The organism is Phytomonospora endophytica, from assembly GCF_014202425.1.
Taxonomy (GTDB): domain Bacteria; phylum Actinomycetota; class Actinomycetes; order Mycobacteriales; family Micromonosporaceae; genus Phytomonospora; species Phytomonospora endophytica.
Genome location: NZ_JACHGT010000004.1, coordinates 352720 through 408959, shown reverse-complemented (window position 1 = coordinate 408959; position 56240 = coordinate 352720). Strand labels below are relative to the sequence as shown.

The 56240-nt window shown below is 72.8% G+C and carries 50 protein-coding genes (1 of these 50 running past the window's edge); 23 read left to right on the top strand and 27 right to left on the bottom strand.

The window, feature by feature from the left end:
• Both HNR73_RS11080 and HNR73_RS11075 read left to right on the top strand, forming a co-directional pair.
• Positions 1-532 carry the 3' portion of an NADP-dependent oxidoreductase gene (locus HNR73_RS11080; RefSeq protein ID WP_184787270.1) on the top strand. The gene continues 470 nt to the left of window position 1, outside the view, so 532 of the gene's 1002 nt are visible here — the last part of the coding sequence; the start codon falls outside the window, past its left edge; the stop codon is at positions 530-532.
• 209 nt (positions 533-741) lie between these two features.
• Positions 742-2652, top strand: coding sequence for an elongation factor G (locus HNR73_RS11075; protein WP_184787269.1), 1911 nt, complete (start codon positions 742-744; stop codon positions 2650-2652).
• 39 nt (positions 2653-2691) lie between these two features.
• Here the strand turns inward: HNR73_RS11075 and HNR73_RS11070 are convergent, their stop codons facing one another.
• A complete protein-coding gene (locus tag HNR73_RS11070; protein ID WP_184787268.1) occupies positions 2692-3327 on the bottom strand; it encodes a winged helix-turn-helix transcriptional regulator in 636 nt (211 codons plus the stop codon).
• A 124-nt stretch (positions 3328-3451) separates the two neighbouring features.
• Here HNR73_RS11070 and HNR73_RS11065 point away from each other — a divergent pair, with 124 nt between their 5' ends.
• On the top strand, positions 3452-3856 hold the full coding sequence (locus HNR73_RS11065; protein WP_184787267.1) for a VOC family protein: 405 nt from the start codon (positions 3452-3454) through the stop codon (positions 3854-3856).
• Between the two features lie 49 nt (positions 3857-3905).
• Here the strand turns inward: HNR73_RS11065 and HNR73_RS11060 are convergent, their stop codons facing one another.
• Positions 3906-4274 carry a YciI family protein gene (locus HNR73_RS11060; RefSeq protein WP_184787266.1) on the bottom strand — a complete coding sequence of 123 codons (369 nt, stop codon included), beginning with the start codon at positions 4272-4274 and terminating at the stop codon, positions 3906-3908.
• 130 nt (positions 4275-4404) lie between these two features.
• Between HNR73_RS11060 and HNR73_RS11055 the strand changes: the two genes are divergently transcribed.
• Positions 4405-5430, top strand: coding sequence for a DMT family transporter (locus tag HNR73_RS11055; RefSeq protein ID WP_184787265.1), 1026 nt, complete (start codon positions 4405-4407; stop codon positions 5428-5430).
• The gene (locus HNR73_RS11050; RefSeq protein WP_184787264.1) at positions 5330-6982 is read left to right on the top strand and encodes a HEAT repeat domain-containing protein; all 1653 of its coding nucleotides are present in this window, start codon (positions 5330-5332) and stop codon (positions 6980-6982) included. The genes HNR73_RS11055 and HNR73_RS11050 overlap by 101 nt, the downstream gene beginning before the upstream one ends.
• Here HNR73_RS11050 and HNR73_RS11045 read toward each other — a convergent pair.
• The 3 genes from HNR73_RS11045 to HNR73_RS11035 form a co-directional block, all read right to left on the bottom strand.
• Positions 6971-7663, bottom strand: a complete 693-nt coding sequence (locus tag HNR73_RS11045; protein ID WP_184787263.1) for a cysteine--tRNA ligase — start codon at positions 7661-7663, stop codon at positions 6971-6973. The genes HNR73_RS11050 and HNR73_RS11045 overlap by 12 nt on opposite strands.
• 124 nt (positions 7664-7787) lie before the next feature.
• Positions 7788-8351, bottom strand: coding sequence for a TetR/AcrR family transcriptional regulator (locus HNR73_RS11040; RefSeq protein WP_184787262.1), 564 nt, complete (start codon positions 8349-8351; stop codon positions 7788-7790).
• Entirely contained in the window at positions 8338-9759 is a 1422-nt protein-coding gene (locus tag HNR73_RS11035) for an FAD-dependent oxidoreductase (RefSeq protein WP_184787261.1), read from the bottom strand. The genes HNR73_RS11040 and HNR73_RS11035 overlap by 14 nt, the downstream gene beginning before the upstream one ends.
• A gap of 123 nt (positions 9760-9882) precedes the next feature.
• Between HNR73_RS11035 and HNR73_RS11030 the strand changes: the two genes are divergently transcribed.
• Both HNR73_RS11030 and HNR73_RS11025 read left to right on the top strand, forming a co-directional pair.
• A complete protein-coding gene (locus HNR73_RS11030; protein ID WP_184787260.1) occupies positions 9883-11319 on the top strand; it encodes an MFS transporter in 1437 nt (478 codons plus the stop codon).
• Positions 11297-11881 carry an acyl-CoA-like ligand-binding transcription factor gene (locus HNR73_RS11025; protein ID WP_184787259.1) on the top strand — a complete coding sequence of 195 codons (585 nt, stop codon included), beginning with the start codon at positions 11297-11299 and terminating at the stop codon, positions 11879-11881. Before HNR73_RS11030 ends, HNR73_RS11025 begins: the two co-directional genes overlap by 23 nt.
• A gap of 7 nt (positions 11882-11888) precedes the next feature.
• Here the strand turns inward: HNR73_RS11025 and HNR73_RS11020 are convergent, their stop codons facing one another.
• Positions 11889-13658: an oleate hydratase gene (locus HNR73_RS11020; protein ID WP_184787258.1), complete on the bottom strand. Its 1770-nt coding sequence runs from the start codon at positions 13656-13658 to the stop codon at positions 11889-11891.
• Positions 13659-13903: 245 nt separating this feature from the next.
• Complete coding sequence (locus HNR73_RS11015; protein ID WP_184787257.1) at positions 13904-19387, bottom strand: ATP-binding protein; 5484 nt, start codon at positions 19385-19387, stop codon at positions 13904-13906.
• 341 nt (positions 19388-19728) lie between these two features.
• Here HNR73_RS11015 and HNR73_RS11010 point away from each other — a divergent pair, with 341 nt between their 5' ends.
• Positions 19729-20478 carry a hypothetical protein gene (locus HNR73_RS11010; protein ID WP_184787256.1) on the top strand — a complete coding sequence of 250 codons (750 nt, stop codon included), beginning with the start codon at positions 19729-19731 and terminating at the stop codon, positions 20476-20478.
• A gap of 57 nt (positions 20479-20535) precedes the next feature.
• On the opposite strand, the gene HNR73_RS11005 is transcribed toward HNR73_RS11010, so the two are convergent.
• From HNR73_RS11005 to HNR73_RS10980, 6 genes are all read right to left on the bottom strand, one after another.
• Positions 20536-21255 (bottom strand): cation efflux transmembrane domain-containing protein, encoded by a 720-nt coding sequence (locus HNR73_RS11005; RefSeq protein ID WP_184787255.1) that lies wholly within the window; start codon positions 21253-21255, stop codon positions 20536-20538.
• Positions 21255-21587, bottom strand: coding sequence for an ArsR/SmtB family transcription factor (locus HNR73_RS11000; RefSeq protein ID WP_203686208.1), 333 nt, complete (start codon positions 21585-21587; stop codon positions 21255-21257). The genes HNR73_RS11005 and HNR73_RS11000 overlap by 1 nt, the downstream gene beginning before the upstream one ends.
• 110 nt (positions 21588-21697) lie before the next feature.
• Entirely contained in the window at positions 21698-23962 is a 2265-nt protein-coding gene (locus HNR73_RS10995; RefSeq protein ID WP_184787253.1) for an ABC transporter permease, read from the bottom strand.
• A complete protein-coding gene (locus HNR73_RS10990) occupies positions 23959-24639 on the bottom strand; it encodes an ABC transporter ATP-binding protein (protein WP_184787252.1) in 681 nt (226 codons plus the stop codon). The genes HNR73_RS10995 and HNR73_RS10990 overlap by 4 nt, the downstream gene beginning before the upstream one ends.
• A complete protein-coding gene (locus HNR73_RS10985; protein WP_184787251.1) occupies positions 24636-25163 on the bottom strand; it encodes a PadR family transcriptional regulator in 528 nt (175 codons plus the stop codon). Before HNR73_RS10985 ends, HNR73_RS10990 begins: the two co-directional genes overlap by 4 nt.
• 107 nt (positions 25164-25270) lie before the next feature.
• On the bottom strand, positions 25271-25645 hold the full coding sequence (locus HNR73_RS10980; RefSeq protein ID WP_184787250.1) for a VOC family protein: 375 nt from the start codon (positions 25643-25645) through the stop codon (positions 25271-25273).
• A gap of 85 nt (positions 25646-25730) precedes the next feature.
• On the opposite strand from HNR73_RS10980, the gene pdxR reads away from it, so the two are divergent.
• Positions 25731-27176, top strand: a complete 1446-nt coding sequence (pdxR, locus tag HNR73_RS10975) for a MocR-like pyridoxine biosynthesis transcription factor PdxR (protein WP_184787249.1) — start codon at positions 25731-25733, stop codon at positions 27174-27176.
• Between the two features lie 9 nt (positions 27177-27185).
• On the top strand, positions 27186-27956 hold the full coding sequence (locus HNR73_RS10970) for a DUF4126 domain-containing protein (protein ID WP_184787248.1): 771 nt from the start codon (positions 27186-27188) through the stop codon (positions 27954-27956).
• Between the two features lie 49 nt (positions 27957-28005).
• Here HNR73_RS10970 and HNR73_RS10965 read toward each other — a convergent pair whose 3' ends face one another.
• Positions 28006-29133, bottom strand: a complete 1128-nt coding sequence (locus HNR73_RS10965) for an epoxide hydrolase family protein (protein ID WP_184787247.1) — start codon at positions 29131-29133, stop codon at positions 28006-28008.
• A 79-nt stretch (positions 29134-29212) separates the two neighbouring features.
• On the opposite strand from HNR73_RS10965, the gene HNR73_RS10960 reads away from it, so the two are divergent.
• Positions 29213-31963, top strand: coding sequence for an ATP-binding protein (locus HNR73_RS10960; protein WP_184787246.1), 2751 nt, complete (start codon positions 29213-29215; stop codon positions 31961-31963).
• A gap of 275 nt (positions 31964-32238) precedes the next feature.
• On the opposite strand, the gene HNR73_RS10955 is transcribed toward HNR73_RS10960, so the two are convergent.
• Complete coding sequence (locus HNR73_RS10955) at positions 32239-32730, bottom strand: DinB family protein (RefSeq protein ID WP_184787245.1); 492 nt, start codon at positions 32728-32730, stop codon at positions 32239-32241.
• 163 nt (positions 32731-32893) lie between these two features.
• Here HNR73_RS10955 and lpdA point away from each other — a divergent pair, with 163 nt between their 5' ends.
• Positions 32894-34294 carry a dihydrolipoyl dehydrogenase gene (gene lpdA, locus HNR73_RS10950; RefSeq protein WP_184787244.1) on the top strand — a complete coding sequence of 467 codons (1401 nt, stop codon included), beginning with the start codon at positions 32894-32896 and terminating at the stop codon, positions 34292-34294.
• Between the two features lie 59 nt (positions 34295-34353).
• On the opposite strand, the gene HNR73_RS10945 is transcribed toward lpdA, so the two are convergent.
• On the bottom strand, positions 34354-34737 hold the full coding sequence (locus HNR73_RS10945) for a DUF6220 domain-containing protein (protein WP_184787243.1): 384 nt from the start codon (positions 34735-34737) through the stop codon (positions 34354-34356).
• 355 nt (positions 34738-35092) lie between these two features.
• On the opposite strand from HNR73_RS10945, the gene HNR73_RS10940 reads away from it, so the two are divergent.
• The gene (locus HNR73_RS10940) at positions 35093-36082 is read left to right on the top strand and encodes a serine hydrolase (RefSeq protein ID WP_184787242.1); all 990 of its coding nucleotides are present in this window, start codon (positions 35093-35095) and stop codon (positions 36080-36082) included.
• Between the two features lie 46 nt (positions 36083-36128).
• Here the strand turns inward: HNR73_RS10940 and HNR73_RS10935 are convergent, their stop codons facing one another.
• From HNR73_RS10935 to HNR73_RS10920, 4 genes are all read right to left on the bottom strand, one after another.
• A complete protein-coding gene (locus tag HNR73_RS10935; RefSeq protein ID WP_184787241.1) occupies positions 36129-39506 on the bottom strand; it encodes a protein kinase domain-containing protein in 3378 nt (1125 codons plus the stop codon).
• 46 nt (positions 39507-39552) lie between these two features.
• The gene (locus HNR73_RS10930) at positions 39553-39960 is read right to left on the bottom strand and encodes a MerR family transcriptional regulator (RefSeq protein ID WP_184787240.1); all 408 of its coding nucleotides are present in this window, start codon (positions 39958-39960) and stop codon (positions 39553-39555) included.
• Positions 39957-40286 carry a hypothetical protein gene (locus HNR73_RS10925; RefSeq protein WP_184787239.1) on the bottom strand — a complete coding sequence of 110 codons (330 nt, stop codon included), beginning with the start codon at positions 40284-40286 and terminating at the stop codon, positions 39957-39959. The genes HNR73_RS10930 and HNR73_RS10925 overlap by 4 nt, the downstream gene beginning before the upstream one ends.
• A gap of 110 nt (positions 40287-40396) precedes the next feature.
• Positions 40397-40834, bottom strand: coding sequence for a DoxX family protein (locus HNR73_RS10920; RefSeq protein WP_184787238.1), 438 nt, complete (start codon positions 40832-40834; stop codon positions 40397-40399).
• A gap of 260 nt (positions 40835-41094) precedes the next feature.
• Here HNR73_RS10920 and HNR73_RS10915 point away from each other — a divergent pair, with 260 nt between their 5' ends.
• From HNR73_RS10915 to HNR73_RS10900, 4 genes are all read left to right on the top strand, one after another.
• Positions 41095-42939 (top strand): Hsp70 family protein, encoded by a 1845-nt coding sequence (locus HNR73_RS10915; RefSeq protein ID WP_184787237.1) that lies wholly within the window; start codon positions 41095-41097, stop codon positions 42937-42939.
• Positions 42940-43022: 83 nt separating this feature from the next.
• Positions 43023-43391 (top strand): YciI family protein, encoded by a 369-nt coding sequence (locus HNR73_RS10910; protein ID WP_184787236.1) that lies wholly within the window; start codon positions 43023-43025, stop codon positions 43389-43391.
• A 9-nt stretch (positions 43392-43400) separates the two neighbouring features.
• A complete protein-coding gene (locus HNR73_RS10905; protein ID WP_184787235.1) occupies positions 43401-44639 on the top strand; it encodes an RNA polymerase sigma factor in 1239 nt (412 codons plus the stop codon).
• 124 nt (positions 44640-44763) lie between these two features.
• The gene (locus tag HNR73_RS10900) at positions 44764-45096 is read left to right on the top strand and encodes an ArsR/SmtB family transcription factor (protein ID WP_184787234.1); all 333 of its coding nucleotides are present in this window, start codon (positions 44764-44766) and stop codon (positions 45094-45096) included.
• Positions 45097-45103: 7 nt separating this feature from the next.
• On the opposite strand, the gene HNR73_RS10895 is transcribed toward HNR73_RS10900, so the two are convergent.
• Together HNR73_RS10895 and HNR73_RS10890 are read right to left on the bottom strand one after the other, a co-directional pair.
• Positions 45104-45967: an SDR family oxidoreductase gene (locus tag HNR73_RS10895; protein WP_184787233.1), complete on the bottom strand. Its 864-nt coding sequence runs from the start codon at positions 45965-45967 to the stop codon at positions 45104-45106.
• A gap of 70 nt (positions 45968-46037) precedes the next feature.
• A complete protein-coding gene (locus HNR73_RS10890; protein WP_184787232.1) occupies positions 46038-46520 on the bottom strand; it encodes a hypothetical protein in 483 nt (160 codons plus the stop codon).
• Positions 46521-46616: 96 nt separating this feature from the next.
• Here HNR73_RS10890 and HNR73_RS10885 point away from each other — a divergent pair, with 96 nt between their 5' ends.
• The gene (locus HNR73_RS10885) at positions 46617-47594 is read left to right on the top strand and encodes a helix-turn-helix transcriptional regulator (protein ID WP_184787231.1); all 978 of its coding nucleotides are present in this window, start codon (positions 46617-46619) and stop codon (positions 47592-47594) included.
• 47 nt (positions 47595-47641) lie between these two features.
• Entirely contained in the window at positions 47642-48664 is a 1023-nt protein-coding gene (locus tag HNR73_RS10880; RefSeq protein ID WP_184787453.1) for a sulfotransferase family protein, read from the top strand.
• 154 nt (positions 48665-48818) lie between these two features.
• On the opposite strand, the gene HNR73_RS10875 is transcribed toward HNR73_RS10880, so the two are convergent.
• The 3 genes from HNR73_RS10875 to HNR73_RS10865 form a co-directional block, all read right to left on the bottom strand.
• The gene (locus HNR73_RS10875) at positions 48819-49073 is read right to left on the bottom strand and encodes a hypothetical protein (RefSeq protein WP_184787230.1); all 255 of its coding nucleotides are present in this window, start codon (positions 49071-49073) and stop codon (positions 48819-48821) included.
• An 11-nt stretch (positions 49074-49084) separates the two neighbouring features.
• Positions 49085-50524, bottom strand: a complete 1440-nt coding sequence (locus HNR73_RS10870; protein ID WP_203686180.1) for an SDR family NAD(P)-dependent oxidoreductase — start codon at positions 50522-50524, stop codon at positions 49085-49087.
• A gap of 85 nt (positions 50525-50609) precedes the next feature.
• Complete coding sequence (locus HNR73_RS10865; RefSeq protein WP_184787229.1) at positions 50610-51542, bottom strand: AraC family transcriptional regulator; 933 nt, start codon at positions 51540-51542, stop codon at positions 50610-50612.
• 82 nt (positions 51543-51624) lie between these two features.
• On the opposite strand from HNR73_RS10865, the gene HNR73_RS10860 reads away from it, so the two are divergent.
• Positions 51625-52476, top strand: coding sequence for an NmrA family NAD(P)-binding protein (locus tag HNR73_RS10860; RefSeq protein ID WP_184787228.1), 852 nt, complete (start codon positions 51625-51627; stop codon positions 52474-52476).
• Between the two features lie 49 nt (positions 52477-52525).
• Here HNR73_RS10860 and HNR73_RS10855 read toward each other — a convergent pair whose 3' ends face one another.
• Complete coding sequence (locus HNR73_RS10855; protein WP_184787227.1) at positions 52526-52903, bottom strand: winged helix-turn-helix transcriptional regulator; 378 nt, start codon at positions 52901-52903, stop codon at positions 52526-52528.
• Positions 52904-52942: 39 nt separating this feature from the next.
• On the opposite strand from HNR73_RS10855, the gene HNR73_RS10850 reads away from it, so the two are divergent.
• From HNR73_RS10850 to HNR73_RS10840, 3 genes are all read left to right on the top strand, one after another.
• Entirely contained in the window at positions 52943-53929 is a 987-nt protein-coding gene (locus HNR73_RS10850; protein WP_239122124.1) for a hypothetical protein, read from the top strand.
• 64 nt (positions 53930-53993) lie between these two features.
• Positions 53994-54449, top strand: coding sequence for a GNAT family N-acetyltransferase (locus HNR73_RS10845; RefSeq protein WP_184787226.1), 456 nt, complete (start codon positions 53994-53996; stop codon positions 54447-54449).
• A 23-nt stretch (positions 54450-54472) separates the two neighbouring features.
• Positions 54473-55288, top strand: a complete 816-nt coding sequence (locus HNR73_RS10840) for an alpha/beta fold hydrolase (protein ID WP_184787225.1) — start codon at positions 54473-54475, stop codon at positions 55286-55288.
• On the opposite strand, the gene HNR73_RS10835 is transcribed toward HNR73_RS10840, so the two are convergent.
• Complete coding sequence (locus HNR73_RS10835) at positions 55285-56151, bottom strand: SMP-30/gluconolactonase/LRE family protein (RefSeq protein ID WP_184787224.1); 867 nt, start codon at positions 56149-56151, stop codon at positions 55285-55287. The two genes, HNR73_RS10840 and HNR73_RS10835, sit on opposite strands and share 4 nt — an antisense overlap.
• Positions 56152-56240 lie beyond the last annotated feature (89 nt).

Genomic DNA, 56240 nt, shown 5'->3' with positions numbered 1-56240 from the left:
GGTCGGCAGCGTCGCCGGTCAGCTGGCCCGCAAGCTCGGTGCCGCGAAGGTCATCGGCTCGGCCGGTGGTCCGGTGAAGGCGAGGAAGGTCGTCGAGGACTTCGGCTTCGACGCCGCCATCGACTACCGCGAAGGCGACCTCCCCGGTCGGCTCGCGGCCCTCGCGCCCGACGGGATCGACGTCTACGTCGACCACGTCGGCGGCGACCACCTGGAGGCCGCGATCGGCGCTCTCCGGCATGGCGGGCGTATCGCCCTGGTCGGCGCGATCGCCGAGTACAACACCACCGAGCCGGTGCCGGGACCGGGCAACCTGTTCCGCCTGGTCGCGCGGGAGGCGAGCGTGCGCGGCATGCTCGTCAGCTCCTACCTTCCGCTGTTCGGGGAGTACGTCGGCAAGGCCGCGGGCTGGCTGGCCGACGGGAGCCTGCGCACCGAGGAGACCGTCGTCGACGGCCTGGAGAACGCGCCCGAGGCCTTCCTCGGCGTGCTGCGGGGAGCCAACACCGGCAAGATGCTCGTCCGGCTCTGAACACCGGACGGGTGCCGGGGAGGGCGGCCTTCGGGCCGCCCCACCTGCGTGAACACCTCACGGAAAAGCACTTGCGGCCGGGCGGGGACTGTCCTAGCTTCGACCCCGACAGGTCCGAGCCAGGCGACGACAGGAGACGGCGATGCGGCGACAGATGACGGGCACCCACGCTTCCCTGTTCATCGTCGCCTTGAGGACCACATCGCCATATGAAGCAGCTCAACATCGGGATCGTCGCGCACGTAGACGCCGGTAAGACCAGCCTCACCGAGAGGCTGCTGCACACCACCGGGGTCATCGACCACGTCGGCAGCGTCGACGGCGGCGACACCCAGACCGACTCGCTCGACTTGGAGCGGCGTCGCGGCATCACCATCCAGTCGGCCGTCGTGTCCTTCCACATCGGTGACCTGAAGGTCAACCTGATCGACACGCCGGGCCACTCCGACTTCATCGCCGAGGTCGCGCGCGCCATGCACGTCCTCGACGGGGCCGTGCTCGTCGTCTCCGCCGTCGAAGGCGTCCAGGCCCAGACCCGCGTCCTGATGCGCACCCTCGCGCGGCTGCGCATCCCGACGCTGATCTTCGTCAACAAGATCGACCGCCGGGGCGCCCGGCACGGCGAACTGCTCGCCGAGATGCGCCGCAAGCTCAAGGCCGATCTCGTCGCACTGTCCACCGTGGACGGACTCGGGACGCGCGAGGTGACCTCCGCGCCGAGGTCCTTCCGCGACCCGGAGCTCTACGCCGAGATCGCCGACGCCCTGTCCGCCCACGACGAGGAGTTCCTGTCGGGCTATGTGGAGTCCCGGCCGACGAGCCCCGGCGCCCGCCGGGCGGCCCTCGCGCGCGCGACCCGCCGGGCGCTGGCACAACCGGTGTTCTTCGGCTCGGCGGTGACCGGTGAAGGCGTCGACGCGCTCATCGACGGGATCCGCCGCTACCTGCCGCACCGGCTTCCGCACGGCACGCGGCCGCGCGGGTCGGTGTTCAAGATCAAACGCGGCCCGGCAGGCGAGAAGATCGCCTACGTACGCCTGCGCGAAGGGACCCTGCGGGCCCCGGCCCGCCTGCGTCTGTACCGTGCCGACGGCGACGGGCACGTCACCGCGAACACCGCCAAGGTCACCGCCGTGCAGGTCTTCACCGACGGCGCGGCGACCGTGCCCGGCGAGGTCCGCGCCGGCGGCATCGCCAAGGTGTGGGGTCTGCGCGACGCGTTGATCGGCGACGCCGTCGGCTCCCCCGGCGAGCTCCCACCGAAAGGCCTGTTCGCGCCGCCGACGCTGGAGACCGTCGTGTCGCCCGTGCGGCCCGAGGAGCGCGGGCGGCTGTTCCAGGCGCTGCGGGACCTGTCCGAACGCGACCCGTTCATCAACGTCCGGGGCGCCGAGGACATCACCGTCAGCCTCTACGGGGAGGTGCAGAAGGAGGTCATCACCTCGATGCTCGCCGAGCGCTTCGGGCTCGACGTGACCTTCGCCGAGACCCGCACGGTCCACGTCGAGCGGCCCTCGGGCAGCGCCGAGGCGGCCCAGGAGATCGGCGGCGGATTCTTCATCTACCTGGGACTGCGCCTGGAACCCGGTGAGAAGGGCAGCGGCGTCGTCTACCGCATGGAGGCCGTGCGCGGCAACCTCCTGGCCGGCTACCACACGGCCGTCGAGGAGACCGTCCGCGAGACCCTGCGCGAAGGGCACTACGGCTGGCGCGTGACCGACTGCGTCGTCACCCTCCTGCGCGGCGGCTACATCACCGGCAAGACCACCGGCCAGTTCCGCGACATGACCGCCGCCCTCGTCCGCCGGACCCTCGCCGAGACGGGGACGTACGTGTGCGCCCCCGTCCACCGCTTCGAACTGGAGGCGCCGGAGGCGTCGGCCGCGGGGATCCTCATCGCCCTCACCGACGCCGGCGCCGAGCTGCGCTCGCAGGAGACCGCCCGGGGCGTCTGCCACCTCACCGGCACGATCTCGGCGAAGGCGGTCCACGCCTTCGAGCGACGGCTACCAGGTCTGAGCAGCGGCGAGGCGGTGTTCACGTCCACGCTGGACGGTTACCGGCGGGTGTACGGCGAGCCGCCCCGGCGCGCGGGGACCGGTCGGGCGCTGACGCGCTGAGGACGTGGGTGGGGCCTCGCGGGGCCCCACCCACCGTCGTCAGATCCGGAACGTCGCGGCGAAACGCGCGAGCCCGCCGGGGTCACCGGCGACGAGGGCGACGTCGCCCGCGAGGGCCTCGTCGACGCTCGCCTCACCGGCCATCAGCGCCTTGATCCCCGCGCCGCCCTCGACGACCAGGTCGGCGTCGCCCAGCGGCCCTTCGGCCACCGTCAGGCGCCCGCCGTCGACGACGACGCCGAGCACGATCGCGCCGAGCCGCAGTTCGGCCCGCAGGTCGGCGGCCGACTCGGGCCGGAAGGTCGTGCGCAGGGCCATGACCATCGAGTCGGCCGTGACGATCTCGCCGTCCCGCGGCTCGCCCATGTCGCGCGCGCCCCAGCGGCCGAGCGCGAGCACGGTGTCCTCCAGTCCGGCGCCGCGTTCGGTCAGGGCGTAGACCACCGAGCCGTCCGGGCGAGGCCGGACACGTCGCTCAACCACCCCGGCGGCCTCCAGTTCCTTGAGGCGCGCCGCGAGGATGTTCGTCGGGATGCGCGGCAGGCCGTTGCGCAGGTCGGTGTACCGGCGCGGGCCGACGAGCAGGTCGCGCACGATCAGCAGCGCCCAGCGCTCGCCGACGAGTTCCAGCCCGCGGGCGAGCCCGCAGAACTGCCCGTATCCACGCTTGGCCATGATGGTGAGTTTACTATCCGCAGTGCGGTTGTTAAAGACAATCACCGGTGCCTTTTCCCGCGGAGGGCCCCCGCGCTCGCGTCCGTCCTGATAGGCAGCAGGAAGACCACGCGAAGGGAACGCCATGTCCACGAAGATCTTCGTCAACCTGCCCGTCGCCGACCTCGACCGCTCCATGGACTTCTTCACCAAGCTCGGCTTCGACTTCAACCCGCAGTTCACCGACGAGCGCGCCGCCTCGATGGTGATCGGCGAGGACAGCTACGTCATGCTCCTCACCGAGCCGTTCTTCGCGACCTTCACACCCAGGCAGGTCGCCGACGCCGGCGCCTCCACCGAGGTCATCGTCGCCTTGAGCGCCGACAGCCGCGAGGGCGCCGACCGCCTCGCCGACGCGGCCATCGCCGCCGGCGCCACCGAGACCCGGCCCGCGCAGGACCAGGGCTTCATGTACGGGCGCGCCTTCGCCGACCTCGACGGCCACCTCTGGGAGGTCATGTGGATGGACCCGTCGGGCATGGAGGGCTGAGACCGACGTGCGGGCCGCGCCGATGACGCGGCCCGCTCGCGTGTCCGGATCAGCCTTCCGTACCGCCGTGGTACACGACCTCGCTCACCTGGATCCCGAGCCCCTGCACACCGGCGTCGGGGATCATCGCGGCCAGTTCGTGCGCGCGCTCGCGGGAGTCGACCTCGACGAGGTAGTAGCCGCCGAGGAACTCCTTGGCCTCCAGGTACGGGCCGTCGGTCACGACCTTCACGCCGTCGCGGACCCGCACGACCGACGCCGACGACGGTTCGCCCAGCGCGGTCGTGCTGATCATCTCGCCGGAGGCGCGGATCGCGTCCATGAAGGCGCCGTGCCCCTCCTGGATCTCCGTGCGCTTCGCGGCGGGCAGCCCTTCCCAGACCGCCGGGTTGTTGTGCATGATCAGCAGGTACTTCATCGTCTCGCTCCTCCGTGTTCGCGGCCCCGTCCCGGGAGCCTCTCACCGACTGGTCGTCGCCGCCGCGCGGTCCTCGACATTTCACGATCGGGCAAGATCGGCGCCACCGCCACGTCCCGAAAGGCCGCGCATGGATCGCCCGACACGGACCGCGACGCTGTCGTGGGCGGCACTCGCCGTGCTCTCCGGCTTCATGATCGTCACCCAGGTGCGGATCAACGGACAGCTCGGGGCGGCCGCCGGTGACGGCTACGCGGCCGCCGCCTGGTCCTTCGGTTCAGGGCTGGCCGTGCTGGCCGCGTGCCTGCCGTTGTCGCGGAAGGCACGCGCGAGCGCCGCCGCGGTGGTCGGTGCGGTCCGCTCGGGCGGGCTGCGCCCGTGGCAGGTCCTCGGCGGACTGGGCGGGGCCTTTTTGGTGCTGTCGCAGTCGATCGCGGCTTCCGTGACGGGGGTCGCGCTGTTCACGATCGCCGTCGTGGCCGGGCAGGTCGCCGGGGGCCTGGCCTTCGACGTCGCGGGCCTGTCGCCGTCGGGTCGCCGGCCGGTGACGACCGCCCGCGCGCTCGGCGCGCTGCTGGTCCTGACCGCCGCCGCGATCTCCCTGGCGGGCCGCGCCGACACGGATCTCCCACCGTGGCTCCTGGTGCTACCGCTGGTCGCGGGCGTCTGCGTGAGCTGGCAGCAGGGAGTCAACGGGCACGTCCGGGCGGTCTCGTCGGGCTACGCGGCGACCCTGATCAACTTCGTCACCGGCACGACCGCGTTGTTCGCCGCGCTCGCCGTGCACGCCCTCGCCGGTGGCCTGAACGTACGGTGGCCCGGAAACCCGCTGCTCTACACCGGCGGCGTCGTCGGGATCGGGTTCATCGCGATCGCGGTCCTGGCCGTGCGGCACCTGGGCGTGCTCATCCTCGGGCTGTGCACGATCACCGGGCAGCTGGCGGGCGCGATCGTGCTCGACCTCGCGCTCGGCCCGGCGGTGACGGCGGCGACGGTCGCGGGCGCCGCCGTCGCCCTCGCGGGCGTGGCGGTGGCCTCGCGTGGGAACTTAAGGCGTGTTCGAAGGAATCGACGACATCGCCTGGGCGACGCTGCGCCACAACTACGGCACCGCCGAGAACATCCCCGGCCTGCTGAGGGCCGCGGCGAGGGGTGAGCCCGCCGCGAACGCCAATGATTCGCTCGACAACCTGCTCCTCCACCAGGGCGGCTGGGTCTGCCCGGCGGCGACGGCGGCGCTGCCGTTCCTGCTCGACCTGATCGAGGCGCCGGGCGCCGCCGACCGGATCGAGCACGTCGAACTCATCGCGTTCCTCGCCAGGGAAGCCGCCGGGGTCGATCCCGCGTACATCGACGACGGCTGGGGGCGGGCCTGGTCGGCGGCGTTCCCGCGCGTCGCGAAACTCCTGGACGACCCCGCCGAGGACGTCCGCCGCTCCGCCGCGTGGGCGCTGGGACACTCCCGGCACGAAGCGCCCGCCGCGATCGCGGGGCTGCGCGGCCGTTTCGCGCGCGAGCCCGCCGCGATCGTGCGAGCGGACCTCCTCGACGCCCTGGAGGAACTCGGCGACGGTGAGTGGATCGCGGCCCTCCGTGACGACCGGGATCCCACCGTCGCGGTCAACGCCGTGCTCAAGACGCACGCGCGGAACGGCTCCACCGTCGACACGGCCGAACTGGCCGCCGTCCTCACGGCCCTGGGCGGCATGGACGAGCCCGAGATCCACCGGCCGATCCTCGCCGCCGAAAGCCCCGCGCTCACACCCGCCGACTACCTCGCGGTCGTCGGGGTGCTCGCCGAACACCCCGAACCGTCGCGGCGCCTCGCCGCGATCGGACTGGCCAACCTGCTCCTCGCGGAACACCGCGACCTCGACGCGCGGCTGATCTCGCTGTTGACGCCGCTCATGGACGGCCCGGACACCCGTCGCAAGGCCCTCGGCGTGCTCGCGGCCGTCGCCGCTCCCCTGCCCGGCCTGTACGCGAACCACCTCGGCGACCCGGCGGCCGGCGTCGCCGACGCCGCCCTGTGGGCGCTCGTCCGCACCGGCGACGCGCGCTGTGTCCCGGTGCTATGTGAGGCGATCGCGACCGGCGAGCGGCACACGCGCGGACACGACTCGCTGCCCCACGTCTGGTCGCTTCCCTCGCTCGGCGAGCTCGCCGAGCTGGTGCCGGGTGCGTTCGTGCCGGAGGTGCTGACCGCCGTCCGCGCCAGGCTGGCGGCCGGGCCGCACTCCGCCAGGCTCGACTACCTGCACACGCTCGTCGCCTGGGGGACGCGGGCGTCGGCGGCCGGGCCCGAGGTGGAGGCGCTGGTCGGCACCGATGCCGACCACATGGCGCGGCAGGCGCTCGACGCGATCGCGCCGAGCACACCGTCACCGCCGGAGGCCGCCGAGCTGTCCGATCCGGACTCGTGGAGGCGCACCCGCGCGGCCCACCGGCTGTGGCGCGCGACCGGCGAGGTCACCGTGGCCGCGCGGATCCTGGTCCCCGTCGTTGAGGAGGCCCTCGACGGTCCGCGGGCGCTGCCCGTCGGGCGCGCGGCGATCGCGCACCTGGCGGAGATGGGCGCGGCGGAGGCGAAGCCCATCGCGCGAAGGGTTCTCGCCGAGGACCGCCGGCTGCGCTACTTCGGCGGCTGGCGCGTCTTCACCGAGGACGAGGCCTGGCGGCGCGCGGCGGAGCGGATTCTAGAAGCCTGAGACGATCCAGTCCCGCCAGCTCGCCGTGCTGACCGGGGCGGCCGGGTTCTCCAGCGTCCAGAGGAGATATCCGGCGCGGGCGGCGACGACGACGTCCTCGACCTCGTAGGCCTCGGCGAGTTCGTCGCGCAGCGCCGGTGAGTCGACGAGCCTGGCGAGGTACGGGTAGCGGCGGTCTTCGCGGCGCTGGAGGCGGAAGGCGGCGTCCATGACGGCTTCGGCGAGCATGGCGCGGCAGGAGTCGGGAACACCGAGTTGTTCGAAGGCACGCAGGACGCGCTTCTTGAGGCCCCAGGGGGCTCCGCCGGAACTCTCCCAGGTGTCGGGGTAGCGGTTCTCCAGCGTGAGAAACAGGGCGGCGTAGGGGGCGAGGGCCTCGTGCTCGTCGTCGTCGGCGGCCTCGGTGAACTTGGCGGCCAGGCCGTTGAGGGTGCTCTCGGTGGCTTCGGTGAGGGCCCGCTCAACCTGGTCGCAGCGTGCGACGAGGTGCGCGGGGACGTCTTCGCCCTCGTCGCGCAGGGCCCAGATGGCGCGCCACACGTCGCCATAGGCGTCGGCGGCGGTGAGGTAGGCGTCGTTGGCCATGTCGTTGCGGGCCAAGGCGACACCGCGGTGGCGTGGATCGTCCGAGACTAGGTCGAACATCCACGTGGTGTCGATACGGGGGAGTTTCGTGGACATGCGCGCAGCCTGCCACACCGAGGGCGGGTAGCACCGACCCCTTTTCGCCCGTTGAGACGCTGACATGCGCGCGGGGGTGCCCGGAGTTCGGCGGATCACACCCGGACGGGTGACGAAGCGGGTGTCAGGCCGCATACCGCGACAGCAGGCCCCCGACGGCCGCGCGGACGCGCGGCCCCGGCCCGCCGGGAGCGTCCGTCGTCAAGGTCGTGAACAGGATGCCGAGGACGCCCATCTCCAGGAGTTCGGCGTCCTCCCCGGTGACGTCGACGCCGGCGACCCGGCACTGTCGCAGGATGAGGTCGCGGCGTTCGGCGAGGGCCGCGGTCAGAACTCCGCGAAGGGCCGGGTCGCGGGTGGCCTCCAGGTGCAGCTCGAAGAGGACGAGGACGTCGTCCTCGTCGAGCATCCGGGTGAGGGTCGTGACGAGCGCGTCCTCCAGATCCGCCCGTTCGAGGGGGCGGATCCGGACGGCGGCGACGCGGTCGGCGAGGCGCCGGGTGATGCGCTCGACGACGGCGTCGACGAGGGCCTCCCTGGTGCGGAAGTAGCGGGAGGTCGTCCCCGCGGGCACGTCGGCCGCGGTGTCGACGGCACGGTGGGTCAGGCCGCGCGAGCCGTGCGCGGCGAGGACGGTGACGGCGGCGTCGGCGAGCTGTTCGCGGCGGCGCGCGTTAGGCGGCGGCATGGTCTCCCCGGTGGCTGCGGTCTGCCGGACCGCACCATTCCATCAGAGCCGCGGTGACGCCCTCTCGGTCCCCGGCCCAGGCGGCGTAACCGTCGGGCCGGACGAGGATCGCCTCAGGCCCTTGCGGGTCCACGGGCCGGGCGCCGTCGACGCGATCGCGCCACGGGGCGGGGACGTCGCCGTCGGCGAGCAGGACGAAGCGGCCCGAGCGCAGGACCTCGTAGAGCCTGCCGCGGTCGGTCGCGCGGTCGGCGACCCGGTGGCCGACGAGCGGGTGCGCGCCGGGGGCGTAGGCGAAACCGAGTCCGGAGAGGGTGCCGAGGATCCGGCCGCGCCCGGGGGCCGTGCGCAGGGCGGCGGCCATGGCCCAGCGGCTCAGGGTCAGCCGGAGCGCCGAACCGGTCAGCGAGAGGCGGGTGAGGTGGTCGGTCAAGGCCAGGACGGCGGCGCCGACGGGGTGCCGTTCGGCGTGGTAGCCGTCGAGCAGCCAGGACGGTGCCCGGCCCTGGACGGCCGCGGCGATCTTCCAGCCGAGGTTGAAGGCGTCCTGTACGCCGGTGTTCATGCCCTGCCCGCCGATCGGCGAGTTGACGTGGGCGGCGTCCCCGGCCAGGAAGACGCGCCCGACGCGGTAGGCGCCGGCCTGTTTGCGCTCGGCGGTGAAGCGCGAGAACCAGCGGGGCTCGCTCATGCCGTGGTCGGTGCCGGCGATCCTCCGGAAGGCGTCCCGGAGGTGACCGAAACCGGGCTCACCCTCGGGTGGGGTCCGCAGCCACGCGCCGACGCGGAACCAGCCGTCACCGAAGGGGATGGTCACGACCGCGCCGTCGGGGCCGATCTGCGTGATCGGGGGGACCTCGCCGCCGTCGATGCGCACGTCGGCCAGCAGCATCGGCAGCGCGTAGGCCTCGCCGGTGAAGCCGACGCCGAGGAGTTCGCGGACGGTGCTGTGCGCGCCGTCGGCGCCGATCACGTACCGCGACTCCAGCACGCTCCCGTCGGCGAGGGCCACCTGGACGCCGTGGTCGTCCTGGCTCAGCCCGGTGACCGTCGCCTCGCGCCGGACCGTCACGCCGAGCTCGGCGGCCCGTTCGGCGAGCATCGTCTCGGTGCCGCTCTGCGGCACGATCAGCAGCATCGGGTAGCGGGTGTCGAGCCGCCCGAAGTCCACGCGGGAGGCGTAGGCCGGGTGGACCGTCCGCAGCGGGTTGCCCCTCCGCACCAGTTCGTCGCCCATACCCCTGGCGTCCAGCAGTTCCAGGGCCCGGGCGTGCAGGCCGAAGGCCCTGACCACGCCCGACTCCTCCGCGCGGCGCTCCAGGACGGTGCAGGAGACCCCGGCCAGGGCCAGTTCGCAGGCCGCGGTCAGGCCGGTCGGCCCGGCTCCCACGATGATCACGTCGCTCATGCTTCCTCCTCGATTCGCTACAAACGTAGCGCTACTTTTATAGCGAATCAAGCCCCGAGGATCCCGGAAAAATATGGAAGCTACTCTCAAATGACAGCGACTTCCATTTTGAGAGGTGCGTCCATGCCCGTCTCCCCCGCCCGCCGCTGGTGGGCCCTCGGCGCGCTGATGCTCTGCGTCCTCGTCGTCGACCTCGACACCACCGTCCTCAACGTCTCGATGCCGACCCTCGCCCGGGAGTTCGACACCGGCACCGGCCCCCTCCAGTGGGTCCTGAACGCCTACACGATCGTCATGGCCGCGCTGTTCATCCCGGCCGGAGCGCTCGCCGACCGCGTCGGGCGGAAGAAGGTCATGCTCGCCGCCCTCACCGTGTTCGGCGCGGGCTCGCTGCTCGGCGCCTACGCCACCGACGTCGGCGTCCTCATCGCCGCCCGGGCCGTCATGGGCACCGGGGCCGCGGCGATCCTGCCGCTGACCATGTCGATCCTGCCGACGGTGTTCGGCCGCGAACAGATCGGCAAGGCGATGGCCTTCGCGTCGGTCGCGGGCATGGTGGGCTTCCCGCTCGGACCCGTCCTCGCCGGTTTCCTGCTCGACCACTTCTGGTGGGGCTCGGTCCTGCTGGTCAACATCCCGATCATCGCCTTCGCGCTGATCGCCTGCGCCCTCACCCTCCCCGAGTCGGGCGACCGGAACGGCCCCCGCGTCGCACCCGCCGCCACGGCCACGATGGTGCTCGGCCTCGCCGCCGCCATGTACGGCGTCATCGCCATCCCCACGCACGGCTGGACCGGCGCGCACGTCCTCGCGCCCGCCGCCCTCGGGCTCGCGCTCCTCGCCGTCTACGTGCGCGGCCAGCTGCGCTCCCGGCGCCCGACCGTCGACTTCGGGCTCTTCGGCGACCGCAACTTCCTCTGGGGAACCGCCGCCGCCGTCTACGTCTCCCTCGCGCTCGCCGGGCTGCTCTTCGTCTTCCCGCAGTACCTGCGGATCGTGCGCGGCCTCGACGGGATCGCCACCGGCCTCTCGGTGCTGCCTTTCGCCGCCGGCATGCTCGTCGGCGGGCAACTCGGCTCCGTACTGCTCGAACGCCTCGGTTTCCGGGCCGCCGTGACCGGCGGGATCGCCGCCCTGGCCGCCGGTCTCGGTCTCGGCGTCTTGACCACCGCTGACAGCGGCACGGGTTTCCTCGCGACGTGGACGGCCCTCGCCGGTGCCGGTGTCGGCGCCTCGATGGTCCCGGCGATGACGGTGATCCTGCTGACGCTCCCCCCGGCCGGCGCGGGCGTCGGCTCGGGCCTCAACCAGACGCTGCGCGGCGTCGGCAGCGCCCTCGGCGTCGCCGTCTTCGGCGGACTGCTCACCGCGATCGCCGGTGCCGCGCGACTCGACACCGCCGCACCGGACGGGATCGTCGACGGGATGGCGGTCGTCCTCGCCGTCTGCGCGGTGGGAGCGGTCATCACCGGCGTCCTGACCGGCCTGTTCCTGCCCGGCAGGGCCGAGCCGCCCCGGCAGGGGACAGAATCGACCCATGACCTCGCCCGGACTGCGTGAGAAGAAGAAGGCCCGGACGCGGCGAACGATCCGCGAGCACGCGCTGCGGTTGTTCGCCGCCCGGGGCTTCGGCCCGACGACCGTCGGCCAGATCGCCGAGGCGGCCGAGGTCTCACCGTCGACCTTCTTCCGCTACTTCGCCACCAAGGAACAGATCGTCCTCGACAACGACGTCGACCCGGTCATGGTCGACGCCGTCCGGCACCTGCCGGACGGCGTCGCCCCGGTCGAGGGCCTCCGTGACGCCGTCCTCGCCGCCCTCGGCGACTTCGACGGGACGCCCGAGGAGATGCTCCTGTGCATCCGGCTCGCCTTCAGCGAACCCGAGCTGCGGGCCAGCCGCATGGACCACGCCTTCGCCACGCAGGAAACCCTCGCCGCCGCCCTCGCCGAACGCCTCGGCCGCGACGCCGAGGACCTGGAACTGCACGCCTTCGCCGCCGCCGCCGTCGGCGCGTGGGGCAGCGCGCTCCAGGCCTGGGCCCGCGAGAACGGGCGGCGGCCCCTCGCCGAGTACGTCGACCGCGCCATGACCTTCCTCGGCGGCGGCCTGCGCCTCTGAGGCCGCGTCAGTCGCCCTCGGGAAGCAGCCTGAACTCGGTCAGCAGCTCACCGACCTCGCTCGCGTCGAGCCGCTTCAGCAGGTGCTTGCGCAGCAGTTCGGGTCCCGGGAGGCGCAACCGCTCACCGTCGCGCAGGTGGTACATCGCGTCGAGCAGCTTGCGGATGTCGTAGGTCGAGCCGAAGACCTCCGGGACCCCGCGCTCGACGCCGAGCAGCCGGTAGGCCGCCTCCATCCCGGTCCGCACGGAGTACTCGGTGGTGAAGATCGTGTCGCGCGTGGTCTCGGCGAACTGACCGATGAAGGCGAAGTTGACCGAACCCTCGGGCACCACGTCCGGCCGGTCCCCCGCGTGCCGGGGCGCGAAGAAGGAGGTCACGTAGGGCATCATCACCGGCACGCACTTGGCGCCGGTGGCGGCCATCTCGTCGATCTCGCCGACGGGGACACCGAGGTGGTAGAGCCACTCGCGGGTGATCTCCTCGCCGGTGCAGTCGGCGAGGGACTTCGTGACGTAGTCGCCGGGCCGGTCGACGAACAGCCCGTAGAGCCACACGACGACCTGGTCGGGCGGCTGCTGCTTGAAGTGCGGCTGGCGGTTGACGGTCCAGCTCATCAGCCACGACGAGTCGCGGATCGTGACGATGCCGCCGGTGACGACGCGCCCGCTGAGGGGATCGCGCTTGGCGACGCGGCGGATGTACTCGGGGATCCTGGCGTCGAGGGTGGTGACGGTCGCCGACTCCCACTTGCTCTCGGCGATGTTCCCGCAGAACACCTCCGGCCGGCCGAAGGACGGGTCGCGGCCGGCGATCTTCTTCCACAGCTCCCAGGCGGGCGCCGGGCCCTCGTCGAGGCGTGCGGCGGTGTGGTGGTCGCCGTTGTCGGAGTTCTCGGTGAGTGAACCGATCGTGACCAGTACCAGGTCGTCCTCGTCGAGCTCGACGCCGCCGGGCTCACCGTCGGCGACCCACGCGATGCGCGTGGCGCGCTTGCGCTCGGGGGTGATGTCGAAGTCGATGTCGGTGACCTCGGTGGAGAAGCGGAAGGTCACACCCTGGTCGATGAGCCAGCGGGTCAGCGGCAGGACGAGCGACTCGTACTGGTTGTACTTGGTGAACTTCAGCGCGGTGAAGTCCGGCAGCCCGCCCACGTGGTGGATGAAGCGGTGGAGGTACAGCTTGAACTCCAGCGCCCCGTGCCACTCCTCGAAGGCGAACATCGTGCGCCAGTACAGCCAGAAGTTGCTGGCGCGGAAGTCCTCCCCGGTGACGTCGGTGATGCGCTTGCCCTCCATCTCCTCGCGTGTCGCGAGGAAGATCCGCACGAGGTCCTTCTGCGCCTTGGCGTTGAGCGTGAACAGGCCGTCGGTGCGGGCGTCGAGGCCCTGCTTCTCGGTGACGCGCTGGAGGGAGTAGTTCGGGTCGTCCTTGTTGAGCCAGTAGAACTCGTCGAGCACCGACGCGTCGGGGACCTCGATCGACGGGATCGAACGGAAGAGGTCCCACAGGCACTCCATGTGGTCCTCCAGCTCGCGGCCGCCGCGGATCACGAAGCCCCGGCGAGGCTCCTTGATGCCGTCGAGGGCCCCGCCGGGCAGTTTCAGGCGCTCCAGGATCGTGATCCGCTCGCCGCCCATGCGGCCGTCGCGGATCATGAACGCCGCCGCCGACAGCGAGGCCAGCCCGGCCCCGACGAACCAGGCGGACTTACCGTCGACGCCGTCGGGCTTGCGTGGCCGGGCGAAGGCCTCGTAGTTGCCGCTGCTGTAGTACATCGGGCCCCCGGTCCTCGATGGTGCGAAACGGCCGAACCCCGGCGGAGTCCGGACGAATCACACGCTAACGAAGGCGCGCCGGGAGTGCCGGGCTTTGCCGTTCAGGCCGGGCGCGCGTCCAGGCCGGGCGTCCCGGCCGGTTCGCGGTCGGTGACCACGACCGGGCCGCTTCCGGGCGGCGGCGCGCGCGGAGTGGATCCCGGAGATGAGCCCCGGGCGGCACGCGGCCGCCCGGGGAACCCGGGTCACTTCAGTCGCGCCTCGATGGCCTCGATGATCCGCGGCCGCAACTCGGCCGCGCCGATCACCGCGTCCACCGAGCCGACCTCCACCGCGCGGCGGATGTCGTGCACGCCGTCGAACTCCGCGGCGACCTCGCCGAGCTTCTCGGCGCGGACGGAGCCGCGCAGCTCGTCGAGCTCGGCGGTCAGCGTCGCCCGGTCGGTCCCCGACGCGGCCGCGACGCGGACCTCCAGCTCGCGGACGCGCGGGTCGGCGGCCGTGCGGGCCTTGACCTCACCGGAGAACACCACGGCCGCGGCGGGCGCGCCGCCCAGCACCGAGGCGAAGGACCCTTCGAGGGCGAGCACGGTCATGTTCGGGTTGAGCGCCTTGGAGAACACCACGAACGCGCCGCCGTGGTACCGCGAGATCACGCAGAACACGATGGGCCCGCGGAAGTTCACGATCGCCCGGCCGATCTCGGCGCCGTACTCCAGCTGGAGTTTGCGCATCGACTCCGGGGAGCCGTCGAAGCCCGAGAGGTTGGCGAGGACGACGAGCGGCCGGTTGCCGCTGGCGGCGTTGATCGCCCGCGCGGCCTTCTTCGACGAGCGCGGGAACAGCGTCCCCGCCGTGTAGGTGTCGGGGCCGTCGGTGGGCGGGAAACCACGACGCGGCACCGAGCGCGACTCGATGCCCAGGAGGCACACCGGCATCCCGCCGAGGTGCACGTCCTGTACGACGGCGGTCTCGGCGTCGGCCATCCCGGCCCAGCGTTCCAGGACCGGGTGGTCCTGGTCGGCGAGCGCCCGCATGACCGTGCGGATGTCGAAGGGCTTCTTGCGGTCGGGGTTGGCCGTCGCGGAGAAGATCTCGCCGACGGTGGTGAAGTCGCTGCCTTCGACGGCGTGCGGGAAACCGGACACGTCGCGGTCGGCGGGGTCGGTCGTCACCGCTCGGCGGGGGCCGTCCTCGCCGGGGACCACGTAGGTGTGGTCGTAGTGCGCCATGAGGATGTCGCGCGCGCCGGCGAGGTCGGGCGCCCAGTACTGCGCCTGCCCGTTGGGGCCCATGACACGGTCGTAGCCGCCGATGCCGTAGTTGTCCTCGGCGGAGACACCGCCGGAGAAGTCGAGCGACTGCTTGCCGGTCAGGACCATCGCCGAGTCCGGCGTCATGACCAGGATGCCCTTGGTGTGCATGAGCATCGTCGCCTCGGCGTTCCAGTACGGCTGGGCGCCGACGTTGATGCCCGCGACGACGATGTTGATCTCGCCGCCGTCCTGGGTGAACTCGACGATCCGCTTGAGCGCGGCGGCCACCCAGTCCATGTTCTCGGTGCCCGACTCCATGGAGATCCGGGCGCCGGCCGACAGCGCGTACCACTCCAGTGGCACGCGCATCCGCTCGGCGAGGTCGAGGGCGGCGATGACGCGGCGGCACTCGGGTTCCGACAGCGCGCCGAGGGACTTCGTCGGGTCGCCGAGGAGCACGACCCGCGTGAGGCCTTCGGGGTGCCGCTCGGTGCGGCTCGTGACCACACCGGCGACGATCGCGGCGGAGTTGCGGCCCTTCGGGCGCGAGACGGGCGCGAGTTCGCCGGCGTCGTCGAGGTCGTGCTCGACGAAGTCACCGAGCTGCCCGGTCAGCTCGTAGGGGTAGACGGCGTTGCGGCCGGCGGCCCGCAGCACCTTCAGGCGGTAGTCGTCGAGGGGCTCGACCGGCTCGCTCGTCGGCTCGCCGAAGGTCAGTTCGGCCTCGCGGTTGGCGTTGAAGGAGATGCGGAGGTGCATTTTGCGCAGTTCACCGGTCTCGCGGTCGCGGCGGCGGGCGATGAACAGGATCTCCTCAAGGCCCGCGCCACCGGTCGTCGGGCGCACGCGCCCGGCGATCATGCCCAGTTCCTCGCGGGTGATGTCGACCGGCGGCCACACGTAGATGACGGCCCGGTTGGTGGTGAAGCGGTTCTTGGCGGGCCGCAGCGCCTGGGCGCGCCGGATCGAGTCGAGGCAGGCCGCGACGGTGTCCTCGGCGGTCGGCAGGGCGACGAGCCGGCCGTCCTGTTCGCGCAGTTCGGTCAGGTCGCGGACCTGCGCGAAGGCGACGAGCCGGTCGTCGGAGGAGTTCTCCCGCGCGACGGCCCGGAAGAGGTAGACCTCCTCGTCGGAGGACGGCAGGCGGGTCAGGTCGAACTTCCCGAAGCGCTCGATCTGCATGCGCTGCGCGATGTAGGGGTGCAGGCCGCGGATCAGGCGGTCCTCGGTCATCTCGGCGCCGTCCCGGCGGAGAGTGCCGTGCTGCCGGAAAGTGAAGTGGTGGTGCATCACCGCTCCGCTGCGGCCCGCGACGGTCGTGGTGAGCCTGCGGACGCGGCTGGGCAGCGGGTGGGCGGCGACGACGGCGTACAGCGCGGCGGCCATCGCCGCGGAGTCGGCGGGCTGGTCCTCCCAGGCGAGGTAGACGTCGGCGTCGATCTCGGTCTTGCCGTCGCCCAGCTCGGCGAGGCCGCGCAGGGCGTCGCCGAGGCCGTCGAAGGCGACCGCCGAGGAGACCAGCCACGAGCCGGTCCGTTCGGCGATGACGAAGGAGCAGTCGGCGACCTCGACCGTGCGCACACCCGACAGGCCCTTGTTGCCGTAGTACCGGCGGGTCAGGACCTCCAGCATCACCGAGTTGTCCCGGTCGCCGCGGTCGAGGCGCTGACCGAGGAGGCGGACGAGCGGCTCGGTCGTGCGGACCATCTCGGCGATGCGCTCGGCGCGGTCCGGGGAGTCGGGGTGGGCGTCGAGGTGGCGCAGGTGCTTGCGCACGCCCGCGTAGACGCGGGCGCGGTTGCGGCGCAGCAGGGGCTGCGCGAACCACGCGAAGACCACGCCCCGGGCGAGGTCGGCGAGCACCGGGAAACGGACCTGGGTGGCGGCCATGAGGCGCTCCAGCACCAGCCCGGCGGGCTCGCGCATCGACTCCTCCGGCGAGGGCTCGCGCAGCCAGGCGCGCAGGAGGGCGGCGATGACGCCGGCGTCGGCCGTCGCGCGCTGCTGGGCGAGGAAGACACGGAAGACCGCGGCCTCGACCTCGGGGGTGCGCTCCAGGTCGGTGACGCCGTAGTGGCCGAGGGCCTTGGCGAGTTTCGCCTGGAACCCGGCGGGCAGTCCGGCGCGTTCCACGTCGAGGCTCTGGAGGTAGGTGTGGAAGAACTCGCGGGCGCTGTGGACGTGGGTGTCCTTGCCGCCGTCCTCTCCACTGGGACGGTTGCGGCTGAGTTCGGCGAGGTCGGCGAAGACGTCGAGGAGCGCGAGCTCGCCCGCGAGGGGCCGGCGGCCGGCGGCGATGGCGGCCGAGCGGGCGGCGAGGTAGTCGCCGAGGACGCGGCCCTCGTCGTGCGGGTCGACGTCGAAGCCGAGGAGTTGGCCGCGCAGGTCCTCCAGGCCGCGCGTGGCGCGGTCCTGGGTGGTCGGTTCGCCCGCCGTGGGCAGGTCGAGTTCGACGGGAGCCGCGTCGGGGGCGGCGTCGGCCTCCTCGTCGGCGACCGGTTCCAGGCGCAGCAGCGCCGCGCCGGTCTCGACCTGGCTGCCGACGGCGACGGCGCACTCCTTCAGCCGCGCCTTGAAGGGCGCGCGGAGGACCGTCTCCATCTTCATGCTCTCCAGGACGAGCACGGGCGCGCCCGCCTCGACCTCGGCGCCGACCTCCAGGGGCGTGGCGACGACCAGCGCGGGCATCGGCGAGCGCAGGACGCCGCCTTCGTCGCGGCCGATGCGGTGGGTGACGCCGTCGACCTCGACGAGGTGGACGGGGCCGTGCGTGCCGGTGAGGAGGCGGTAGCGGGTGCCGTTGACGTTGATCTGGCCGGTGTGGGCGTCGAAGCGCTCCAGCTCGACGTCGGCGACACGATTCTCGACGCCGCTCGCGGTGCCTCCGATGCCGACGCGGAAGCGCTGCGCCCCGACGCGGGCGACGCGGACGCGGTACCCGACGCCGCGCAGTTTCAGGTCGAGGGGGCGGCCGCTCTCGTGGCGGACCTGGGGGCGGCCGCCGAAGGCGGTGGAGAGGAGTCGCTGGCGTTCGGCGCGCTCCTCCTCCTCGTAGGCCTCGATGGCGGCGGCGGCCAGGGCGACGGCGGAGTGGCGGTGGGAGACGAGGCGGCCTTCGCCGCGGACGCGGTCGATCCAGCCGGTGTCGGCGCTGCCGTCGATGACCTCGGGCTGGTCGAGGAGGTCGATGACGAAGCTCTTGTTGGTGGCGCCGCCTTCGATGACGACGGTGGTCTCGGCCATGGCCCGGCGCAGGCGGGCGAGGGCCTCGTCGCGGTCGCGGCCGTAGGCGATGATCTTGGCGATCATGGAGTCGAAGTCGGCGGGGATCGAGTCGCCTTCGCTGACCCCGGTGTCGACGCGGATGCCGGGGCCGGCGGGGAGGTCGAGGCGGGCGATGCGGCCCGGGGAGGGCGCGAAGTCGCGGTCGGGGTCCTCGGCGTTGAGGCGCGCCTCGACGGCGTGGCCGCGTTCGGCGGGCGCCGCACCGTCGAGTTTCCCGCCCGAGGCGACGTGCAGCTGGGCCTTGACGAGGTCGAAGCCGGTGGTGGACTCGGTGATCGGGTGCTCGACCTGGAGGCGGGTGTTGACCTCCAGGAAGGCGAGGAGGTCGTCGCCGGGGTGGTAGAGGAACTCGACGGTCGCCGCTCCCCGGTAGCCGACGCGGACGGCGAGCCGTTCGGCGGACTCCTTGAGCTCGCGGACCCGCTCGGGCGGGAGGACCGGGGACGCCGACTCCTCGATGACCTTCTGGTTGCGCCGCTGGACCGAGCAGTCGCGGACGCCGAGGGCCCAGGCGGTGCCCTGGCCGTCGGCGATGACCTGCACTTCGACGTGGCGGGCGCCGGTGACCAGCCGCTCCAGGAAGACGATGCCGCTGCCGAAGGCGCGCGCGGCCTCCTGGCTGGTGCGCTCGTAGGCGTCGGCGAGGTCGGCCTCGTTCGTGACGACGCGGATGCCGCGACCGCCGCCGCCGGCGGTGGCCTTGAGCATGAGCGGGTAGCCGATGCCCTTGGCGGATTCGAGGGCGGCGTCAAGGGTCTCGACCGGGCCGCGGCTCCATGGGGCGACGGGGACGCCGACCTCTTCGGCGATCAGCTTCGCGCCGATCTTGTCGCCGAGTTTGCGCATGGCGTCGGGGCTGGGCCCGATGAAGGTGACGCCGATCTTCTCGCAGAGTTCGGCGAAGGCGGGGTCCTCGGCGACGAAGCCCCAGCCGACCCACGCGGAGTCGGCGCCGGTCTCGACGAGGGCCTTGGCGAGGACGTCGAGGTCGAGGTACGGGCGGGCCGAGGCGGGGCCGAGATCGTAGGCCAGGTCGGCCTCGCGGACGAAGGTGGCCGTCCGGTCGACGTCGGTGTACAGGGCGACGGTCTCGATGCGCGCCCCGGTCTCCGCCGAGAGGTCCCGAACGGCGTGGATGAGCCGCATGGCGGCCTCACCCCGGTTGACGATGGCGACACGACTGAACACCGGTAGGAACCTCCTGTAGACCGACAACGCGCGAGCCGCCCACGGGCGGCTCCCCACAGTCTTCACTCTTCCGCTTCGGGCACCGACAGCACTATGCCGCGGGCTACGCGAACTACACGGCAAAGCTTGTAGGAACCATACAAACACGCGCGGACGGAACGCCACCAAGCGGCCATAGTGGGCGAAGCGGGCGACGGTGCCACCGGCGCCGGGTTCATGATCCCACCCCGCCCGGAGAGGCGGCCGGACGGAACCCGGTGAGGCCGTCCCCGTCACGCATGCGCCCGCGGAGCGGCCGAAATGGACGTGCCGTCCGGGCCTCGCGGTCGTACGCTCCCCCCGTGCTCGTACTTGGTATCGACGTCTCCGACGACCTCCTGACCCGATGGCGTGACTGGCTCATGCCGGAGCGGCAGCCCTACGCCCTCGCGCCCGGCCGCGCCGCCGAGCTCGGCCTGACCGGCCATATCGCACCGCTGCCCATGGAGCATCGCGACAGCTTCGAGCTCTACGCCCTCGGCGACGACGTCGTCGTCTGGCTCACCAGGGCCGAGGCGCGCGCGCTGCCGCGAGATGTGCGCGACGCCCAGCCGGGCGCGCACCGGCGACCGTCGCGCGACGACGCCGAGACGCTGCGGCGGATCGTCGCCTACGTCGAGAGCGGCCGCCGGCCGAGCCGGCACCGGGAGCCCGGCGCCGAAGCCTGGCGCGACCTCGCCGGGCGGCTGCCGCGCGCCGAGGAACTGGCGGGCACCTTCCCCGACGCCAGCGGCCCCAACTGCTTCGGCACCGTGATGGCCGCCGCCGGGGTGCCGGGCGCCGAGAAGGTCTGGATGCAGCGTGAGCCCTTCGAGGCCTGGCTCGCCGAACGGACCGTCCCCGGCGGCAGCGACGACGAGGCCGGAAGCGTCCTCGTCTGGCGCGACGACGCGGGCCGCGTCCAGCACGCCGCCGTCACCCTCGGCGGCGGATGGGCGATGCACAAGCCGTCGCAGGGCTGGATGTCGCCGACGAAGGTGCTGACGGTGCGCGAGGTGAAGGCCAGCGCCCGCACGCCCGGCCGCCACCGACGGCGGCACCGGATCGTGTGATCGGCGCCCGGGACCCGGTCCCGCCGCCTCTCGACGGCGACGCGAGCCCCGAGTCCCCTACGCCCCCTGCGAGCAGCACGCGCATCCCGGCTCACAGCCGCAGGAGCCGGGCTTCGGATCCTCGCGGCCGACGAGCACGGCCGCCGGGGCGCAGCAGTTGTCGCCGCGCCAGGCGCCGACGCCTTCCTTGACCGCGACGGCGGCGATGACCAGAGCGGCGACGGGGTCGGCCCACGACCAGCCGAACAGCGAGTTCACCGCCAGCCCGGCCAGCAGCACCGCCGAGAGGTAGGTGCACAGGAGCGTCTGCTTGGAGTCGGCGACCGCCGAGGCGGAGCCGAGTTCGCGACCGGCCCGGCGCTGCGCCCACGACAGGAACGGCATCACGGCGAGCGAGACCGCGGCCAGAACCAGGCCGACGGAGGAGTGCCCGGCCTCGGCTCCACCGAGGAGCGCGCGGATCGACTCGACCGTGACGTAGGCGGCCAGGGCGAAGAAGGACACGGCGATGACGCGTAGCGCGGTCTTCTCGCGGGCCTCGCGAACGGCGTGGTCGCGGGCCGAGAACTGCCAGGCGACCGCCGCGGCCGAGGACACCTCGATGACCGAGTCGAGACCGAACCCGATGAGGGCCGTCGACGACGCCATCGTCCCGGCGGTGAGGGCCACGGCGGCCTCGACGAGGTTGTAGGCGATGGTCGCGGCCACGAACAGCCGGATCCGCCGGGTCAGGAGATCACGCCGGGCCGGCGAGGGCCCGAGGCGGGCGAAGGTCATCAGCAGCAGCCCTTGCCGGCCGCGTCGGGGCAGGTGACGCCGGCGGCGACCGCGACGACGGCGGAGCGCAGGTCGTCGAGGGCGTGCCCGAGGCGCGCGTCGGCGAGTTCGTAGCGGGTGCGCCGCCCTTCGGGGACGGCGACGACGAGGCCGCAGTCGCGCAGGCACGCGAGGTGGTTGGAGAGCCGGGTGCGGGAGACGCCGAGGAGTTCGGCCAGCTCGGAGGGGTAGGCCGGTGCCTCGCGGACGGCGACGAGGATGCGCGCGCGGATCGGGTCGGCGAGGGCCCGGCCGAAGCGGGTGAGGGCGTCGAGTTCGGTGGCGAGCGTCAGCACGGGACCGACAGTACAGCAGATCCTGAATTCACGACTCCGTGGACCATGGTGTTCGCAGGACCTCGCCGGTCCGGTCGGTACGCGTACCGACCGGACCGGCGACTCCTCTACTCCGTCCGCAACCCGTTGGGCCGCATCATCCGCGCCAGCGGCGCCAGGCTCAGGACGGTCACGGTGAGCACGACACCGCCGCCGACGCCCGCCAGCAGGCCGATCGACGTCCAGTCGACGCTCATCGGGCGTCCCACCAGGCGCAGCAGGAACCCGCCGAGGAGCGCGCCGACCATCGAGGCCACGACCAGGCCCAGCAGGACCGGGATCGCGGTCTGCCAGAGCACCGACAGGCTCAAGGTCGCGCGGCGGGTCCCGAAGGCCACGAGGGTCGACAGGAGTCTCCGGCGTTCGCGGAGCTGCTCGATCTGCCCGACGAGCAGGCTCGCCCCGATCAGCGCCAGCACGCAGGCGGCGCCGACCAGCAGTCCGGTGCGGATGCCGGCGAACTCGTCACTGACCTCGATCCTGGTCAGCTGCGCGACCGAGGCGGTCCGGTCGGCGGTCTGGACGGCGTTGCGCACGTACTCGACGACGTCGGGCACCGACGCGTCGACGCTGACGTACACCGTCCGGGGCGCCGCCTCCCACAACTCCGGCGACACCGCGGCGGTCGTGGCGAACAGGCCGCCGCGGACCACCCCACCGGGGTCGGGGCGCGTCCCCGCCGGGGTCAGGTTCTCCGGCACCGTCCAGGTGAGCCCTTCGGCGCCCGAGGACAGGACGTGGAGGTCGTTCCCGGGGACGGCGAGGCCGATCGCGTTGGTCTCGCCCCCGTCGACGATGAAGACGTCACCGTCGGCGCAGGACGGGAGTGCGGCGACCTCGGCCAGGTCGGCGCAGGACCCGACGGTCACGTTCAGGACATCCTGCTGCTCCCCCGGCCGCGCGGCGAGCCACGCGGAGGCCACGGTCACCGTGCCGGTGACGCCTTCGACGCCGGTGAGGGCGTCGCCGAACCGCCCGCTCGCGCTGAGCTGGGCCCGGTCGGTGTCGTGCCCGGTCGGGCCGGTGAAGGAACTCTCGATCCCGACGAGCGCGGTGTACAGGGCGATCGCCCCCGCGACGGCCACGGCGATCCCGTTGACCTGGCGCGCGGCACCGCCGCTGTCGACCTGGAGCCGGCGGATCGCCAGCTGCCAGGAGACGCCGCCTCCCCCGCGCACCCGGCTGACCGCGGCCTCGACCAGCCACGGCAGCAGCACGGTGACACCGGTCAGCAGCAGCAGTGTCCCGGCGACGAGCTGCACGAGACTGAAACCGCTGCCGGGCTCGCGCCCGGCCAGCGGAAGCAGGAGCGCCGCGCCGAGGACCGGAGCGACCAGCCGCCACCAGACCCGGCGACGTACCCGCCGCGTCTCACGGACGACTCCCAGGGGCTCGATCACGGCACCCCGCATCGCGAACAGCGTCACCGCGACGGCGACGACCGGCAGACCCACGGCCACCAGGACCGCCAGCCAGGGCGGGACGTCGAGATCCTCGGGGAACACACTCTTCCCGAACAGCCTCACCCCACTCGCCGACTGCCGTCCCAGCGCGAAGAACAACGCCCCGAAACCCAGCCCCAGCACGGCGCCCGCCAGCGACTCGCCCGCGGCGATCCGGCGCACCGCACGCCGGTCGGCGCCCACCAGGCGCAGCGCGGCGAGCCGACGGTCACGGCGCTCGCCGCCGAAGCGGACGGCGGTGGCGATGAAGACCGCCACCGGCATGAGCAGCGCGGCGAAACCTATGACCACCAGGAACAACAGCAGCGGATCCAGGTCCTCGTCGACGACCGGTACCCCGAAACCGCTGATCCGCTCGGCGCTGCCGGAGGGGACTTCGAGCGTGTCGCTGCCCGCGTAATAGACCAGTTCGGCGGGCGAGACGAGGCCCTCGTCGGCGATGACGGCGGTGACGCGGTAGTCGAGCCGCTCCCGCAGCAGGGCGCCCGACGGCGACTCCAGGAGTTCCACCAACGCCGGTGAGGCCGCCATCTCCCCCGGTCCGGGAAGCGCGCTCAGCCCGAGCGGGAGGACCGGGTCGGCGCCCTCGGGCCGGACCAGGAAACCGGTGATGTCCTCGCCCCGGTAGCGGGTGTCGGCCCAGCCGAACAGGACCGTGCTCGCCGAGGCGGCCTCCGCGCCGGTCAGCGGGGCCCGGCCGGCGCCCCGGACGTCGCGTTCGGCCAGGGCGCTCGGCACGGCGCCCGCCAGCAGCAGCAAGGCCACGCCGAGACCGACGCCGAGTGCGGTGAGCACGGTCCGGGCCCAGCCTTCGCGGCCGCCGCGCAACGCGAAGCCGGCCCCCATCGCCAGGTCCTTCCAGGCCGTCATCGGCTCGACTCCAGGTCGCGGGTCCGCCCGTCGCGGACGACGATCTCGCGGTCGGCGTAGGCGGCGACCCGCGCCTCGTGGGTGACCAGCACGACCGCCGCGCGGGACTGCCGGGCGGCGGCGGTGAGCAGCTCCATCACGCGCTCGCCGTTGAGGGAGTCGAGCGCGCCGGTCGGTTCGTCGGCGAAGACGACCCGGGGCGAGCAGGCCAGCGCGCGGGCCACGGCGACCCGCTGCCCCTCGCCGCCGGAGATCTCACCGGGGCGCTTGCCCGCCAGCCCGGCGATCTCCAGCCGCTCCAGCCAGGGCAGGGCGGCCTGTTCGGCGTCGCGACGGCGCCGCCCGGCCAGGCGCAGCGGAAGGGCGACGTTCTCCACGCAGGTCAGCTCGGGGACGAGCTGGCCGAACTGGAAGACGAAGCCGAAGTCGGCGCGGCGGAGCCTGCTGCGCTCGGCGTCGCCGAGCTCGGACAGGACACGCCCGTCGTAGGTGACCGTGCCCGAATCCGGCCGGACGATGCCGGCCATGCACTGCAGGAGCGTCGACTTCCCCGAACCGGAGGGACCCATGACGGCGACGATCTCCCCGGCGGAGATGGCGAGCCCGGCGCCTTCGAGGGCGGGCGTGGAGCGGTAGGTCTTGTGCAGGTTCTCGGCGTGCAGCAGCGGCCCGGTCACGCGCCGACCTCCGCGGCCAGCCTGCCGAGACGCGCCGCGGTCAGCTCCAGCCAGCGCAGGTCGGCCTCCAGGTGGAACAGGGCGTGGTCGCAGATCAGCTGGTCGGCGAGGTCGCCCTCGGTCTTGCGGCGGGTCAGCTCCCGCATCAGCCGCAGGTGCTCACCGCGCTGGACGTCGAGCAGCCCGGCGGCGTCGCGGCCGGTGAGCAGCGCGAGGACGATCTTGGTGTAGAGCGTCGACTGGAGGTAGGGCTCGGGCCTCTCGGGCTGCGCCAGCCAGGAGGCGACGTCGGTGACGCCCGCTTCGGTGATGGCGTAGCGCTTGCGCTCGGGCCCGTCGCCGGGTTCGACGCCGTCGACTTCGACAAGGCCGTTCTTCAGCAGGCGGGACATCGTGGAGTAGACCTGCCCGTAGTGCAGCGGCCGGTCGTGGCCGAAGCGCTCGTCGAAGGCGCGTTTGAGGTCGTAGCCGTGTCGTGGGCCGGCTTCTTCGAGAAGCCCGAGGAGGGTCTGGCCGATTGTCATGAGGCGACTATACACACGATGTATACATGGCGTGTATAGCCAGCTCCCGTCTCTGCGCGACGATGTCCCCGCCCACCGTGCGGTGGGCGGGGACGTCGTCGCGCCGTTCACTCCCCGATCGTCAGCGCCGCCCACTGGTGACCGTCGAGGTCGGTGAAGCCGCGCTGGTACATCCCGCCGTCCTCGCTGGCGGGCCCCAGCCCGGCGGCACCCGCGGCGACCGCCTTCTCCACCAGCGAGTCCACCGCGGCCCGGTCCTCCAGCCCGAGGACCAGGATCGCCTCGGTCCCCACGGCGGGCGGGCGATGGGCGTAACCGGCGAAGACCGGTTCCGTCAGGAGCATCACCTGGGTGTGCTCGCTGATGACGACCGAGGCCATGTCCTCGGTGGCGCCGAAGAAGTCGAGGCCGAGGGCGGTGAAGAAGGACCGCGAACGCGCGAGGTCGGCGACGGGGAGGTTCACGAAGAGTTTGGTGGCCATGACCGGTATCTCCTGGTGTCTCGGGGTTCTCGTGCTGACATGAACAGCCTCCCGCGTTTCGGTCCCGCTGCTAAGGTCCAAAACCATGGCGGAAAACCAGACCGATTCCTTAGCCGGCGAGCTCCCGATCGAGCTCCGCCGCGACGTCCCGGTGCCGCTGTACCGCCAGATCGCCGCCGCGATCCGCGGCCGCGTCCGCGCCGGCGCACTGCCTCCCGGCACGGCCCTGCCGCCGACCCGCGTGATCGCCGCCGACCTCGGCGTGTCCAGGGGCGTGGTCGTCGAGGCCTACGCGCAGCTGACCGCCGAGGGCTACCTCACCGCCCGCTCCGGCGGCTACACCCGCGTCGCGATGGGCGCCCACATACCCGTCGCGCCGCCGGAACCCGACCCTCCGCCCGCCTACCGCCACGACTTCACCTACGGACGCGCCGACCTCGCCGGCTTCCCGCGACTGCCCTGGCTGCGTTCACTGCGCAGGGTCCTCACCTCGGCGCCGACCCGGCGGTTCGCACCGCCCGACGGGCGCGGCGCCCCGGCGCTGCGGGCCGCGCTCGCCGACTACCTCAACCGCGTGCGCGGCACCGTCGCCGACCCGCGCAACATCGTCGTCACCAGCGGTTTCGCGCAGGGGGTGCGGCTGCTCACCGAGGTGCTGGCCGGATCGGGGGCGACGCGCGTCGCGGTGGAGGACCCCTCGCCCGACGACGACGCCCGGCCCGCCGCCGCCCGGGCGGGACTGGAGACGGTCGGGATCGGCGTCGACGAGGACGGTCTCCTCGTCGACGGGCTGAACGGGCTGCGCGCCGACGCGCTGTTCCTGACGCCCTCGCACCAGTGGCCGGTCGGGGGCGTCCTGCCCGCCGCCCGCCGGGCCGCGGTCGTCCGTTGGGCCCGGGAGCGGGACGCGCTGATCGTCGAGGACGACTACGACGCCGAGTACCGCTTCGATCGCGTCCCCGTCGGCGCGATGCAAGGACTCGCGCCCGATCACGTCGTCTACGCCGGAACCCTCAGCAAGACCCTCGCGCCGGGCGTCCGCATCGGATGGCTCGTGCTGCCGCCGCGGCTGACCGCGAAGGTGGCGGCGGCGAAGGCGGCGGCCGACCGGGGTTCGGCGACGCTGGAGCAGCTGGCCTTCGCCGACTTCCTGGAACGCGGCGAGTTCGACCGGCACACGCGGCGGATGCGCCGGGTCTACCAGAGCCGCCGCCGCGTGCTGCTCGACGCGCTGCGCACGCACCTGCCCGATACCCGCCCTTCCGGTGCCGACGCGGGCCTGCACCTGCTGGTCTGGTTGCCGGAGGGGCTCGGCGAGGAGGCCGTGACCGCCGCCGCCGCCGAACTCGGCGTGTGCGTCCAGCCCCTCGGTCCGTTCCGGCTCGGCTCCCGCCAAAGCTCCCCCGGCGGCCTGATCCTGGGCTACGCCGCGCTCGACGAGCGCGCCATCGCCGAAGGAGTCGCGCTGCTGGGCCGCGCGGTGGCGCGCCTGCGCCGACGAAGCGGGCGCGAAGTGGTGCCGGTCCCCTAGCATCGGGGGATGTTCGCCGCGCTCACCGGATTCGGCCTGTCGACCGCGGCCGGGTTCAACGCCTACATCCCGCTTCTCGTCGTCGGCCTCGCCGCCCAGTTCACCGACCGCGTCGATCCCCCGGCGGGGTACTCGTGGATGACGAGCTGGTGGGCGATCGGCGTCTTCGCCGTGCTCCTGGTCGTCGAGATGGTGGTCGACAAGATCCCGGTCGTCGACCACGTCAACGACGTCATCCAGACCGCGATCCGGCCCGCCGCCGGCGGTGCCGTGTTCAGCGCGACGACGGCGGCCTCCGACGTCGACAACTCCGCCTGGCTGGCCGAGCGCCCGTGGGTCGGCTGGATCATCGGGATCGTGGGCGCGCTGGCCGTGCACCTGGTCAAGGCCACCGTCCGGCCCGTCGTGAACGCGACGACCGGCGGGGTCGGCGCGCCGGTCGCCAGCACCGTCGAGGACGGTGGCGCGCTCGGCATGAGCCTCGTCGCGATCTTCCTGCCGATCCTGGTCATCGTCGGCCTGGTGATCATGATCTGGTCGGCGATCGTGCTCATCCGCCGGGTCCGGCGCCGAAAACGCCGCAAGGCCGCCGAGAAGGCCGCACGCAGGACGGCCCGCGAGTCGGGCGCGTTGCCGCCGCCCGCCGACGGCACCTGGCCCGATCCCCTGTCGTGGCCCGAGGACCCGGACTGGCCGAGGGCCGGTCACCTCGGCAAGCCCACGGCCGAACGGCCGCCGCGGCCACCGGACACCTACCCGGGCGCCGACTCACGGGGATGAGCGCACGGCGAAGCGGGACCGTCCCGGTGGACGGCCCCGCCGCACGTCTCTAGCGCAGGCCCGCGAAGAAGTCGCGCAGGTCGCCGGTGATGACCTCCGGCGCGGTGTGGGCCGCGTAGTGCCCGGTGACCTTCTCGTTGACGCGCCAGCTCACGATCCGGGTGTGGTCGCGCTCGGCGAAGCGCCGGATCGACTGGAAGTCGCCCGAGACGGCGGCCGACAGTCCGATGGGGACGGTCGTCGGGCCGGTCGGGCGGTCGGTGTCGAGCTTGTCCTCCCGGTAGAAGCGCAGGGCCGAACCGGCCGTCCCGGTGAACCAGGTGATCGCGACGTTGGTGAGGACGAAGTCGTCGTCGAGATCGGCGTCGAAGAGCTGGATCTGCCAGCCCAGCAGACCGGCCGGGGAGTCGGAGACGGCGTGCGCCAGGGTCTGCGGCTGCTGCGAGTGGAGCACGTTGAAGGCGCCCTTGTTCTCCCAGAAGTCCTGGAGGACGCCCAGGGCGGCCATGTCCTCGCCCGACATGCCCTCGAACTCGGCCGGGTCGCCGCCGGGGAAGGAGTAGAGCTGGGTCACGTGCGCGCCGACCAGGTGTTCAGGGTCGAGCCGGGCGATCTCGGGGTTGATCATCGAACCGGCGTCGTTGCCCGCCACCCCGTAGCGTTCGCCGTAGCCGAGCCGGTTCATGAGCGTCACCCACGCGGCGGCGGTACGGCGAGTGCCCCAGCCCGGCGCCGTCGTCGGGCCGGAGAAGCCCATGCCCGGCAGGGACGGGACGACGACGTGGAACGCGGTCGACGGGTCACCGCCGTGCGCGCGAGGGTCGCTGAGGGGACCGACAACGCGCAGGTACTCCGCGATCGTCCCGGGCCAGCCGTGGGTCAGCAGCAGCGGCAGGGCGTCCGGCTCGGGCGAGCGCACGTGCAGGAAGTGGATGTTCTGGCCGTCGATCTCGGTGGTGAACTGGGGCAGGGCGTTGAGTTCGGCTTCCCTCGCACGCCAGTCGAAGCCGTCGCGCCAGCGGGCGACGAGGCGCTGGAGGCGGGCGAGGGGGACGCCGTAGTCGCCTTCGGGGAGTTCGGAGGTCCAGCGGACGCGGTCGAGGCGGTCGCCGAGATCGTCGAGGTCGGCCTGGGGGACGTCGATGCGGAAGGGGCGGATTTCGCTGTTGTCGGCCATGAACGAAGCCTCGCCGTAACACCCCTCCGGGCGCATCACGAGAACTCGTTATATCGACCGGGTATCGCATAATGGCGGCGTGGCAGCCCCGTTGAGCCCGGTGTTCGCCGGCCGCACCGCCGAGCTGGCCGCCTTGCGCGACTCGTGGTCGGAGGCGGCCGGCGGTCCGTCGTTCGCGCTGGTCTCCGGGGAGGCGGGGATCGGCAAGAGCCGCCTGCTGGCGGAGTTCACCGCCGGACTCGACGCCGGGACGCGGGTCCTGACCGGGGAGTGCCTGGAACTGGGCGGCCTGCCGTACGCGCCTTTCGCGGCGGTCGTCCGTGGCGCGGTCCGGGAGCTGGGGGCCGCGGGGGTCGCCGCGCTGCTCCCGGGCTCCTCGCCGGAGCTGGCGCGCTGGCTGCCGGTGCTGGGGACGCCACCCCCGGAGGACGGCGCCGGTCGTGGTCGCCTCTTCGAGGAGGTGCTGGGGCTGCTCGAAGGACTCGCGGCGAGCGGGCCGACGGTGGTGGTCCTGGAGGACCTGCACTGGTCGGACGCCTCGACGCGCGAGCTGGTGCTGTTCGTGGCCCGCAACCTCTCCACCACGGGCCTGCTGCTGGTGGCGACGTTGCGCGCCGAGGAGGCGGGGCATCTCGGGTCGCTGCCCGCCGGACTCGCTCGTGCCCCGGGGGCACGGCGGGTGGATCTGCCGCGCTTGAGCGCCGTGGAGGTCGCCGAGCAGCTCGCCGGGATCGACGGCCGTCCGGCGGACCCTGCCGAAGTCGCGCGGGTGCATCGCCGCAGCGAGGGCATTCCGCTGTTCGTGGAGAGCCTCGACCGTTCCGGGGAGGGGATGTCGGCGAGTCTGCGGGAGCAGTTGCTCGGCGGTCTGACGACCCTGCCCGACCGGGGCCGCGCGGCGTTGCGGGCCGCGTCGGTGATCGGCGTCCAGGTCCCCCACGACCTCCTGGTCGATGTCGCCGGGCTGGAGCCCGCGACCGCGGACGAGGAGCTGCGCCCGCTGGTCGAGCGGGCGCTGCTGATCCCCGACGGTCACGGCTACCGCTTCCGGCACGCGCTCATCCGGGCCGCCGTTCACGACGGTCTCCTGCCGGGTGAGCGGGTGCGACTGCACACGCGCTGCGCCACCGCGCTGTCGGCGCTTCCCGGCGAGCACTCCTCGGCGCTGGCCGGGCACTGGGACGCCGCCGGGCGCGCGCCCGAGGCCCTCGCCGCGGCCTGGCGCGCGGCCGGCGTCGCCGGGGAGTCCCACGCCCACACCGAACAGCTGCGCTGGCTGGAACGCGTCCTCGCCGGGTGGACCGCCGAACTCGGCGTCCCGAAGGTCGTCGTACTGGAGGCCGCCGAGTGGGCCGCGGCCCTCGCCGGTGAGCCGCAGCGAGGCGTCGACCTGGCCACGGCGGCCCTGGCGGAGCTGGACCCCGAGCGCGAACCCGAGCGGGTCGCAGCCCTCCTCGACCATCGCGGTCGCCTCCGATACCGCATCGACGGTCTCGGCCTCAATGACCTGCGGGAGGCGCTGACGCTGCTTCCGGACGGGAGTTCGAACATCTCGCGCGGCAACGCCCTCGCCAGCCTCGCCGGTGCCCACCTCTCCCACGGCGACCTCGACGCCGTCGACGCCCCCGCCCGGGAGGCCCTGCGGATCGGCCGCGCGGCCGGGGACCGCGCGATCTGCCTGAACGCCCTGGCCAGCATCGGCATGCGCCTGGTCCTGCTCGGCGAGACCGTCGCCGGGGAGGCCGCGCTGCGGGAGGCGATCGCCATCGCCGAGCAGCACGGCGAGCCCGACCTGCACACCGGGCTGCTGTTCTACCTGGCTCGCGCGCACGCCGAGGCCGGGGACTTCCGGCGCTGTGCCGAGGCCTCGGAGCGCGGCCTGACGCTGGCCCGCCGCTTCGGCCTCGACCGGCGGCGCGCGCCCATGCTGACGGTCTTCCTCGTCGAGGCGCACATCGCGCTGGGCGGATGGGAGGCGGCCCGGCACGCCCTGCGCGTGGCGCTGTCCACCGAACCCACGGCTTTGTACCAGGGGCTCCTGCACGCCCTGCGCGGCCTGACCGAGGTCGCCGCCGGAGACCTGGCGGCGGCGACGGAGGCCCTCGACCTGATCACCACGCTTCCCGGCGGCCGTCCCGAAGTCCTGCTCGCCCGCCGGGTGGAGCTGGCCTGCCGCATCGCCACCGACGGCGGCCGCCCCGCCGACGCGGTCCTCGCCGAGGCCGCCGCGACGGACCCGGCGACGGTGATGCGCCCGTGGGTGTTCCTCCCGGCCGTCGCGCGGGTGACCACCGAGCCCGACCGCTGGCGGGGCTACGCCGACGCCGCTCCCGCGCGCGGCCCCCTCCAGCGCGCCGCCCGCGCGACGGCACTCGCCCGCCTGGACGGCGCCGACACCGCGGGCTGGGACGCCCTCACCGCACGCTGGCGCGACCTGGACCTGCCCGGCGAGACCGCCGAGTGCCTGCTGTCCGCCGCCGCGGCCGCCGCCGCCGACGGCGACCGCGAAGGCGCCGTACGTCGCGTCCACGAAGCCGTCGAGCTCGCCGAAGGCTTCGGCGACGCGGGCATCACCGCCCGCGCCACGGCCCTCGCCCGCCGCCTGCGCGCCGGCCCGGCACGGCCCGCCGACTTCGGCCTCACCCCGCGCGAACGCGACATCCTCGCCCTCATCGCCGAGGGACGCAGCAACCGCGCCATCGCCGCCGAGCTGTTCATCTCGGTGAACACCGTGGGCGTGCACGTCTCACGGGTCCTGGCCAAACTCCAGGCGTCGGGCCGCACCGAGGCGGCCGCGATCGCGAGACGCGCGGGCCTGCTGGAGGGGTGAGGGCGCGACCGGGGTCCGTCCGCGGCACAGGGCCACTCCGTCAAGGCTGATGCGCCCGGCACACCGCCGGGAGGACGCACCTCCCCTGCGCGTGCACGGCGGGACGTGCGGTCGAGCGCGCTGGGGATCTGGACGGCCGCAAAGCCCGGTCGCACTCCCGCGAGGTCGTCGACGGCTGCGTCAGGGGCCCGGACATGGTCCCTACAGGGCGCCGCCCGGCCGGCGCGTGCTCGCGTTCACGCTGCCAGGCGGAGCAGGGTCTCCGGACGTCCCCTCTAGTCCGAGCCGACGAGGATCTGCTCGCGCAGGATTTCGGCGTGGCCGCAGTGCTGAGTCAGTTCGCGCAGCACGTGCAGGTACACCCAGCGCAGGGGCAGCGGGCCACGGCGGTTGCCGGTGACGACGTCGTCCAGGTCCAGCCCGGCCGTCGCCCGGCGTGACGCCTCGCAGGCCTCCCGGTGGGCGCGCTGGATCGAGGCGATGGTGTCACCGGCGTCGAGATCGAAGGACTCGTCGGGCGAGTCCGGGATGCCGATCTCGGCGCGCGGGCGTCCCGAGATCGCCTCGTCGAACCAGACCTTCTCGAAGAAGGTCGCGTGCTTGACCAGGCCCAGGGGCGTGGTCTTCGAAGCCACCAGCGACGTGCGCGCCTGTTCCTCCGACATGCCGTTCAGGCTGTCGTGCAGCGCGGCCCGGTACTCGTCGAGGAAGGCGTCGAACTGCGCGCGGATGGGCGCGTGAAAGGTCGCGGGATCCATGGTCAGCATGCGGCAAAGGTATAAGGCCGCGCGGGGGCGGAGCGCCCCGCCGTCGCCGCTGGCCCGGTCCCCCGAGTCTCACCCATCACATCCCCCGGTACCCGCCCCCCGTGTGCGCATACCATCGCTCTCAGGTCTACCGGCCACCAACCGAACTCAGGAGTGCACACCGATGAGCAACCACTTCGACGTAGTCGTACTCGGCGCCGGGGTCGGCGGGTACGTCGCGGCGATCCGCGCCCGCCAGCTCGGCCTGACCGCCGCGGTCGTCGAGGAGCGCCACTGGGGCGGTGTGTGCCTCAACGTCGGGTGCATCCCGTCCAAGGCCCTCCTGCGCAACGCCGAACTGGCCCACATCGTCACCAAGGAGGCCGACTTCTTCGGCCTGGGCATCGAGGGCACCCCCAAGCCCGACTTCTCCAAGGCCTGGACCCGCTCCCGCAAGGTCGTCGACGGCCGTGTCAAGGGCGTCCACTACCTGATGAAGAAGAACGGCATCACCGAGTTCGACGGCCGCGGTGTCTTCACCGACGCCAACACCGTCGAGGTGAACAAGGCCGACGGCTCCTCGGAGACGATCACGTTCACCAACGCCGTCATCGCCACCGGCGCGACCACGCGCCTGCTGCCCGGCACGCAGGTCAGCGACAAGGTCGTCACCTACGAGCAGCAGATCCTGTCCGAGGAGCTGCCCGAGTCGATCATCATCGCGGGCGCGGGCGCGATCGGCGTCGAGTTCGCCTACATCCTGAACAACTACGGCGTGAAGGTCACCATCGTCGAGTTCGCCGACCGGATGGTGCCCCTCGAAGACGCCGAGGTCTCGGCCGAGCTGGCCAGGCGCTACAAGAAGTACGGCATCGACGTCCGTCTCTCCACGCGTGTCGACGGGATCACCGAGACCGCCGACGGCGTCCAGGTCACCGTCACCAAGGGCGACAAGTCCGAGGTCCTGGAGGCCGGCAAGGTCCTGCAGGCGATCGGCTTCCAGCCCCGCGTCGACGGCTACGGCCTCGACAAGACCGGCGTGAAGCTGACCGAGCGGGGCGCCATCGACATCGACGGGCGCGGACGCACCAACGTCCCGCACATCTTCGCCATCGGCGACGTCACCGCCAAGCTCATGCTCGCCCACACCGCCGAGGCGATGGGCGTCGTGGCCGCCGAGACGATCGCGGGCGCGGAGACCATGGAACTCGACTACGTCATGATCCCCCGCGCGACCTACTGCCAGCCGCAGATCGCGTCCTTCGGGTGGACCGAGGCGCAGGCCCGCGAGAAGGGCTTCGACGTCAAGGTCTCGAAGTTCCCCTTCAGCGCCAACGGCAAGGCCCACGGCGTCGGCGAGACCGGCGGTTTCGTGAAGGTCCTGTCCGACGCGAAGTACGGCGAGCTGCTCGGCGCGCACATGATCGGCCCCGACGTCACCGAGCTGCTCCCGCAGCTGACCCTGGCGCAGCAGTGGGACCTCACCGTCAACGAGGTCGCTCGCAACGTCCACGCCCACCCGACCCTGGGCGAGGCCGTCAAGGAGGCGATCCACGGACTCGCCGGCCACATGATCAACATGTAGCCGGCCGGCGCACGACGACGCCCCTCCCACCGGAAACGGCGGGAGGGGCGTCGTGTTCGTCAGGCGGTCTCGACCACCGCGGGCCGGGGCCGCACCGCCTGGAGGATCGCCACGGCGAGCCCCATGATGGCCATGCCGGCCAGGGCGTGCAGGCCGAAGACGAGCGCACCGGCGAGTTCGCCGACCGCCTTGGCGATCGTCGCGATCCCGACTTCCAGGCCGACCAGCGCCGAGATGGCCACCGACATGCCGATCAGGCGGCCGGGAAGTTTGGCGACGGCGCCGACGATCGCCATCACGACCGGCACGCTGAAGATCACGTAGCCGAGGACGTGGTGCGGACGGTAGGCCTCGGCGCTGAACGCACCGGCGGCCGCGAAGAAGAACTGGGCGGCGACGAGAAGCAACAGCAGCGCCGACAGTCCCGCGAATACCTTGCGCACGGCTGGTTCCTCCTGGTGGTTCTTCCCGATGGGCGTACCGGGAATGGGCTTGGTGATCGAACGTTGCTCACCCGGTCCGACGAGACGGCCGCGTGGCATGTGAGGCCGAAACCGCTCACTGAGACCTAGGTCACGTTCGGATCTCCGACGGCCGCCCCCTTCGGGCGACACCCCCGGTCAGGGGCCCGGCGGCCGAAGCGGCGATGCCACGACATGCCCCCCGAAGAGCCGCGAATCGGTGCACACTCCACAGTGGTCGATCACCGAGATCGAAAGCGGGTCAACCCACCCGCCGTCCGTGAGCGTCTAAACGTAGTAGCCCTCGACCCATTGGAGACCCACCCACATGGCTTCCATGAAGCGACGCACGGTCCTCACCGCCATCGGCGCCGGAACGGTCGCCGGCATCGCCGGCCCCGCCGCGGCCTCCGCCGCGGAGGAGTCCACGCCGACGACGCCCGAGCGCGCCGCCCAGCACATCGCCGAGACCTACCGGCGAGAGAGCGCCGCCGCCGGCGGGACCTGGCAGGCGTACATCACCGTCGCCAAGCCCGACGGGACGCTGATCACCGCCGTCGACGACGAGTCGGCGAAGGTCGCCGACGCGTGGAGCACCAACAAGTTCCCGGTCGCCGCCACCGTCCTCGACCGCGTCGACAAGGGCACCGCCAGCCTGCACACCGAGGTCGACGTCGTCGACCCGTTCATCGTCTGGGACGGCGACGGCGTCATCCCCTTCGACGGCGCCTACCCCAGCCGGATCAGCCTCGGGCACGCGATCTCGCTGCTGCTCAGCATCTCCGAGGACAGCTCCTCGCGGCTCTGCTCGCAGATCGTGACCGCCGCCGAGATCAACGCCTACATGAAGGGTCTCGGCCTGCCCAACACGCAGGTCGAGGTCATCCCCGGCTCGCGGCGCTGGTACCTCGGCTGGACCTCCGCGCGCGAGATGCACGACCTGTGGCAGAAGCTCGTGCGCGGGCAGCTGCTGTCGGCGGCGTCGACGGAGTACCTCGTGAAGATCATGCGCTCGCCGAACGCCTTCACCGAGGGCATCCGCTCGAAGCTGTCGACGACCGAGCGCGGCCGCATCGCGACCAAGGCCGGCTGGATGGACACCGGCCGGTGTGAGGCCGGGGTCATCTACGACGCCGCCGGCGCGCCGGTCGTCACGTACTCGATCTACGCCGACCACCCCGAGCACCTCGACGACTACAGCGGCAACCACCCGCTCATCGCCGCGCGCGCCCGCATGGGACGCAAGTTCGTGCGGGCCGTGGACCGCCTGTCGGGCGCCCCGGGCATGACGCTGGAGCCGGAGACGTACCGCCCGTCGAACGGCTAGACGGCCGACGGCCCGGTCACGGCGGCGACGCCGGGGCCGGGCCCCGTCACTCCGGCACGGCGAGTTCCCAGTCGAGTTCCCACAGTCGTGCGGTGTGATCGCGGGAGTGGGACAGCACGTACCGCCCGTCGGATGTGGAGCGCACGTCGAGGACCTCGGTCCGGTGCCCCTCCAGGACGTGCACGCACGCACCGGTCCAGATGTTCCACACCCGGACGGCGGCGTCGGCGCCACCCGTCACCGCGTAGGACCACCCGGCGGTGAACCGGGCCGCGTTCACCCGGCCCGGCCCGGTCGCGAACCGCCGCATGAGCCGCCCGGTCCGGGTGCTCCACATCCGCACGGTCCCGTCGGCGGCGCTGGACAGCAGGAGGCTCCGGTCGCCGTTGACGCTCACCGAGGTCACCGCGTCGTCGTGCCCGTCCCACAGACGGATCCATCGCCCGGTGCCGGTGTCGAACAGCCGCAGCCAGGACCGCACCGATCCCACCCGGGCGGGTCCGGCGGAGGCGGCGAGACGCACGCGGTCGACGCCGTCCTCCGACACGTTCAGCCACCAGTGGCTCTGCCGGAGCGTGTGCCGTTCCTCGCCGGTGACGAGGTCCCACACGAGGACCGTGCCGTCCTCCTGGTCGACCAGCGCGCTGTCACGGGACAGGAACCGCAGTTCCCGCACGTCGTTCCGGTCGCCGGGAAGGACGCGCAGGCACTCACCGGACGCGACGTCCCACAGCCGCACGGTCCCGGCGCCGTGCGCGGACAGGGCGAGCCGGCCGTCGGCGCTGAGGCACACCGCGTGGGTCCGGGCCCCGCCGTCGAGGCTTCGCAGGACACGGGCGCCCTCGATGTCCCATACCCGGACCTGCCCGCCCGGCCCGCCGAGGAGGGCGAGACCGTCGTGGTCGGACAGGGAGATCGCGGAGACGTCGCCGAAGTCCGTGGGCGCCGCCGTCCACGCGGCCCGTACCCCGACACGGTCGGTGTGCCGCTCCAGCTCCCGCCACACGGACAGGACCCGCGGGGACCGTTCGTGCCCTTCGACCGACCGCGCCCGCGTCAGCAGGCCGAGCGCGACGGCGTGGGAGCCGGCGGCCAGCGCCGCCTCCGCCTCCAGGACCAGCCCCTCGGCCTCGGCGTACAGCAGGTTCACCCGTGCGTGCGGTCGCGGCCTGCACAACTGCAGCGCTCCCGTGTACGGGTTCGCCAGGTCCCAGCGCTCCAGTCCCGCGATGTCGGAGACGGTGTGGACCGACCGGCCGTCCGGGCTGAACCTGGCGTCGCGCGAGTACCCGCGCCGCGGCCCGTCGAAGGTGCGCACGCATCGCCCGGTGCCGAGTTCCCACAGCCGGGAGAACGTGTCGCCCGCCTCGAACAGGAGCCGCCCGTCGTCGCTGACCGCGAGCTCGCCCCCGTCCCAGCCGGTCCTCGACAACGTGCGCGCGCCCGCCCCGTCGCCGGGGTTCCAGAGTTCGATGGATCCCGACAGCCCGCCGATGACGACCGTCCGGCCGTCGGGGGTGAACGACAGGTACCTGACGTAGGAGTGCCGCAGCGTCTCCGTGCACTCGCCGGTCTCCAGGTCCCACAGGCGAACGGTCTCGGGATCGTCGGGGCGGGAGCCGCCCGTCACGGCCCGGCTCCCGTCGGCGCTCACCGCGATGTGCGAGACGGCCGGGATCGCGTCCCCTCGCAGCGGTACCCGGCGTTTCCACCTGCCGCCGAAGGGCTCCCACACTCTGGCCACGCCGTCGACGTCGACGTAGACGACCTTCCGCGCGTCGGCGCTCACCCGGACCCGGCGTGAGAACCCGGCCCCTGGGCGGTACCGGCGGAGACCGGCGCTGCGCAGGCAGCGCCCGGTGCCCAGGTCCCACAGGCGCAGACGGTCGTCGGCCGACACGCCGAAACGTCCGTCCGGGGTGACGTCGAGCGTCTCGACACGGCCGGGATGCCGCAGCGACGTTCGGGCACCGCTCGCGACGTCGCGGTGGCACAGCTTGCCGTACGCGTCCCGGTGCAGGAGCGAGGCGCCGGAGACGTCGGTCCGGGCGAGATAGCCCGAACCCGTCGACGTCAGCGTGCTCGCGCCGACCTGTCGCGCCCGTCCCGACGCGATCGCCTCGCGCGCGGCCCGGACCTCCGGTTCGCGGCGGTCCTTCGGCGCGACACCGTCGAGCAGTTCGCGCGCGGAGGCGAGGTCGCCGCGTTCCATGTGCGTCTGGGCCAGGAGGCACCACGCCTGCCAGGTGCCGGAGGGCATCGCCTCCAGCCGGGTGATGAGCTCCACGTCGCTGAACTCGCCGCGCCGCCAGCGGACGGTCCCGGCGTTGTAGGTGGCGGCCAGGTGCTGCGGATCGGCGGCGAGCGCCCTGCCGAAGGCGGCGTCGGCGTCGGCCGCGCGGCCGAGGTCGAGCAGGGACAGGGCCCGGTTGTTGTACTCGTCGGCGCGCAGGTCGGCGGCGACGGGCTTCGCGCGCGGGTACGGGCTTCCGGTGGCGGCGTGGTGGACGGCGGCCAGTTGTTCGACGACATCGGCCATCGAGGCGGGCCGTCGCGCGGGGTCGGCGGCGAGACAGCCGGCGAGCAGCTCCGACAGGGCCGGGGGCATCGCCGGGATCCGCACGGGCGGACCGTCCCGGTGGACGAGTTCCTGGAGGGCCGCGCCGGCGGCGGCCCCCGACCGCCAGGTCACGCCGCCGTTGAACATGTCGAGCACGGAGACGGCGAAGCTGAACACGTCGCCGCGCCGGCCGACCGGCCGTCCCTCCGCCTGCTCCGGGGACGCGTAGGCGCGGGTCATGCCGCCGCCACCGGTCACGAGCACCGAGACGTGGGAGGGGCCGTCGGGGGCGGCGACGCGGGTCGCGGCCGCCTTGGCCCGCGCGAGGCCGAAGTCGGTGACCTTCGCGGTGCCGTCGGCGTCGATGAGGACGTTGGAGGGCTTGACGTCGAGGTGGACCAGGTGGCGGGTGTGGGCGTGGTCGAGGCCCCAGGCGACCTGGATCGCGATGTCCAGCATGCGGGTGAGCGCCTCGGCCGGGCCGCCCCGGTACAGGCGTCCGTCGTCGATCCAGTGCCGCAGGCTGCCGCCGGGAACGTACTCGGCGAACACGCGCGGGACACCGTCGAACACGCGGACGTAGTGGCAGGCGCAGACGTTGGGGTGCAGGCCGAGGGAGACCCAGGTCTCGGCCTCGGTGACGAACCGTTCGCGGGCGGCGGCGGTCGCGAACATGTCCGGTCGGGGGCTCTTGACGGCCAGGTCGATGCCCCACAGCAGGTGCCGGACGGCGAAGACCAGCCCCATGGCGCCGTCCTCGTGGACACGGACGACGCGATAGCGGTCGTCGATGACGTCCCCGACCCGCCAGGTGGGCGTCCCGCCGGACACGATGTCGGTGGCACCGGTGGTCAACGCCGTCATGGGGACAGTGCACCACCCGCGTCCGGGGACCGCTCCCCGCGGCCGGTCAGCGGTCCGCGAACGGGATCGGGCACGCCGGGTCGGCGGCGCATGTGGCCAGGTCGTCGCAGCCGGAGCCGATCGCGGTCCGCAGGGTCGCCGCGATGGTGGCGAGGTCGGCGATGCGGGACTCGACCTCGGCGAGTTTGGCCCGGGCCCGGGTCGCCAGGCCCGGCCGGTGCGCGTGGCGGCGGCCCAGGTCGAGGAGTTCGGCGACCTCGCCGAGGGTGAAACCGAGGCGTTGCGCGGCCTTGATGGTCCGCAGGACGGTCACGCTCTCCGGCGGGTACAGGCGGTGGCCGCCGAGGCTGCGGGGCGGTTCGGCGAGCAGGCCGCGGCGTTCGTAGTAACGCAGTGTCTGCGGGTTGACCCCGGCGGCTTCGGCGACCTCGCCGCTGCGCAGTTCGCCGTTCACGGCCGTATCACCGCTTCGGCGCGCGCGACCAGCGCGGCGAGGACCCCGGAGTGCGCGCCGGGGACCTCGATGTCCAGGTCGGCGCCGGTGGACGTCGGGGTCACGGTGAAGGTGAGGAAGGAGCAGCACGACGACTCGCGCGCGGCCAGTTCGCCGACCCGCGCGGGCAACCCGGTGTCGCCCGACAGGGTGATCCGGGCGCGGGTCGGCGCGTCGAGCGCGGTGGCGGTGAGGTGGGCGGCGAAGAGTCCGTCGAACTCGGCCAGCCGCGCTGGCCGTTCGGCGGTCGGGAGGGTGCACGCGTCGGGGACCCAGTCGAGGCTCATGCGATCGACGTTAACCCCGTACCCGGGTACCGGTTGCAAGCCCCGACGGCACGCTTACGGCCGCCGCGCCTTCGCGCGGCGGCCGTCGTGTGCGGTCGGGATGCGGGTCGCTACCGGCGGCGGATCGCCCGGTAGAGGCGGACCGTCTGGTCGCGGCGGGCCCAGGCGACGGGGGCGACCAGGGCGAGGGCGACGATCGGCATGAACCAGAAGTAGCCGTCGAAGAAGACCATCTGGGTCGTGAAGGCGCCGACCATCAGCGCGACGAAGCACTGGGCGGCCAGCCCGGACAGGATCGGGATGAACAGGGCGATCGCGCCGGCGAGTTCGAGGGCGCCGATGACCACGAAGAACCAGGTGCCGACACCGAGCACGGCGGCGGAGTCGACGGTGGCCTGGTCGGCGGAGAGCTTCGGCAGCGAGGAGAAGGCGAACAGGGCGGCGGCCAGGACCTGGAGGGTCCACAGGCCGATCGTGGCGGCGCGGCCGCGAGTGCGGACGACGGTGGTGGTGGAGGTGGCGGGGATGCGGGTGGTGATGGCGGTCATCTCTTCGTCCTTGTCTCTGTGAGCCGGTTGTTTAACCAACTCGTTAATTAACGTCTAAGTTGAATATAGCGCTCACGGCGGAGGAGTCAAGTCCCTCGTCCAAGATTTTTTCGACCAGCGCGAACGCTTCCGTGCGGCCGCTCTCACCCATAGGTCGGAGCCGCCGGGCCGGATTGGACATCCCCGGGGAGAAATCTTCCGGATGCCTTACGTGGTGGGCATCCGGACGGCGACTGGCCGCTCACCCCTAGACTCCCGTCGTGGACGCATACAGGCTCGGCATCGACTACGGGACCTCGAACACGGTCGCCGTCCTGCGCTGGCCCGACGGCCGCACCAGGCCGCTGCTCTTCGACTCCTCGCCGCTGCTGTCCTCGGCCGTCCACGCCGCCCCCGACGGCCGTCTCACCGTCGGCCGGGACGCCGAACGCGACTCGCGCACCGACCCCGCCCGCTTCGAGCCCAACCCGAAGCGCTGCGTCACCGACGGCTCGGTCCTGCTCGGCGACCGTTCCTTCCCGGTGGTGGACCTGATCGCCGCGACCCTGCGCGAAGTGGCGCGCGAGGCCGAACGGGTCGCCGGGACGCTGCCCGACGACGTCGTCATCACCTACCCCGCGTCCTGGGGCGCGCTGCGCCGGACCACCCTGACCGAGGCCGCCATCGCCGCAGGCCTCCCCCGCCCCAGACTGCTACCCGAACCGGTCGCGGCCGCCGCCTACTTCGCGACGGGCGCGGGCCACCGGGTCGCCGACGGCCAGGTCGTGGTCGTCTACGACCTCGGCGGCGGCACGCTCGACGTCAGCGCCGTCCGCCGCACACCCGACGGCTACGAGGTCGTGGCCGTCGAGGGCATGCCCGAGTTCGGCGGCGTCGACCTCGACGCGGTCCTCGTGCGCCTCCTCGGTGGCGGGGTCGAGCCCGCCGAGTGGGCGCGGCTGCTGTCGCCCACCACCGACGAGGAGCGGCGGCGCACCCGGACCCTGTGGGACGACGCCCGCGCGGCGAAGGAGGCCCTGTCGCGCCGGCCGAACAGCTCCGTCCTGCTGCCGACGACCGGCCGCGACCTCCAGGTCGGCCGCGAGGCCTTCTGGGAGGCCGCCCGGGAGTACCTGGTCGCCACCGGCGAGCTCACCCGGAAGGTCGTCGCGCGAGTCGGCGGCGAGCGGCTCGCCGGGCTCTTCCTCGTCGGCGGTTCCACCCGCATGCCGCTGGTCGCCACGATCCTGCATCAGGCGACCGGCATCGCCCCGACCGTCCTCGAACAGCCCGAGCTCGTCGTGGCCGAAGGCGCGCTCCAGGCGACCCTCCCCCGGACCGAGGCCGATGACGGCGGCGTGATCGCCGCGTCCGTCCCCTCCGACGACCTCATCGTGCTGCACGCTCCCCCACTGCCCACCGACGCGGCCGAACCCGTCTTCACGCCCGCCGCGAAGGCGCCGGAGGCGCCGTCCCCGCCGCCGAAGCCGCGCACGGGCCGGTTCGTCGCCGGTCTCGTGGCGCTGATGCTCGTCGCGGCGGGCGTCTCCTGGGCCCTGGAGAACGCGACCGGCGACGACGACCCGGGCGGCACCGGCAGCAGCAGCGATGACCCCGGCGACGACGGCGGTGGCGAACCGGACGGTTCCGGCGCCCTCTACGCCCACAAGGCCGATCTGTGCGACACCGACCTCAAGCCGGTCCGCGGCATCGCCGGGGAGGTCGTCGGCGATCCGACGGCCTCGGGCCCGACGCAGAACGGCGACGCGACCGGCACCGGCTGCACCTTCACCCTGATGAAGTCCACCGCCGAGGCCTTCCAGCTGCTGATCGAGGCCGACGTGTACTCCGGCGGCGGCACGCACTCCAGCACCGTCAGCATCGCCGGTGGCGAGCAGGGCGAGCTGAAGGTCGACGTCGACGGCGCGAAGGCCCAGTGGGCCTACCTGAAGACCCCGGCCGGCGGCTACGCCAACCACGTCTACAACATGGTCGCGGTCAGCGCGAACCTCGTGTTGTCCATCGACCTCATCGGCGTGAGCTCCGACGACCTCGAACGCACCACCATCGACAAGGCCGTCGCGTCCCTGGCGGAACAGGTCATGGGCGCGCTGGCCTCGGCCTGACCGCTGCTGTCGAAAACCGGCGCACGGCTCCGACCTCCGGTCAGAGGCGTCCACTGGGGACGCCGCCCGACCGGGGAGCGGCCATGCGTTTCAAGATCTCCATCTACGGCAACGACGCGTTGTGGGGTTCGTTCACCGAGGAGTCCTTCGCGGCCCTCATCGCCGCCGACGCGGCCTTCCAGCGAGACCTGCGCGAGTCCGGCGAGCTCATCAGCGCCGAGGGCATGGCCGACTCGGGGCTCGTCCGTGTCGTCCGCGTCCGCGACGGCGTCCGGGTCGTCACCATGGGCCCCTACCTCGGGGGCGGCGAGCACCTCGGTTCCTATTTCGTGGTGGACTGTGACAGCCTCGAACGTGCCCTGGAGCTGGCCGCGGGTTACCCGACCGCGGGCGGCAACGGCGTCGAGGTCTGGCCGCTGCTGGAGCACTCCGGGACGACACTGCCGGATTAGGGACGGGCTGTGAGCGAAGACGTGAGCGTCGAGGAACTGCTGCGCGAGTGCGCGCCGCAGGTCCTCGGTTCCCTCATCCGCAGGCACGGGCAGTTCGACCTGTGCGAGGACGCCGTGCAGGAGGCGCTGCTCGCGGCCTCCCAGCAGTGGCCCGTGGAGGGGATCCCCGGCAACCCGCGCGGCTGGCTCGTCACGGTCGCGACCCGCAGGCTCACCGACCTGTGGCGCAGCGACGACGCCCGCCGCCGCCGGGAGGCGACGGTCGCGCTCCAGGAGGAGGCGAGCGCCGCGGGTCCCGGCGAGGAGGGCGGCGCTCCCGACCACGACGACACGCTGATGCTGCTGTTCCTGTGCTGCCATCCCTCGCTGTCGCCGCCGAGCCAGATCGCGCTGACGCTGCGGGCGGTCGGCGGTCTCACCACCGGCGAGATCGCCAGGGCGTTCCTGGTGCCGGAGTCGACGATGGGTCAGCGCATCAGCCGCGCGAAGAAGTCCATCAAGACCAGCGGCACCGGCTTCCGGATGCCGCCGCTGGCCGAGCGGCGCAAACGCGTCGCGGTGGTCCTGCACGTGCTGTACCTGATCTTCAACGAGGGCTATACCGCGACCTCCGGCGACGACCTCGTCCGCGTCGACCTCACCGACGAGGCCATCCGCCTCACCCGGGCCGTGCACCGGCTCCTCCCCGACGACGGCGAGGTCGCCGGGCTGCTCGCGCTCATGCTGCTCACCGAGTCGCGCCGCCCGGCGCGGACCACGCCCGACGGCGGGCTCGTACCCCTCGCCGAGCAGGACCGCTCGAAGTGGAACGCCGACCGCATCGCCGAGGGCGTCGGCCTGATCACCGAGTCCCTGGCCCACTCCGCCGTCGGCGCCTATCAGCTACAGGCCGCGATCGCCGCCGTGCACGCCGAGGCGCCGAGTACCGAGGAGACCGACTGGCCGCAGATCCTGGCCCTCTACGGGATCCTCGAACGCGTCTCCCCCGGCCCGATGGTGGCGCTGAACCGGGCCGTCGCGGTCGCCATGGTCGACGGTCCCCGCAAGGGACTCGACGCGCTCGACGCCGTCGCCGCCGACGAGCGCATGACCGAGCACCACCGCGTCGAGGCCGTCCGGGCGCACCTCCACGAGATGGCCGGGGAACCCGAGGCCGCGCGGGAGAGCTACCGGCGGGCCGCCAAGCTCACCACCAGCGCCCCCGAGCGCCGCTACCTCGAATCGCGTGCCGCGCGACTCAACCCGTGACCGCCGGGACCGTAACGGTCCCACCCGGCGCCTATCCTCGGCACCGCCCCGGCGATCGTCACGGCCCCGGCCACCCGCGGGGCTATATTTGCGTTCCCTGTACTCAACGAATTGGTTGAACAATATGGCGGAGGATCAGCTCAGCGTCCTGTTCGCGGCGCTCGCCGACCCGACCCGCCGGGCGATCCTGGCCCGGCTGGCCGAGGGCGAGGCGACCGTCAACGAGCTGGCCGAACCCTTCGAGATCAGCCTCCAGGCGATCTCGCGCCACCTGAAGGTCCTCGAACGTGCCGGGCTCATCTCACGTGGCAAGGACGCCCAGTACCGGCCCTGCCGCCTCGAAGCCGAGCCGCTGGGGACGGCCTCGGCGTGGCTGGACCAGTACCGCGCCTACTGGGAGGACCGCTTCGACCGCCTCGCCGCGCACCTGGAGAGGCTCCAGAAGGGCTCCGGCTGAGCCCCGGTCAGCGGAAGTCGGCGACGTGGTCGCGCGCCCAGGCCGCGAAGTCGCGGGCGGGCCGGCCGGTCGCGTCGGGCACGCCCGGCCAGGGACGCAGCAGCGCCGACCAGTCCTGCTCGGCGTAGCCGTCGGCGCCCGTCGGCTCACCCCCGCCGTAGTCGACGAAGCCGAGCAGCAGGTCCGCGGCACCGGCGGCGAAACCGCCCTGCGCCCGCAGGATCTCGCGGGCCTCCTCGCGGGAGACCTCGACGTAGGCGACCTCTTCGCCGAGCGCCGCGCCGATGGCCGCGACCTGCTCGCGAGTGGTGATCGCGGCGGGACCGGTGAGCGTGTAGATCTTCCCGTCGTGGCCGTCTTCGAGGAGCGCGGCGACCGCGACGGCGGCGATGTCGGCCTCGTGGACCGGCACGGAGGCCTCGTCGGCGAAGGGGTAGCGGACCTCGCGGCCCGCACGGATCATCGGGCCCCAGATCGGCAGCATGTTCGCCATGAACGAACCCGGCCGCACGTGCGTCCACGCGACGCCGGACTTCTCCACCGCCGCCTCGACCGGGTTGACGTGCAGACCGACGGTCACCGAGGCCGCCGACAGGTCCACGATCCGCCGGACCCCGGCGGCCACGGCCAGCGCGACGACCTCGTCGACGGCCTCCTCGACCGGGAACAGGTACATGCGGTCGACGCCCTCGAAGGCCGGTGCGAGCCCCGCCGGGTCGGTGAGGTCACCGGCCACGACCTCGACGCCCGCGGGCAGGCCCGCCTTCGCCGGGTCGCGCGTGACGGCCCGGACCTCGGCGCCCGCGGCGAGAAGCTGAGCGACGACCTGCCGTCCGACGACGCCGGTGGCGCCCGTGACCAGAACCTTCATGACCTTCTCCGATGCTCGTTGGCTGTCGGAGACGACGATAGGGGCCATGTAGGCCGGATCCGGTCCTAGTTCAGCCGCCTTTGCAGCGCGGGTTGCCGTCATCGGCCGGACTGTCGCCGAAACAGCCGACGGGCGGATCCTCCGGGTACGGGCTCGGATACGGCCCCTCCCCCTTGAAGACCCACTCGACGAGCGAGTTCGGGCGTGTCTCGCTGCCGTTGGTCGGCGCCATGGAGCCGCAGACGACGAGCAGCAGTGTGACGCCGAAGGCCCAGCCCGCGAACCTCCGCCGGAACACCAGCGCGGCCGCCAGCCCGAGGGCGGGCAGCAGCACCGCCACGGCGAAGGCGACGACCCACATGGTGCGCTGCGCCTGCGCGCCGCCCGGCTCGGGCGTGCTCCCCGCCAGGTGGAGGTCCTGGAGGGCCCCGAGGAGCACCAGGGCCGGCACTCCGAGCAGCAGGAGCAGCCAGTCGAGCGTGAAGAAGGCCGTGAGCCAACCTGAGCCCCCACGGTGAGGCACCGCGTTCGTGTCCGGCTCCCCCGTTGTCATGTCGCCAGTGTCGCCCGCGCCTCGGGATCGCGGTGAGCCGCGTTCCGTGACCGAACTAGGCCGACGCCTGTCCTACTCCCGGGTCATGCTGGACCCATGACCGACACACCCGGCCGGCTGCTCACCCTCCTGTCACTGCTCCAGACGCCGCGCGAGTGGCCCGGCAGCGAGCTCGCCGAACGGCTCGGCGTCAGCCCGCGCACCATCCGGCGCGACGTCGACCGCCTGCGCGACCTGGGCTACCCGGTACAGGCCACGATGGGCGCGATCGGCGGTTACCGCCTCGCCGCCGGCAAGGCGATGCCGCCGCTGCTCCTCGACGACGAGGAGGCCGTCGCCATCGCCGTCGGCCTGCGCACGGCGGCCGGACGCGCGGTCGACGGCATCGAGGAGGCCTCGGTACGGGCCTTGACGAAACTGGAGCAGGTCCTGCCCTCGCGGCTGCGGCAGCGCGTCAGCGCCCTCGGCGTGGCGACCGTCGCACTGCCGGAGGCGGGCGCGCGAGAGCCCGTCGACCCCGAGCACCTGACGGTGATGGCGGCGGCGATCGCGGCCGGTGAACGTCTGCGCTTCGGGTACGTCGCGCACGACGGGACCGAGAGCAGGCGGCACGTCGACCCCGACCGGCTCGTCGCCGCGCGGCACCGCTGGTACCTGCTGGCCTGGGACAACGAACGGGCGGACTGGCGGATCTTCCGGGCCGACCGGATCACCGCGCCGGTGCGGACGGGCGCGCGTGCGGCGCCCCGGGAGCTGCCGATGGCCGACCCGGCGGAGTACGTGCGCTCGAAGATGTACTCCCTGCTGCCGACCTACCGGGCGGTGGTCACGGTGCGGGCACCGGCGTCGGCCGTCATCGGCAGGCTTGGGGACTCCCCCGAGGACGTGGCGGAACTCGACGACGGCACCTGCCGCGTGCGCAGCCACAGCGACACGCTCGAATGGCTGGCGCTGCGGCTCCTCCAGCTCGGGCACGAGTTCACCGTGCACGAGCCGCCGGAGCTCGTCGAGGTCCTGGCGGGCTACGCCGGGCGGGCCGCGCGAGGGGCGGGCCTGACCGGCGAAGGCGGTTAGGATGCGGATGGGTCAGTACACATAGGACGAAACCCGCAGGAGGCAGCGTGCGCCCGACCACGTTCATCGTCGGCACCGGCCGGAGCGGATCGAGCGCCCTGTCGCGGATCCTCAACGCCCACCCGGAGATCCTGAGCCTCAACGAGATGCTGGCCGCGCTGACACCTGTCGCGCTGCCCGAGGGCGAGGTCCCCGGGACGGAGTTCTGGGCGATCCTGTCGGGCCCCAACGGGATCTTCGACCTGATGATCCGCAGCGACGCGGCCCTGCCGGAGTTCCTGTACCCGAGGAAGCCGGGGCGCCACAGCGCCGAGAACGGCATCCCGGCCCTGTGCCTGATGACGCTGCCACCGCTGACGGCCGACCCCGACGCCGCCCTCGACGCGCTGGAGCCGATCGTCACGGAATGGCCGACGCGGCCCGTCGGCGAGCACTACGCCGCGCTCTTCGACCACCTGACTGCCCGCTTCGGCGGCGAGGTCGTGGTCGAGCGCTCGGGCTACTCGGTGAGCTGGATCCCGCGGCTGCGCGAGGTCTTCCCCGAGTGCAGGTTCGTGCACCTCTTCCGCGACGGGCCCGACTGCGCGATGTCCATGAGCCGCCACCCGGGCTACCGGATGATCTACCACCTGCGGCTCATGGTCGAGATCCTCGGTCTGGACTCGATCACCGAGCTCGACGCCGACCAGGTCGCGAAACTGCCGCCCGAGCTGGCCGGGCTGTTCGCCGACCCCTTCGACCGGCGGCTGCTGATGGACGACGACGTCCCCCCGGCGAATTTCGGGAGGCTCTGGTCGGAGATCGTGACCGAGGGCGTGGAGTCCCTGCGCGGCCTGCCACCCGAGCGGGTCATGACGCTGACCTACGAGGACCTGATCGCCACGCCGGAGCGCGAACTGGCGCGGCTCGCCGAGTTCGCCGGAGCCGCCGCCGACCCGTCGTGGATCGCCCACGGCGCCGCGAACCTCGACGCGTCCCGGCGCGGTGCCGCGCTCCGGCTCCCGCCGAAGGAACTGACGGCGCTGCGGGAGGCGTGCGCACCGGGCGAGGCCGCGCTCGCGAGAGGCTAGGGCCGGTGGTCACGCCATGATCCCCCGGGGCGAGGGGCGTGAGCGCACGCCGCGGCTCGTCGGTGGCCTTGAGCGGCTCCGGTCTCGGCCGGCGGCTCGCCGCCTTCACGAAGGCCTCATCGCGATGCTTCGCGGCGAGGGTGTCGCGCCCCGGCTACTTCCCGCCCGAGCGCTTCGCCGCCTGCGCCAGGTGCGACTTCGCCGCCTTCACGAAAGCCTGGTCCCGGTGCTTCTCGGCGAGTACCGCGAGCACGTGCAGCGGTGGAGTCCCCGAGTCGCGGGCGATGTCGACGAGCGGGCCGAGGAACTTCTGGTCGAGGCCCTGCAGCTCGGCCGCCCACTTCTCGGCGTCCGCCTTGGACAGTCGCTTCTCGGTGCGCAGCCAGGCCGCCAGGGCGCCCCGCTTCATGACGGCCACGGTTACCAGCCCGCCGGGGCGTAGTCCTTGAGGAAGACGCCGAAGAGGTCCTCGCCGGCCTCGCCGCGCACGATCGGGTCATAGACGCGGGCGGCACCGTCGACGAGGTCGAGCGGGGCGTGGAAACCCTCGTCGGCCAGCCGCATCTTCTGCGTGTGCGGTCGCTCGTCGGTGATCCAGCCGGTGTCGACGCTGGTCATGAGGATGCCATCGGTGAGCATCTCGCGGGCGCTGGTGCGGGTGAGCATGTTCAGCGCGGCTTTCGCCATGTTCGTGTGCGGGTGGCCGGGGCCCTTGTACCCGCGGCTGAACACGCCCTCCATGGCCGAGACGTTGACGATGTACTTGCGGCGGGCCGTCGACGCGCGCATCGCCTGACGCAGGCGGCTGACCAGGATGAAGGGCGCGGTCTGGTTGCACAACTGCACTTCCAGCAGCTCGACCGGGTCGACCTCGTCGACGACCTGCACCCACGAGTTCGTGTCGACCAGGTCGGGGACGAGGCCACCGGCGTCGACGGCGGTGCCGGTGCTGATGCGTTCCAGGCTCGCCGACCCCGACGTGAGCGCCAGGGTGGTCAGCAGTTCGGGCGTCAAGGCGTGCGGGGAGCCGTCAGCGGCCGCGGCGATCGCGAGGGCGTTCTGGGCGGTGACCCCGCCGAAGCTGATCCGCTCGGGCAGGTCCCCGGCGGGCAGTTCGGCGGCCTCGGCCTCGATGAGGGCCTGGTAGGCGCCCGGGGAGCGGCGGACGGTCTGGGCGGCGTTGTTGATGAGGATGTCGAGCGGACCGGCGGCGGCGACGTCGTCGGCGAGCGCGACGACCTGCGCCGGGTCGCGGAGGTCCACGCCGATGATCTTCAGGCGGTGGGTCCAGTCGGCGCTGTCCTCCATGGCCGCGAAGCGGCGGACGGCGTCGTTGGGGAAGCGTGTGGTGATCGTGGTGTGGGCGCCGTCGCGCAGGAGGCGCAGGGCGATGTACATGCCGATCTTGGCGCGGCCGCCGGTGAGCAGGGCGCGCCTGCCGGTGAGGTCGGCGCGGGCGTCGCGCCTGCTGCGGTTCTCCTTGGCGCAGGCGGGGCACAGCTGGTGGTAGAAGGCGTCGACCTCGCGGTAGCGGTCCTTGCAGATGTAGCAGGAGCGGGCGCGCTGGAGGAAGCCGACGGTCTGCTCGCCGGCGCTGGCCTGGAGGAGAATCCCGTTGGTCTCGTCGTCGATCCGGTCGGGCGCGCCGGTGGCGGTGGCCGCGGTGACGGCGGCGTCGGCGGCGGTCACGGAGGCGCGCTTGTCGCGGCGGCGCTGCTGCTTGACGTTCTTGTAGACGCCGGCGGTGGCGCGGCGGATCGCGACGGAGTCGGGGTGGTCGCCGGGGAGTGCGAGCACCTCGGCGAGCACGCTCATGCAGATCTCCATGCGCGCGGGGTCGATGCCCTGGGCGTGTTCCATCGTGTTCTTTCCGTTTCGTTCGCGTCCGCTGCGACCAAGAACTCTACGCAGCCGGGGTGTCGTGACCCAAACCGAGCGGGCGGGGTCACGCCATCGCGGCCTGGCGGAACTCTCGTGGACTGACGCCGCGGGCGCGTTTGAACGCGGTCGACAGCGCGAACGGGCTGCCGTAGCCGACTTCGCGGGCGACGGAGCCGACGGTGGCGTCGGGTTCGCGGAGGCGGTCGGCGGCGAGGGTGAGGCGGAGGTCGGCGAGGAAGCTCATGGGCGGTTCGCCGGCCATGTCGGTGAAGCGGCGGGCGAGGGTGGCGCGTGAGACGCCGGTCTCGGCGGCGAGGGTCGCCACGGTCCAGGGGCGGGCGACCTCGGCGTGCATGAGCCGCATGGCGCGGCCGACGACGGGGTCGCTCCAGGCGCGGTACCAGACGGGGGCGTCGGCGCGACCGAACCAGGCGCGCAGGACGGCGATGAGCAGCAGGTCGAGGAGCCGGTCGAGGACGACGTCCTGGCCGGGGGCGTCGCGGGTGATCTCGGCGCCGAGCAGGGACGGCAGGGGTGAGTCGAGTTGTTCGGCGGTGACGACGACCAGTACGGGGAGGCTGGCGAGGACGCGGCGGCTGACCTCGTTGTGCACGCGGTAGGTGCCGATGAGCATGCCGGTGCCGCCGTCGGGGGCGTTGCCCCAGGAGCGGACGCCGAAGTCGAGGGTGTTGTGGACGGGGGTGCCGTCGAGGGTGGTGCAGCTCTGGTCGGGGTGGATGATCCAGTGGGCCGGGGTCTTGGGGCCGTCGGCGACGACGTAGGGGTCGGGGCCGCGCAGGAGGGCGATGTCGCCGTCTCGGAGGTGGTGGGCCTCGCCGTCGGCGGTGGTGACGTGCGCGTCGCCGGAGGTGAGGGCGAGCAGCGTCAGCGGGGCCTCGTCTCGCACTTGCACCGACCAGGGCGGGTTCATGCGGGAGCGGATGAGGAAGGCGCCTTTGGCGCGGGGGCCGTCGAGGAGTCCGGCGAGAGCGTCCATGCCGAGAAGTATAAGACTCTGGCGAATGTTTTCGAGCTTCTGAGCTATGGGAAGTCTCAGAGTTTCGGTATTAACTCAACTCATGACTGAGAACACGAACACCACCGCCACCACGACCGCCCCCATCCTCGTCACCGGCGGGACCGGCAAGACCGGCCGCCGTGTCGCCGACCGGCTCACCGCCCTCGGCCGCGAGGTCCGGATCGGCTCCCGCTCGGCCGAGATCCCCTTCGACTGGGACGACCGTTCGACCTGGGACGCGGCCGTGGCGGGCGTCTCGGCGATCTACCTGGCCTATGCCCCCGACGCCGGTTTCCCCGGTGCCGCCGAGATCATCGGCTCCTTCGCGGAGAAGGCCGTCGCCGCCGGAGTGACCCGGATCGTTCTGCTGACCGGCCGCGGCGAGGCGGGCGCCGAGGTCACCGAGAAGGTCGTGGCCGCCATCCCCGGCATCGAACTGACCATCGTCCGCGCCGCCGTCTTCGCGCAGAACTTCTCCGAGGGCTTCCTCGCCGACTCGGTGCAGGCCGGGGTGCTGGCCTTCCCCGCCGGCCAGGTCGCCGAACCGTTCATCGACGTCGACGACATCGCCGACGTGGCCGTCGCCGCCCTGACCGACGAGCGGCACATCGGCGAACTCTACGAACTGACCGGCCCTCGCCTGGTCACCTTCACCGAGGCCGCCGCCGAGATCGCCGCGGCGATCGGACGGCACGTGGAGTACGTGCCACTGACGGTCGAGGAGTTCCGCGCGGGAATGATCGAGCACGGCGTCCCCGCCGACGCCGCCGGGCAGCTCGCCGAGCTGATGCGCGAGATCATGGACGGCCACAACGCCCACCTCGCCGACGGTGTCCGCCGGGCACTGGGCCGCGAGGCGCGCGACTTCGCCGACTACGTGCGCGGCGCCGACGCGGCGGGCGCCTGGGGCTGATCCGCCGACGTTGAGAGGGCCGGGCACACGCCCGGCCCTTCTGCGCGCCTCACGACCGCGACTTGGCCGCGTCGTACCGCCCCTGCGCGGTGATGATGTCGTCGGTGCTCGCGGCGATCCACCCGATCAGCCCCGACAGATGCGCCGCCAGCTCCTCGCCGAGGGGCGTGAGCCGGTAGGTCACCTTGGGCGGCGAGTCCGGCTCGACCTCGCGGGCGACGAGCCCGTCGCGGGCGAGGACGCGGAGGGTCTGGGAGAGCATCTTCTCGCTGATCCCGCCGATCCGGTCGCGCAGAAGATAGAAGCGCTGCGGGCCCTCGGCGAGCGCGCCGATGAGCAGCGTCGCCCACCTGCTGGTGACGTGGTCGAGAACGTGGCGGCCGGGGCAGTCGGCGACGAACACGTCGTTGATCGGCTCGGCGTCCATGCCCGGAACGTACCCGAGGGCAGGCTATCGTCACATCTCATGTCGGCCTTCTCCCCGGTTCCGCTGCCGGTCTGCGACGGCACTCCCGGCGACCCCGCCGTCGTTTCGGACGGTGTCACCGCCTGGGCACGGTCGGCGCCGCTGCGGGCGCTGGTCGAGGAGTTCGGCGGGCGCCCCGACGACGCCCCGACCGGCGAGGCCCTCGCCCGACTGGAGGACTTCTCGGCCGAACACTGGGACTTCCGCGACGGGCGCGAACGCACCGAGGCCCGCCGGCACGCCTTCGAGCCCGGGACCGCCGCGCTGATCCTCGACGCGGCCCGCGCGCTCGGGTTGCTGTCGGCGCGACCGCCCCGGTACCGCGACTACACGCAGGTCCTCGTCCTCGGCGGGATGATCCGCGCCTGCCTGGTGCGGACCCGCCACGCCGCCGAACTCCTCGACGGTGGCGTCACCGCCGGGCGGATCACGGCCGTCGGCGGGTTCAGGCCCCTGACGCCGGCCGAGCACGCGACCGGCGCCGACCTGGGCCTGCCCGAATGCCGCTTCGAGGTCGACGCGCTCGAACTCGGGGTGCGGCAGGCGTTCGGCGCGACCTCTCATGACGAGGTCGAGGAGGGCGGCGACCCGGCCGCCGACCCGAACCGGGCGTGGCGGGTGACGACCTATCACCTGCCCGACACGACGCCCGCGCACGTGGTGGCCGCGCCGTCGAGCGCGCCGGCGCTTCGCCGCGCGAACACCGCCGACACCTGCCGCTACTGGGCCGACGAGGTCGTCAAGCTCGGCCCGCGCGACCGTGTCCTGGTCGTCACCTCGACGACGTACGTGCCCTTCCAGCACGCCGACGCCGTCGCGACGATCGGCCTGCCCTACGGTTGCGCGGTCGACACCGTCGGCGTCGACCTCACCGGGCATCCCGACGCGCGTTTCCGGCAGGTCCACGCTCCCGACCAGTGCCTGCAGGAGATCCGCTCGGCCGTGCGGTCGATGCGGTGGCTCTACCAGGTCGCCTCAGCCTTGTGATCATGGCGACAGCGAGGCCCAAACGCGTTGGCAAGGCCGTGGGAGCGGTGCCAGACTCCCCCGCATGTCGAGCACCTGGGAGCTGCGGCCGACGGCCGCCGCCGACGTCGAGGCGATCACCGAACTGCGCGCCGTCGTCATGCGCCCCGACCTGGAGCGCCTCGGACGCTACGACGAGACCCGCGTCCGCGAGCGCTTCCTGCGGTCCTACTCCCCCGAGCACACCCTGGCGATCATGGCCGACGGGACCTTCGCCGGATGCGTGACCCTGCGTCCCGCCGGCAACGGGTGGCTGCTGGAGCACTTCTACCTCGCGCCGGAGGTCCAGGGCCGCGGGCTCGGCGGTTCCGTGCTGCGTGAACTCCTGGAACGCACCGACGCCGAGGGCGCGCCGGTCCGGCTCAACGTCCTCCAGGGCAGTCCCGCGCGGCGGTTGTACGAACGGCACGGTTTCGAGCTGGAGACCGAGGACGAGGTGGACGTGTTCATGGTGCGCGAGGCCGGGACCGTCTTCGCCTGACGGCGATCGGGGACAGTGGCCCCATGGCCGGTTCCACAGCGCTGATTCCCCTCGACGGCGGCGACGTCCACGTGCGTCAGGACGGCCCGCCCGAAGCCCCGGCGGTCCTGCTCGTCCACGGATCCGCCTCATCGGTCCACTCCTGGGACCCGCTGGTCCCGCCGCTCGCCGAGTTCCACCGCGTCATCCGCCTCGACCTGCTCGGGCACGGCCGCTCGGCGAAACCGGCCGACGGCGACTACTCGATCCCCGCACAGGCGCTCCGTGCCGCGGCGGTGCTCGACCGGCTCGGCGTCGAGCGGGCCGTCGTCGTCGGGCACTCCACCGGCGGCTTGGTCGCCACCGCCCTGGCCGAGAACCGGCCCGCGCTGGTCCGCGCGCTCGCGCTCGTCAACACCGGACCCGAACTCGCCGCCTCCACCGCCCCGGCCATCGGGATCGAAGCCGAACAGTGGCCGCACCTCACCGACGCGCGGCTTCGCGGGGCCATGACCTCGGCGTTCGGCCGCGACGACTTCCGGGCCCCGCAGATCATGGTCGACGACCTGCGGCTGCTGACCTTCCACGCCTTCACCGCGACGCTGCGGGCGGCGCGGGACTACCTCGGTGAGCGGCCGATACCCGAGCGGCTGACCGCGGTCGGCAGGCCGCTGCTCGTGCTCTTCGGCGAGGACGACCGCAGGTGGCGGTCCTCCTCCGCCGGCGCCTACCGTGCCGTCCCCGGAGCCCGCGTCGAGATGCTCCCCGGTGTCGGGCACTCGCCGATGATCGAAGACCCTCCCGGGACCGCCGCGCTCCTCCTGCCCTACCTGGCGCAGCACACGGGCGGGACCGCCTAGAAGGGCGGTTCCAGCGCGGTCACCGTGAACGGCGCCTTCGGGCCGTCCGAGGCCGCGAGCTGCGAGTTGACTACCAGCAGCCGCCCGCCCAGGTACGCCACGGTCGTCGGGGTGTCGGCGGCGTCCATCGCGTGATGGCCGAGGACCTCGGCCTTGCGGTGGCCGTCGGTCAGGCGCAGGGCGGTGAGACGGAAGTGGGCCTCGCCGCCGGCGTCGCCGGTGTAGTCGCAGACGTAGAGCACGTCACCGGCGAAGACCATGCCGTCGCCGCGGACCTCGACCCCGCCGAGATCGACCGGCGCGGCCTCGCGGGTGGCGATGTCGACGTGCCATAGCTGCCCGGTGCCCTGCGCGGCGATGAGCAGCGCGCTTCCGTCCTGTGTGGACACCAGGCCGTTGAGGTAAGCGGCCTTGCCGGGCTCGATGCCGTGCCCGGTCAGGTCGATCCAGGGTTCGGCCGCGCCGATCTCGGTGTCGAGCGCGAAACGCCACACGGCCGGGCGCAGGGAGTCGGTGGCGTAGGCGTGCCCGCCGTTGACGCACACGTCGTTGAGCAGGGTGCGCTTGGTCGTCACCTGGTGGCGGGCGACGAGGGCGCCCGTGGCGGTGTCGTAGGCGAACAGCACGCCGGAGTGCCCGCCACAGACGATGAGCCGGCCCGCGCCGTCGACGGTCATGCCGAGCGCGCCGTGCCTGCCGTCGGCTCCCGGCGGGGACCAGAGCTCCAGCTCCGGCCGGTCCAGGTGGCCCCGGTAGACCGCTCCGTCGGCCGAACCCGACACGTAGAAGGTCTTGCCGTCGGGACCCTCGGTGATCCCCTCGGGGAACACGTCGCCACCGGGGAGCTCGTACCGCTCGATCATCATTCGCCCTTCGCGGAGATCGCTGGTGCGGCAACGATTATGCCCGGCGACCCTCCCCAGTGGAGCCGCCGATGATCACAGCCCGGCCG

What these genes read in the sequence shown, in the direction of transcription:
- HNR73_RS11030 (WP_184787260.1), top strand. Translation starts at nt 9,883, where the DNA reads ATGCCCGTCTCCCCCGCCCGCCGCTGGTGGGCCCTCGGCGCGCTGATG.
- HNR73_RS10910 (WP_184787236.1), top strand. Translation starts at nt 43,023, where the DNA reads ATGCGTTTCAAGATCTCCATCTACGGCAACGACGCGTTGTGGGGTTCG.
- HNR73_RS10850 (WP_239122124.1), top strand. Translation starts at nt 52,943, where the DNA reads ATGTCGGCCTTCTCCCCGGTTCCGCTGCCGGTCTGCGACGGCACTCCC.
- HNR73_RS11075 (WP_184787269.1), top strand. Translation starts at nt 742, where the DNA reads ATGAAGCAGCTCAACATCGGGATCGTCGCGCACGTAGACGCCGGTAAG.
- HNR73_RS11065 (WP_184787267.1), top strand. Translation starts at nt 3,452, where the DNA reads ATGTCCACGAAGATCTTCGTCAACCTGCCCGTCGCCGACCTCGACCGC.
- HNR73_RS11055 (WP_184787265.1), top strand. Translation starts at nt 4,405, where the DNA reads ATGGATCGCCCGACACGGACCGCGACGCTGTCGTGGGCGGCACTCGCC.
- HNR73_RS10865 (WP_184787229.1), bottom strand. Translation starts at nt 51,542, where the DNA reads ATGGACGCTCTCGCCGGACTCCTCGACGGCCCCCGCGCCAAAGGCGCC.
- HNR73_RS11060 (WP_184787266.1), bottom strand. Translation starts at nt 4,274, where the DNA reads ATGAAGTACCTGCTGATCATGCACAACAACCCGGCGGTCTGGGAAGGG.
- HNR73_RS10845 (WP_184787226.1), top strand. Translation starts at nt 53,994, where the DNA reads ATGTCGAGCACCTGGGAGCTGCGGCCGACGGCCGCCGCCGACGTCGAG.
- HNR73_RS10875 (WP_184787230.1), bottom strand. Translation starts at nt 49,073, where the DNA reads ATGAAGCGGGGCGCCCTGGCGGCCTGGCTGCGCACCGAGAAGCGACTG.
- HNR73_RS10885 (WP_184787231.1), top strand. Translation starts at nt 46,617, where the DNA reads ATGACCGACACACCCGGCCGGCTGCTCACCCTCCTGTCACTGCTCCAG.
- HNR73_RS10890 (WP_184787232.1), bottom strand. Translation starts at nt 46,520, where the DNA reads ATGACAACGGGGGAGCCGGACACGAACGCGGTGCCTCACCGTGGGGGC.
- HNR73_RS10985 (WP_184787251.1), bottom strand. Translation starts at nt 25,163, where the DNA reads ATGACAATCGGCCAGACCCTCCTCGGGCTTCTCGAAGAAGCCGGCCCA.
- HNR73_RS11035 (WP_184787261.1), bottom strand. Translation starts at nt 9,759, where the DNA reads ATGAGCGACGTGATCATCGTGGGAGCCGGGCCGACCGGCCTGACCGCG.
- HNR73_RS10855 (WP_184787227.1), bottom strand. Translation starts at nt 52,903, where the DNA reads ATGGACGCCGAGCCGATCAACGACGTGTTCGTCGCCGACTGCCCCGGC.
- HNR73_RS10920 (WP_184787238.1), bottom strand. Translation starts at nt 40,834, where the DNA reads ATGACCGCCATCACCACCCGCATCCCCGCCACCTCCACCACCACCGTC.
- lpdA (WP_184787244.1), top strand. Translation starts at nt 32,894, where the DNA reads ATGAGCAACCACTTCGACGTAGTCGTACTCGGCGCCGGGGTCGGCGGG.
- HNR73_RS10895 (WP_184787233.1), bottom strand. Translation starts at nt 45,967, where the DNA reads ATGAAGGTTCTGGTCACGGGCGCCACCGGCGTCGTCGGACGGCAGGTC.
- HNR73_RS11020 (WP_184787258.1), bottom strand. Translation starts at nt 13,658, where the DNA reads ATGTACTACAGCAGCGGCAACTACGAGGCCTTCGCCCGGCCACGCAAG.
- HNR73_RS10840 (WP_184787225.1), top strand. Translation starts at nt 54,473, where the DNA reads ATGGCCGGTTCCACAGCGCTGATTCCCCTCGACGGCGGCGACGTCCAC.
- HNR73_RS10965 (WP_184787247.1), bottom strand. Translation starts at nt 29,133, where the DNA reads ATGGCCGACAACAGCGAAATCCGCCCCTTCCGCATCGACGTCCCCCAG.
- HNR73_RS11070 (WP_184787268.1), bottom strand. Translation starts at nt 3,327, where the DNA reads ATGGCCAAGCGTGGATACGGGCAGTTCTGCGGGCTCGCCCGCGGGCTG.
- HNR73_RS11005 (WP_184787255.1), bottom strand. Translation starts at nt 21,255, where the DNA reads ATGACCTTCGCCCGCCTCGGGCCCTCGCCGGCCCGGCGTGATCTCCTG.
- HNR73_RS10925 (WP_184787239.1), bottom strand. Translation starts at nt 40,286, where the DNA reads ATGAGCCTCGACTGGGTCCCCGACGCGTGCACCCTCCCGACCGCCGAA.
- HNR73_RS10900 (WP_184787234.1), top strand. Translation starts at nt 44,764, where the DNA reads ATGGCGGAGGATCAGCTCAGCGTCCTGTTCGCGGCGCTCGCCGACCCG.
- HNR73_RS10980 (WP_184787250.1), bottom strand. Translation starts at nt 25,645, where the DNA reads ATGGCCACCAAACTCTTCGTGAACCTCCCCGTCGCCGACCTCGCGCGT.
- HNR73_RS10870 (WP_203686180.1), bottom strand. Translation starts at nt 50,524, where the DNA reads ATGGAACACGCCCAGGGCATCGACCCCGCGCGCATGGAGATCTGCATG.
- HNR73_RS11045 (WP_184787263.1), bottom strand. Translation starts at nt 7,663, where the DNA reads ATGTCCACGAAACTCCCCCGTATCGACACCACGTGGATGTTCGACCTA.
- HNR73_RS10970 (WP_184787248.1), top strand. Translation starts at nt 27,186, where the DNA reads ATGTTCGCCGCGCTCACCGGATTCGGCCTGTCGACCGCGGCCGGGTTC.
- HNR73_RS10995 (WP_184787253.1), bottom strand. Translation starts at nt 23,962, where the DNA reads ATGACGGCCTGGAAGGACCTGGCGATGGGGGCCGGCTTCGCGTTGCGC.
- HNR73_RS11040 (WP_184787262.1), bottom strand. Translation starts at nt 8,351, where the DNA reads ATGCCGCCGCCTAACGCGCGCCGCCGCGAACAGCTCGCCGACGCCGCC.
- HNR73_RS10940 (WP_184787242.1), top strand. Translation starts at nt 35,093, where the DNA reads ATGAAGCGACGCACGGTCCTCACCGCCATCGGCGCCGGAACGGTCGCC.
- HNR73_RS10955 (WP_184787245.1), bottom strand. Translation starts at nt 32,730, where the DNA reads ATGCTGACCATGGATCCCGCGACCTTTCACGCGCCCATCCGCGCGCAG.
- HNR73_RS10860 (WP_184787228.1), top strand. Translation starts at nt 51,625, where the DNA reads ATGACTGAGAACACGAACACCACCGCCACCACGACCGCCCCCATCCTC.
- pdxR (WP_184787249.1), top strand. Translation starts at nt 25,731, where the DNA reads ATGGCGGAAAACCAGACCGATTCCTTAGCCGGCGAGCTCCCGATCGAG.
- HNR73_RS10935 (WP_184787241.1), bottom strand. Translation starts at nt 39,506, where the DNA reads ATGACGGCGTTGACCACCGGTGCCACCGACATCGTGTCCGGCGGGACG.
- HNR73_RS11025 (WP_184787259.1), top strand. Translation starts at nt 11,297, where the DNA reads ATGACCTCGCCCGGACTGCGTGAGAAGAAGAAGGCCCGGACGCGGCGA.
- HNR73_RS10835 (WP_184787224.1), bottom strand. Translation starts at nt 56,151, where the DNA reads ATGATCGAGCGGTACGAGCTCCCCGGTGGCGACGTGTTCCCCGAGGGG.